Source organism: Paenibacillus helianthi (assembly GCF_001909055.1).
Classification (GTDB): Bacteria; Bacillota; Bacilli; order Paenibacillales; family Paenibacillaceae; genus Paenibacillus_AQ; species Paenibacillus_AQ helianthi.
In genome coordinates this window covers 1-57671 of record NZ_LVWI01000114.1, presented here as the reverse complement: position 1 = coordinate 57671, position 57671 = coordinate 1, and the positions used below count along the sequence as shown (strand labels likewise).

The 57671-nt window shown below is 50.5% G+C and carries 51 protein-coding genes and 1 pseudogene (1 of these 52 running past the window's edge); 22 read left to right on the top strand and 30 right to left on the bottom strand.

Going from position 1 to position 57671, the window contains the following annotated elements:
* From A3844_RS31120 to A3844_RS31080, 9 genes are all read left to right on the top strand, one after another.
* Positions 1-322, top strand: the 3' portion of a protein-coding gene (locus tag A3844_RS31120) for an MATE family efflux transporter (RefSeq protein WP_074109538.1). It extends 1031 nt beyond the left edge of the window; only the last 322 of its 1353 coding nucleotides appear in the window; its start codon lies off the left edge, out of view; its stop codon occupies positions 320-322.
* A gap of 8 nt (positions 323-330) precedes the next feature.
* A complete protein-coding gene (phnW, locus tag A3844_RS31115) occupies positions 331-1440 on the top strand; it encodes a 2-aminoethylphosphonate--pyruvate transaminase (protein WP_074109537.1) in 1110 nt (369 codons plus the stop codon).
* Position 1441: 1 nt separating this feature from the next.
* Positions 1442-2260, top strand: a complete 819-nt coding sequence (phnX, locus tag A3844_RS31110) for a phosphonoacetaldehyde hydrolase (protein WP_074109536.1) — start codon at positions 1442-1444, stop codon at positions 2258-2260.
* Entirely contained in the window at positions 2250-3605 is a 1356-nt protein-coding gene (locus tag A3844_RS31105; RefSeq protein ID WP_074109535.1) for an aspartate aminotransferase family protein, read from the top strand. Before phnX ends, A3844_RS31105 begins: the two co-directional genes overlap by 11 nt.
* A gap of 160 nt (positions 3606-3765) precedes the next feature.
* Positions 3766-5130 carry an extracellular solute-binding protein gene (locus A3844_RS31100; RefSeq protein ID WP_074088369.1) on the top strand — a complete coding sequence of 455 codons (1365 nt, stop codon included), beginning with the start codon at positions 3766-3768 and terminating at the stop codon, positions 5128-5130.
* Between the two features lie 100 nt (positions 5131-5230).
* A complete protein-coding gene (locus tag A3844_RS31095; protein ID WP_074109534.1) occupies positions 5231-6163 on the top strand; it encodes a carbohydrate ABC transporter permease in 933 nt (310 codons plus the stop codon).
* A gap of 20 nt (positions 6164-6183) precedes the next feature.
* Positions 6184-7014, top strand: coding sequence for a carbohydrate ABC transporter permease (locus A3844_RS31090; RefSeq protein WP_074109533.1), 831 nt, complete (start codon positions 6184-6186; stop codon positions 7012-7014).
* A complete protein-coding gene (locus tag A3844_RS31085; RefSeq protein WP_074109532.1) occupies positions 7011-8126 on the top strand; it encodes an ABC transporter ATP-binding protein in 1116 nt (371 codons plus the stop codon). Before A3844_RS31090 ends, A3844_RS31085 begins: the two co-directional genes overlap by 4 nt.
* 343 nt (positions 8127-8469) lie before the next feature.
* The gene (locus tag A3844_RS31080; RefSeq protein ID WP_074100111.1) at positions 8470-9261 is read left to right on the top strand and encodes a DeoR/GlpR family DNA-binding transcription regulator; all 792 of its coding nucleotides are present in this window, start codon (positions 8470-8472) and stop codon (positions 9259-9261) included.
* On the opposite strand, the gene A3844_RS31075 is transcribed toward A3844_RS31080, so the two are convergent.
* From A3844_RS31075 to A3844_RS31055, 5 genes are all read right to left on the bottom strand, one after another.
* Positions 9258-10679 (bottom strand): hypothetical protein, encoded by a 1422-nt coding sequence (locus tag A3844_RS31075; protein ID WP_074109531.1) that lies wholly within the window; start codon positions 10677-10679, stop codon positions 9258-9260. The two genes, A3844_RS31080 and A3844_RS31075, sit on opposite strands and share 4 nt — an antisense overlap.
* A gap of 81 nt (positions 10680-10760) precedes the next feature.
* A complete protein-coding gene (locus A3844_RS31070) occupies positions 10761-11465 on the bottom strand; it encodes a DUF6033 family protein (protein ID WP_074100109.1) in 705 nt (234 codons plus the stop codon).
* 130 nt (positions 11466-11595) lie between these two features.
* Positions 11596-13587, bottom strand: coding sequence for an FAD-dependent oxidoreductase (locus tag A3844_RS31065; protein ID WP_074109530.1), 1992 nt, complete (start codon positions 13585-13587; stop codon positions 11596-11598).
* A gap of 104 nt (positions 13588-13691) precedes the next feature.
* Entirely contained in the window at positions 13692-14513 is an 822-nt protein-coding gene (locus A3844_RS31060) for a MerR family transcriptional regulator (RefSeq protein WP_074088361.1), read from the bottom strand.
* A gap of 124 nt (positions 14514-14637) precedes the next feature.
* A complete protein-coding gene (locus A3844_RS31055; RefSeq protein ID WP_244169905.1) occupies positions 14638-15090 on the bottom strand; it encodes a YdeI/OmpD-associated family protein in 453 nt (150 codons plus the stop codon).
* 135 nt (positions 15091-15225) lie between these two features.
* Here A3844_RS31055 and A3844_RS31050 point away from each other — a divergent pair, with 135 nt between their 5' ends.
* On the top strand, positions 15226-16323 hold the full coding sequence (locus A3844_RS31050) for a UvrB/UvrC motif-containing protein (protein ID WP_074088359.1): 1098 nt from the start codon (positions 15226-15228) through the stop codon (positions 16321-16323).
* 143 nt (positions 16324-16466) lie between these two features.
* Here A3844_RS31050 and A3844_RS31045 read toward each other — a convergent pair whose 3' ends face one another.
* Positions 16467-17330: an SDR family oxidoreductase gene (locus tag A3844_RS31045; protein ID WP_074088358.1), complete on the bottom strand. Its 864-nt coding sequence runs from the start codon at positions 17328-17330 to the stop codon at positions 16467-16469.
* A gap of 265 nt (positions 17331-17595) precedes the next feature.
* Between A3844_RS31045 and nudC the strand changes: the two genes are divergently transcribed.
* The gene (nudC, locus tag A3844_RS31040) at positions 17596-18438 is read left to right on the top strand and encodes an NAD(+) diphosphatase (RefSeq protein WP_074088357.1); all 843 of its coding nucleotides are present in this window, start codon (positions 17596-17598) and stop codon (positions 18436-18438) included.
* Between the two features lie 65 nt (positions 18439-18503).
* Here nudC and A3844_RS31035 read toward each other — a convergent pair whose 3' ends face one another.
* The gene (locus A3844_RS31035) at positions 18504-19088 is read right to left on the bottom strand and encodes an NAD(P)H-dependent oxidoreductase (protein ID WP_074109529.1); all 585 of its coding nucleotides are present in this window, start codon (positions 19086-19088) and stop codon (positions 18504-18506) included.
* A gap of 118 nt (positions 19089-19206) precedes the next feature.
* Here A3844_RS31035 and A3844_RS31030 point away from each other — a divergent pair, with 118 nt between their 5' ends.
* Positions 19207-19635 carry a MarR family winged helix-turn-helix transcriptional regulator gene (locus tag A3844_RS31030; protein WP_074088355.1) on the top strand — a complete coding sequence of 143 codons (429 nt, stop codon included), beginning with the start codon at positions 19207-19209 and terminating at the stop codon, positions 19633-19635.
* A gap of 24 nt (positions 19636-19659) precedes the next feature.
* Here the strand turns inward: A3844_RS31030 and A3844_RS31025 are convergent, their stop codons facing one another.
* The 5 genes from A3844_RS31025 to A3844_RS31005 form a co-directional block, all read right to left on the bottom strand.
* Entirely contained in the window at positions 19660-21078 is a 1419-nt protein-coding gene (locus A3844_RS31025; RefSeq protein ID WP_244169904.1) for a DHA2 family efflux MFS transporter permease subunit, read from the bottom strand.
* A gap of 42 nt (positions 21079-21120) precedes the next feature.
* Positions 21121-21870: an ABC transporter permease gene (locus A3844_RS31020; protein WP_074109528.1), complete on the bottom strand. Its 750-nt coding sequence runs from the start codon at positions 21868-21870 to the stop codon at positions 21121-21123.
* On the bottom strand, positions 21867-22793 hold the full coding sequence (locus A3844_RS31015; protein WP_074109527.1) for an ABC transporter ATP-binding protein: 927 nt from the start codon (positions 22791-22793) through the stop codon (positions 21867-21869). Before A3844_RS31015 ends, A3844_RS31020 begins: the two co-directional genes overlap by 4 nt.
* Before the next feature lie 70 nt (positions 22794-22863).
* Positions 22864-23550 carry a TetR/AcrR family transcriptional regulator gene (locus A3844_RS31010; protein ID WP_074088351.1) on the bottom strand — a complete coding sequence of 229 codons (687 nt, stop codon included), beginning with the start codon at positions 23548-23550 and terminating at the stop codon, positions 22864-22866.
* Between the two features lie 118 nt (positions 23551-23668).
* Positions 23669-24010: a zinc ribbon domain-containing protein YjdM gene (locus tag A3844_RS31005; protein ID WP_074088350.1), complete on the bottom strand. Its 342-nt coding sequence runs from the start codon at positions 24008-24010 to the stop codon at positions 23669-23671.
* Positions 24011-24142: 132 nt separating this feature from the next.
* Between A3844_RS31005 and A3844_RS31000 the strand changes: the two genes are divergently transcribed.
* Positions 24143-24628 carry a GNAT family N-acetyltransferase gene (locus A3844_RS31000; RefSeq protein WP_074109526.1) on the top strand — a complete coding sequence of 162 codons (486 nt, stop codon included), beginning with the start codon at positions 24143-24145 and terminating at the stop codon, positions 24626-24628.
* Positions 24629-24634: 6 nt separating this feature from the next.
* Here the strand turns inward: A3844_RS31000 and A3844_RS30995 are convergent, their stop codons facing one another.
* The 4 genes from A3844_RS30995 to A3844_RS33680 all read right to left on the bottom strand — a co-directional run bounded on the left by A3844_RS30995 (position 24635) and on the right by A3844_RS33680 (position 31191).
* Positions 24635-25849, bottom strand: a complete 1215-nt coding sequence (locus A3844_RS30995) for a chromate transporter (protein ID WP_074100099.1) — start codon at positions 25847-25849, stop codon at positions 24635-24637.
* 96 nt (positions 25850-25945) lie between these two features.
* On the bottom strand, positions 25946-27079 hold the full coding sequence (locus A3844_RS30990; RefSeq protein ID WP_074109525.1) for a response regulator: 1134 nt from the start codon (positions 27077-27079) through the stop codon (positions 25946-25948).
* Positions 27076-28884 carry a sensor histidine kinase gene (locus tag A3844_RS30985; RefSeq protein ID WP_074109524.1) on the bottom strand — a complete coding sequence of 603 codons (1809 nt, stop codon included), beginning with the start codon at positions 28882-28884 and terminating at the stop codon, positions 27076-27078. Before A3844_RS30985 ends, A3844_RS30990 begins: the two co-directional genes overlap by 4 nt.
* Positions 28885-29073: 189 nt before the next feature.
* A complete protein-coding gene (locus tag A3844_RS33680) occupies positions 29074-31191 on the bottom strand; it encodes an S-layer homology domain-containing protein (protein WP_074109523.1) in 2118 nt (705 codons plus the stop codon).
* A 309-nt stretch (positions 31192-31500) separates the two neighbouring features.
* Here A3844_RS33680 and A3844_RS30975 point away from each other — a divergent pair, with 309 nt between their 5' ends.
* On the top strand, positions 31501-33123 hold the full coding sequence (locus A3844_RS30975) for a histidine kinase N-terminal 7TM domain-containing diguanylate cyclase (RefSeq protein ID WP_244169908.1): 1623 nt from the start codon (positions 31501-31503) through the stop codon (positions 33121-33123).
* 83 nt (positions 33124-33206) lie between these two features.
* Positions 33207-34097 (top strand): diacylglycerol/lipid kinase family protein, encoded by an 891-nt coding sequence (locus tag A3844_RS30970; protein ID WP_074088344.1) that lies wholly within the window; start codon positions 33207-33209, stop codon positions 34095-34097.
* A gap of 83 nt (positions 34098-34180) precedes the next feature.
* Here A3844_RS30970 and A3844_RS30965 read toward each other — a convergent pair whose 3' ends face one another.
* Positions 34181-35155, bottom strand: coding sequence for a glycosyl hydrolase (locus A3844_RS30965; RefSeq protein WP_083607122.1), 975 nt, complete (start codon positions 35153-35155; stop codon positions 34181-34183).
* 282 nt (positions 35156-35437) lie between these two features.
* Between A3844_RS30965 and A3844_RS30960 the strand changes: the two genes are divergently transcribed.
* Positions 35438-36217, top strand: coding sequence for an AAC(3) family N-acetyltransferase (locus A3844_RS30960; protein WP_074109522.1), 780 nt, complete (start codon positions 35438-35440; stop codon positions 36215-36217).
* A gap of 4 nt (positions 36218-36221) precedes the next feature.
* Here A3844_RS30960 and A3844_RS30955 read toward each other — a convergent pair whose 3' ends face one another.
* Complete coding sequence (locus A3844_RS30955; RefSeq protein ID WP_074100094.1) at positions 36222-36770, bottom strand: hypothetical protein; 549 nt, start codon at positions 36768-36770, stop codon at positions 36222-36224.
* 115 nt (positions 36771-36885) lie between these two features.
* Between A3844_RS30955 and A3844_RS30950 the strand changes: the two genes are divergently transcribed.
* Positions 36886-37800 carry a phosphatidate cytidylyltransferase gene (locus A3844_RS30950; protein ID WP_074088341.1) on the top strand — a complete coding sequence of 305 codons (915 nt, stop codon included), beginning with the start codon at positions 36886-36888 and terminating at the stop codon, positions 37798-37800.
* Positions 37801-38060: 260 nt separating this feature from the next.
* Here the strand turns inward: A3844_RS30950 and A3844_RS30945 are convergent, their stop codons facing one another.
* From A3844_RS30945 to A3844_RS30900, 9 genes are all read right to left on the bottom strand, one after another.
* Positions 38061-38306, bottom strand: a complete 246-nt coding sequence (locus tag A3844_RS30945; RefSeq protein ID WP_074109579.1) for a hypothetical protein — start codon at positions 38304-38306, stop codon at positions 38061-38063.
* A 96-nt stretch (positions 38307-38402) separates the two neighbouring features.
* On the bottom strand, positions 38403-38657 hold the full coding sequence (locus A3844_RS30940) for a hypothetical protein (RefSeq protein ID WP_167374793.1): 255 nt from the start codon (positions 38655-38657) through the stop codon (positions 38403-38405).
* 53 nt (positions 38658-38710) lie between these two features.
* A complete protein-coding gene (locus tag A3844_RS30935) occupies positions 38711-39073 on the bottom strand; it encodes a hypothetical protein (protein WP_074109520.1) in 363 nt (120 codons plus the stop codon).
* Between the two features lie 274 nt (positions 39074-39347).
* A complete protein-coding gene (locus A3844_RS30930; protein WP_074109519.1) occupies positions 39348-39698 on the bottom strand; it encodes an Imm3 family immunity protein in 351 nt (116 codons plus the stop codon).
* Between the two features lie 71 nt (positions 39699-39769).
* Positions 39770-40111 carry a hypothetical protein gene (locus A3844_RS30925; RefSeq protein ID WP_074109518.1) on the bottom strand — a complete coding sequence of 114 codons (342 nt, stop codon included), beginning with the start codon at positions 40109-40111 and terminating at the stop codon, positions 39770-39772.
* Positions 40112-40142: 31 nt separating this feature from the next.
* The gene (locus A3844_RS32985) at positions 40143-42020 is read right to left on the bottom strand and encodes a deaminase domain-containing protein (protein ID WP_167374792.1); all 1878 of its coding nucleotides are present in this window, start codon (positions 42018-42020) and stop codon (positions 40143-40145) included.
* A 307-nt stretch (positions 42021-42327) separates the two neighbouring features.
* Entirely contained in the window at positions 42328-44505 is a 2178-nt protein-coding gene (locus tag A3844_RS30910; protein WP_074109517.1) for a carbohydrate-binding domain-containing protein, read from the bottom strand.
* Between the two features lie 21 nt (positions 44506-44526).
* Positions 44527-45210, bottom strand: coding sequence for a DUF4956 domain-containing protein (locus A3844_RS30905; RefSeq protein ID WP_074109516.1), 684 nt, complete (start codon positions 45208-45210; stop codon positions 44527-44529).
* Positions 45203-45946, bottom strand: a complete 744-nt coding sequence (locus tag A3844_RS30900) for a polyphosphate polymerase domain-containing protein (RefSeq protein WP_074109515.1) — start codon at positions 45944-45946, stop codon at positions 45203-45205. Before A3844_RS30900 ends, A3844_RS30905 begins: the two co-directional genes overlap by 8 nt.
* A gap of 300 nt (positions 45947-46246) precedes the next feature.
* Here A3844_RS30900 and A3844_RS30895 point away from each other — a divergent pair, with 300 nt between their 5' ends.
* From A3844_RS30895 to tlp, 5 genes are all read left to right on the top strand, one after another.
* Complete coding sequence (locus A3844_RS30895) at positions 46247-46924, top strand: response regulator transcription factor (protein WP_074100089.1); 678 nt, start codon at positions 46247-46249, stop codon at positions 46922-46924.
* Positions 46924-48189 (top strand): sensor histidine kinase, encoded by a 1266-nt coding sequence (locus A3844_RS30890; RefSeq protein WP_074109514.1) that lies wholly within the window; start codon positions 46924-46926, stop codon positions 48187-48189. Before A3844_RS30895 ends, A3844_RS30890 begins: the two co-directional genes overlap by 1 nt.
* 387 nt (positions 48190-48576) lie before the next feature.
* Positions 48577-49809 (top strand): MFS transporter, encoded by a 1233-nt coding sequence (locus A3844_RS30885; RefSeq protein WP_074109513.1) that lies wholly within the window; start codon positions 48577-48579, stop codon positions 49807-49809.
* A 37-nt stretch (positions 49810-49846) separates the two neighbouring features.
* The gene (locus A3844_RS30880; RefSeq protein ID WP_074109512.1) at positions 49847-54082 is read left to right on the top strand and encodes a sulfite reductase subunit alpha; all 4236 of its coding nucleotides are present in this window, start codon (positions 49847-49849) and stop codon (positions 54080-54082) included.
* 135 nt (positions 54083-54217) lie between these two features.
* Complete coding sequence (gene tlp, locus A3844_RS30875) at positions 54218-54442, top strand: small acid-soluble spore protein Tlp (RefSeq protein ID WP_074088328.1); 225 nt, start codon at positions 54218-54220, stop codon at positions 54440-54442.
* A gap of 124 nt (positions 54443-54566) precedes the next feature.
* On the opposite strand, the gene A3844_RS30870 is transcribed toward tlp, so the two are convergent.
* The 3 genes and pseudogenes from A3844_RS30870 to A3844_RS30860 all read right to left on the bottom strand — a co-directional run bounded on the left by A3844_RS30870 (position 54567) and on the right by A3844_RS30860 (position 57083).
* The gene (locus A3844_RS30870; RefSeq protein ID WP_074109511.1) at positions 54567-55598 is read right to left on the bottom strand and encodes a zinc-binding alcohol dehydrogenase family protein; all 1032 of its coding nucleotides are present in this window, start codon (positions 55596-55598) and stop codon (positions 54567-54569) included.
* A 182-nt stretch (positions 55599-55780) separates the two neighbouring features.
* Positions 55781-56008 (bottom strand): annotated as a pseudogene (locus A3844_RS30865) (transposase); the annotation flags it as partial.
* A 307-nt stretch (positions 56009-56315) separates the two neighbouring features.
* Positions 56316-57083, bottom strand: a complete 768-nt coding sequence (locus tag A3844_RS30860) for a carbohydrate-binding protein (RefSeq protein ID WP_074088326.1) — start codon at positions 57081-57083, stop codon at positions 56316-56318.
* Positions 57084-57671: the final 588 nt, after the last annotated feature.

The window sequence follows — 57671 nt, the reverse complement described above, 5'->3', positions numbered from 1 at the left end:
TAATCTCAGCCGTGAAGTGCAGTCGTCATTCCGTCATATCATGATCATTCAGGCAATCGTTATGGTCATGTTCTTCTTGAACAATCTATGGATTGTCGGACTGTTCAGAGCGGGCGGCGACAACCTGTACACGATGAATCTGGTCCTGGTCACCACATGGCTGATAGCCTTGCCTCTAGTGTTTGCTGGAGCTTATCTATTTCACTGGCCGGTGGAATGGGTATACCTGATGTTTTCACTTGAGGAAGTATCGAAGGCATGTATCGGATTCTTCAGATACCGCTCAAATAAATGGGCACGCAACCTTGTCCATAACCTGTAGGAGGAACCATGGAACAACCTTATTTATTACTGACACCCGGTCCCCTGACGACAACCTCATCCGTTAAAGAAGTCATGCTAAAAGACTGGTGCACCTGGGATAGCGACTACAAGGACATCGTTCAATCGATCAGAAGCAGGCTGCTTCAGCTGGGACAAGCACCCGAAGAAGAGTATACCGCAGTGCTGATACAAGGCAGCGGGACGTTCGGGGTCGAGGCGGTGATAGGCACCGCAGTACCGGGTGACGGCAAGCTTCTAATCCTCGCGAATGGTGCCTATGGGGAGCGCATCCAGGAGATCGCCCGTGTCCTTGGAATCCGGCATCGGACGCTTGAATATGCACCTGATGAGCTTCCCGGTGCAGACCAATTGGACGCCGTGCTCAAGCAGGACAACCTAATTACTCATGTAGCCTTCGTCCATTGCGAGACAACGACAGGGATTCTGAATCCGCTGGAAGCACTCGTTCAGGTAATCAAGAATCATGGGAAAGTAGCCATCGTCGACGCCATGAGCAGCTTCGGCGGTACGCCTATAGCGGTCGGGGAGCTCGGCATCGATTATCTGGTCAGCAGCGCGAATAAGTGTATCCAGGGCGTCCCGGGCTTCAGCTTTGTGATCAGCAGGAAGAGTGAGCTTATCGAATGCAAGGGACGAGCAAGATCGTTATCCCTGGATTTGTTCGATCAATGGCAGGTAATGGACAACGATGCAGGCAAGTGGCGCTTTACTTCTCCTACGCATGTTGTCCGGGCATTTTATCAGGCGTTGCTTGAATTGGAAGAAGAAGGCGGGGTCGAACAGCGATGTGCAAGATACACCAGGAATCAACAGACACTGGTGCGATTCATGGAGCAGGCAGGCTTTAAGGCCCATTTGCCCGCGTCTGTCCACTCCCCTTTTATCACTACTTTTGAATATCCGGATCTTACATCATTTACATTCGAAGCATTCTATCGATTTCTAAAAGAAAAGGGCTTCGTCATCTACCCCGGCAAATTAAGTAAAGCGCTTGTGTTCCGGATCGGAACCATCGGCGATGTGCACATAGAGGATATTGAAAGGTTATGCGAGGCGGCAGCTTCTTATCTAACTACCCTGCGACTGGAGAGCTGATATGACGAAAAGAGTGCAAGGAATCATTATGGACTGGGCAGGAACCACGGTGGACTATGGCTGCATGGCTCCTGTTCAAGTGTTCCTCGAGATCTTCCATTCCAAAGGAATAGAACCGACTATGGCAGAGGTGCGGGCCCCCATGGGTCTGTTGAAATGGGATCACCTGAAGGCCATGCTCGAAATGCCAAGGATCGGCAGGCTGTTCGAAGAGCGCTTGGGCCGTCCTTATACAGACAGTGATGTAGACGAGATGCATGAAGCGTTCGAACCGAAGCTGCTGGGAATTCTGCACCGGTTCTCGGAGCCCATCGGGAATGTGGTGGATGTCGTCGATCAGCTGCGGCAGGAGGGCTTGAAGATCGGCGCTACCACCGGATATAACGATACGATGATGAAGATTGTGGCACAGCATGCGCGGGAGAAAGGCTATGCACCGGACTATTGGGTAACGCCGGACTCGGTGAACGGCAAGGGCCGTCCCTATCCCTATATGATTTACTCCAATATGATTGAACTGAATATGGGAATGCCGTCACAGGTCGTAAAGGTTGGAGACACGGCGTCCGACATGCAGGAAGCTAGAAATGCCGGTGTCTGGGCGGTGGGTGTGGTTAACGGCAGCTCGATGCTGGGCTTAACGCAAGAAGAGACCGCCGCAATGGAACCTGCTGTCCTAAGGGAACTTGCCGAGGCTGCCAAACAGCAATTCATGAATAACGGAGCGCACTATGTGATTGACCGGATATCTGATCTGCCAGACATTATCGCACGGGTGAACCGCCGGCTAGGGGAAGGGGCTATGCCTTGTGGACTTTAGAGCCAATACGAGAACGGAGGGGGATATTAACTTATCCTCAGAGCGGCGAAGCTTTCAAGAAGCCTGGCTCAGTCCCGAAACGAAGGAAGTATTAGCAGAAGACAGCCGTTATTTCCTCCACCAGTCCATGTCGACGCCATGCCTCAATGTCATTACGAATGCGGAAGGCATCTATCTGGAAGATATGGACGGCCGCAAGATCATGGACTTCCACGGGAACAGCGTACATCAGGTCGGGTATAAGAACCGGTATGTTCTGGATGCAGTTATGGCCCAATTGGAAAATCTCCCTTTTCTGCCCCGCCGCTTTACCAATCCGGTAGCCATCCGGTTAGCGCAAAAGCTGGTCCAGCTGGCTCCAGGCGATTTGAATAAAGTATTATTCACACCCGGCGGAACAAGCGCAATCGGACTTGCGCTGAAGCTCGCCCGTAAGGCAACGGGCAAATTCAAGACCCTATCCACTTGGGATTCGTTCCACGGCGCAAGCCTGGATGCGATTTCCGTGGGGGGAGAAGGCGTGTTCCGCAATGGAATAGGGCCGCTCTTGCCGGGGTCGGAGCATATGATGCCCTATAATTCCTACCGCAGTATTTTCGGAGATCACGATGATGGCACCTATTCCCTTAACTATCTGGAGTACATGCTGGAGAGAGAAGAGGATGTGGGAGCTATCATCCTGGAGCCGGTTCGGAGTACGGACGTGCAGATTCCTCCTCAAGCTTACTTCCAGAGGCTGCGCCGGCTCTGCGATCAATACGGTGTCCTCCTCATCTTGGACGAGATTCCTACGGCATTCGGAAGAACAGGAACGATGTTCGTTCATGAGCACTTCGGAATCGTGCCTGATATTGTAGTGATTGGCAAGGGCTTTGGTGGCGGAGTGTTCCCCATGGCCGGGATTATTGTCCGGGAAGGCCTGGATGTGGCACAGGACATTTCACTTGGACATTATACACATGAAAAGAGCTCTGTGGGCTGCGCAGCAGCACTCGCCACCATTGAATTCATCGAAAACAACGGCTTGCTGGAGCATGCCGTACAAATGGGAGCTTACCTTCAGCAGCGGCTTACGGAGATGATGCAAAGGCACGAAGCGATAGGCGATGTGCGTGTCATAGGAATGCTGGCAGGAATTGAACTGGTAACGAATAGGCACACGAAGGAAAAGGCGGCCGGACATACCGAAAAAGTGATGTATCTCTGTATGGAGAGAGGCCTGAGCTTCAAGGTATCGAATGGAAATGTCATCACGCTTGTCCCGCCCTTAATTACCACTCAGCAACAATTGGACCAGGCATTGACGATTATTGAGGAAGCTATCGATATAACCTTCACCACATAAAAACAACTTTAAATGACTAAAAAAACAACAAAAACAATATTAAACAACAACAAAACAAAAATAATACGTGGTTTTAATCCCAGGTTTACATGTCCCCTTTATACTAAGCTTGTACAGGAAAACAAGAAATGTGAAAAGGCCATAAGGAGGACTTCGAGGAATGAAGAAGCTTGTTGTTACTGCTTTGAGTGTAGTCTTGAGTACAGGACTGTTGGCGGGATGCGGATCGGGTAACGAACCGGCAGAGGCAACATCGGCAGGTGAGGCGAAGATGAAGGAGATTCAGATTTCTGTCCGTGAGAGTACTTGGGGAGCGCGCAAGGACAACTTCATCGAGGCGGAGAAGCGCCTGAACGAAGAACTGAAGGCTGACAATGTTCATGTAAAGATCGACTGGTGGCCGGGAATCGGCGATGACGAGCTCATTCTTCAGGCCCAGGCTGGAAAAGTAGCCGATATCTTTATGAATTCCAGCGTGGATATTGGCTGGGAGCTCAATGCCGGTATCATCCGTGATGTGGATTGGGTTAAGGATTCTAAAGTATTCAAGAATGTGCCGGATTCCTATACCAATATCATGAAGTACGACGGTCACTACTATGGGGCTATTCAGGATATGGATGCTTCCCCGGTATTCATCAGCCGCAAAGCACTCGAAGGCCTCAGCTGGACGAAGGAGCAAATCGATGGCTTAAGACAGCGTGTGGACTCCGGCGACTTCACATTCGGGGATCTCGAAAAGCTGGCTGAGGAAGCGAAGCAGAAGAACCTGGTCAAGATGGGATTCGCAGTAGAAGATACACGTTTTGAAGGCTGGAATTACGCATTTGGCAACTACAATTATAATGTCGATGAGAATAAAATGGTGCTGACCAAAAAAACCAAGGACGTCTATGAATTCTGGGCGGATGCAGTGAAACGCGGCATTATCAACGAATCCATCGGCGATGTAGACACGGATAAGGCAGCGCCTATGTTTGTTAAAGGTGAGATTTTTGCGGAATTCGCCCGCACCGAGTTCTATCAGATGATGCGTGAAGCGAATGGCATGCAGAACGACCTAGAAGGCTTCAACACCTGGTTCAATAAGAATATCGTCTGGATCCCTATTCCCTCTGCTGAAAAGGGCGGCAAACCTGTATCCTACAGTAACCCGGCTATGATCTACGTGGGGCCAACGGTTGATGACGAGAAAATGCCGTATGTCCAAAGATTGATCGAGCACGTACTTGATCCGGACCTGCAAATCAATCACACGCTGGTCAGCGGCAAACTGCCGGTAACACCGGAAGCGCAAGAAGACAAACGCTTTAAGGAAATGGACTTCTATAAGGATCATGCGTACCTGCTCGAATTCACGAAGACCCGTCCGGCTCAACCGGATTACGCAACCTATACCAAATCCTACATTTTGGGTGTGGATGCCATCCTGACCAAAGGCCAATCCGCAGAACAGGCATACGAATTGTTCCAGAAGGATGCGAAGCAGAACGTACCTTCCGATCATCTCATCATTGAACAATAACAGCCTGGGATTCACTCTACGGGAAACGGATACCGTCCTTTGTAGGACTGCGTAGCCGTTTCCTCTTGTTCCATATTATGAAGGCGGGTGAAGGATCGGCATGGATCACACTACAGTTCAACCTATCTACAAAAAACCGTTTAAAAAGAAGATGTACCCTTATTTCTTCATCATGCCGTTCGCGGCATTGGTTCTTGTTTTCTTTGTCTTGCCGGCCATCGCAACTATCGCCATGTCCTTCACGGATTTGAATGCGTCGATGAAGCCGAAATTCGTAGGACTCCAAAATTTCACAAGAGTATTCTCAGACTATAATCTTCCGGCTATTTTATGGAATACAGCTATTTTCTCCATCCTGTCCTTATCGGTCTCCCTGCTCTTTGCACTGATTATATCCATTGCCACCCAGTACTTCCTCAAGGGAAAAATTACGGCTGTCATCTACAGAGTGCTGTGGCTCATTCCCAGTATTATCCCCGCTGTCGTCTATGTAACCTTCTGGAAGTATATCTTTGATCCTACGGAGGGTGGCCTAATCAACCGCATCCTGCTTCAACTGGGAGTAGAGTCCGATCCTGTGTCCTGGTTCTCCAAGGCTGCAATGGGAATTGTCATCCTGGCAACTGTCGTGTCCACGATATCCGGCGGTATGATTCTCTTGTCCGCAGCGATCAACTCGATACCCGAGGACTTGTACAAAGCGGCAAGAGTAGACGGCGCAAGCGAGAAATCCGTCATTATGAAAATCATTTTGCCCACCTTAAAGTGGCCGTTAATGTATATTACCATCTCGGAGCTGATCGGCTTTGTATCCTCCTATTTCTTTATCATGCTACTTACAAACGGCGGTCCGATGAGAGATACGACAACCTTGTCCCTGTACGCTTATCAGCAGGCCTTCAATCTGAAATATTATGGCTATGGAGCAGCGGTGTCGCTGATTGTTGTAATTATCTCTTTTATCCTAACGCTACTCTTTTTGCGGTTATTTGATTTTGACCAAATGATCAAACCTTCAAGAATTGAAGACTAATCCGGGAAGGCGGCAGTCTGATGTCGACCAGTACGCTTAAGAAGTTGCTAGTGCACACCTATATGACATTATTTACGTTGCCGATTATCGCGATGATTATCTGGTATTTCCTGGCAGCGACGATGAATTTTACGACAGGGCAGTTTTCAATCGACAACTTTTCTTTCTTCACAGAGCCTGTTGAATATGCCGGGGTGAAGCTCCCCTTAATATGGCCTATTGTACTTAATACCCTTGTGTATTCCTTTTTGATTGTCCTGATCGAAGTCTGCATCTCTGTACCGACGGCATACGCCTTCTCCAGGCTGGACTTCAAAGGAAGAGTATCTGCGATGAAATTTCTGTTTCTGATGAGATCTTTCCCGGGGATCACACTCATTATCGCGACCTTTTTCATCCTCGTTCAAATGAATCTGGTCAATACGTATACGGGTGTATTATTGGTCGCGGTTACCGGTTCCCTTCCTGGGCGGGTCTATATTATGAAGGGGTTCTTTGATGAGGTGCCCTGGGATATTGAGTGGGCGGCCATGGTCGATGGATGCACCCGCTATCGGGCGTTCAAGAAAGTACTTGTTCCCTTCGTGCTGCCCGGGATTGGCGCTATATCTGTATTTTCCTTTCTCGGAGCTTACGGTGAATGGTTCCTGTTTAAACTGCTTATTTTCAATGACGATATGCTTACACTGGCCGGCTACTTGTCCAAGTTGGTGACCAAAGAGGACCAGATTATGAACTATGGCCTCATAACAGCGATTGGATTATTCTACACACTCCCCATCATTCTGTTCTACATTTTCACCCAGAAGATATTCATGAAGGTCAACTTGGGAGGGGCTAAGCAAGTATGATTACCTTAAGAAATATTGTAAAAGAATACGATGGCAAGCAAGACAGCGGCAGAGCGGTAGACGGCCTGAATCTCGAAATTAACAAAGGCGAATTCGTAGCGCTGCTCGGTCCCTCCGGATGCGGGAAGACTACGACACTTATGATGCTCGCGGGGCTGCTGAAGCCGACTTCGGGAGAGATTCTCTTTAACGGGAAATTGGTCAATCATGTGGAGCCCAAGGACCGCAATATAGGCATGGTGTTTCAGTCCTACGCGCTCTATCCCCATCTCTCTGTCAGAGATAATATCGCTTTTCCGCTAAGAGAACGGAAGATTCCCAAGCAGGAAGCGTATGAACGGGCTAAAGAAACGAGTAAAATCCTGCAAATTGATCACTTGCTTGACCGCAAGCCCTCACAATTGTCCGGTGGACAACAGCAACGGGTGGCTATGGCCCGGGCACTCTCCAAAAATCCTGAAATCTTATTGCTGGATGAACCCATGTCCAATTTGGACGCACGCCTGAAACTGGATGTCCGGGACGAGATCCGCAAGATTCAGCGGAATTTGGGAGTGACCACCATTATTGTGACTCATGACCAGGAAGAGGCGCTGGCCATATCCGACCGGGTCGCCATCCTGAACGGCGGCCAGATTCAGCAATACGCGCCTCCACATGAATTGTTCAACCATCCGGTGAATCTTTTCGTAGCCAGCTTTCTGGGCAACCCGCCGATGAATCTTGTTCAAGGAGAGCTCAGAGAGATGAACGGCAACCAGGTAGTCGTTACGGAAGGCTTCGAATATCTGTTGCCGGCTGACCGGAGACTGGATAAAGCGCATATGGGGAAATCCGTTAAGTTCGGGATCAGGCCGCATGATATCGCGATTTGCTCTCCGACGGATCATCAGAGGATTAAAATGAAGGTAGATCTGGTTGAGCACCTGGGCAGCGGCAAGCTGGTCAAAGTGATTGATCCGTTAGGGAAGCTGGATACGATGATCCGGCTGTTGACCGGCAATGAGGCGGAGATCGAGTCTGGTGATGAAGTGTACATCAAATTCAAAGAGAACAAATTCCATCTGTTCGATATGAACGATAACGGCCGCAATTTATTGCAATATAAATAAGTTGAACTTAAAAAACATAAAAAAGGTAGGAGTGCGGAGGGGAAGTTTGGAACTGTAGGAGCGATAGCGACCGCCTGAAAGCTTTCCGTAGGAAAGCTCGCATCGGAAGCATAAACAGTCTGCGGATTTCCACCGCGAACAGCGGTATAAATCAAGAAATCTGCAGACAACAGCGGCCGGAAGTCCAAACATTCCCCGCAGTTACGACCAGATCCTAATATGAAAATCTAAAGTTCAACTTATATAGATAAAGACGAGTGCTTGAGGATGTTATGAATGCCCTTTATTATTAAATGAAGAGCCGATATAATAATAGTTCATAACGTGAAGGGGGTAGGGTAGGGTGTCTCTTGCCAGCGAAGAAAGAAAAGAGACGATCATGACTCTCCTGAATGAGAGAGGTAAAGTGATCGCAAACGAGCTCTCTTTGCTGTTCGAAGTGTCCACTGAAACGATCCGCAGAGACCTCGACGAGCTAGAGAAAGAGAATAAATTGAAAAAGGTATATGGCGGTGCGGTTAAATTCAAGGTTGAAGTGGAGCCGCCTCTCCTGGAAAGAGAGGCCATTCATGTTGAAGCTAAACGCAAAATTGGCATCCTGGCCGCAGGACTCATTGAGGACAATGATGTAATTGTGGTGGATGAAGGAAGCACAGCGCTGCAAATCATTCATTGCCTGGAAGGCAAGCAGCATTTGACCATCTTAACGAATTCCGTGCCTGCCCTTATGCTGCTCATTGAATTTCAAAAACGCGGGACGTTCAACGGGAAGCTTATCTTCATTGGCGGTGAAGTAAGCGCCAAGCATCTCCGGGTATCCGGCCCGATCGCCGAGAAGGTTCTGGAAGGTTTCTATGTGAATAAATCCTTTGTCTCTGTTGATGGTGTCTCCTTGGAGAACGGTATCACAAGCTATGATTACGAGAAGGCTGTATTCACAAGACAAATGATCCGCAACTCAGAGATGGCGATCGTAGTCGCCGATTCCTCTAAGATTGATAAGCGTACCGTAGCCAAAATAGCCGATCTGGATGAAATCCACATGATCGTAACGGATCAGGCGCCTTCACCCAAGTGGAAGGCGCCATTACAGAAAATGGCTGTACAGTGGATCTATCCCCAAGGTGAAATCTAAACCAGGAACATGGCGACGATCGTAGTCGCCATAAGGCCAAGCAGGACCGGCTTCAGGTTGCGCCGGGCCAGTTCAAAGGGGCTGACGCCGCAGATGGCAGCCGCAGGAATAAGCGCCCACGGAATCAGGGTGCCGCCGCCGACCCAGATGGCGGCCACCTGTCCCAGGGCGGTCAGCGTCGCCGCGCCGGAATGGATAGCGGCGGCGAACAGCTGGGCAATCGAGCCGGCCAGCGAGATGCCGGAGAAGCCGGAGCCGTCGAGGCCGGTGATCGCACCGATCGCCGTCATCGTCACGGCTCCCACTGCGCCGTTCAGCGGCACGTGATCCGCGAGGGCTACGCCCAGATCGTTCACGATGCCGTGTGAGCCATTCGGCAGCACCTTGCCGAACAGCTCAGTGAACGCCGAATCGCCTAGATAGAAGAAAGCAGCGATGGGAATCACTGGTCCAAACACCCTGAAACCAAAGGTGAAGCCTTCAATCAGGTAAGCAGTGATTTTCTCCAGCCCCTGATTACGGTGGGCCATCAGTGTAACCGAGATTAGAATCAGTACAGCAGTGCCGCCCACCAGTGCTGTGGCATCCCCGCCTTGCAGGCCCAGCGCGAACATCGCCGCCACGTCGAGCAGGAAGAGTAGCGGGATGGCGATAGCCAGCGCTTGCCGGAGCCGGGCGTCCAGCAGAACCGGCCGTTCCTCCCCGCCTTCACTCTCCGGCCCTCTCAGCCTGCCCGTGCTGCCCTTAAGGGGAATCAGGCCATCTCTCCATGTACCGTTCCTCTGGTCGCGGCGCATCATCCAGAATGCCGCAACGGTGGTTACCAGCCCCATCACAAGAACCAGCGGGATACTCGCTTCCATCACACTAGATACCGGAAGACCGGCAGCATCTGCGGTGAGCTTCGGAGCGCCTTGAATAATATAATCTCCGGACAATGCTATCCCGTGACCGAACAGGTTCATGGCTACAGCGGCCCCAAGTGCAGGTAACCCCACCCGCAGAGCCACTGGCAGCAGCACCGCCCCCACCAGCGCAACAGCAGGCGAAGGCCAGAAGAAGAAAGAGGTTACCATCATAATAAGTCCAATGCCCCAATAAGCCATTGCCGGTGTACGAATAAACCGGGTAAGCGGGGCAACCATGGTCTCGTTAATGCCAGTAATCATTAGAATCCGGCTCATCGCTACAATAATAGATATAATCATTATGGTCCCTAACAGCTCTTTGGTCGCATAGACAAATGCGTTGAAAATCCCTGATACCGAGCCGCTGAGCGTCTCTGTAGCAAACAAACCCAAAGCAAAAATCCCGGCCACACAGATCATCGTCGTATCACGCCGCCGGATCAGCAGCGCAATAATGAACACAATAAAAACCAGGTAAACCCAGTGTATCGCCGTAAGCTGAATGCCCATTATTGCATACGCCCTCTCTTCACCCTGCAGGTTGGTGCTATATGCTATGCAGGAGAATAGGCGGTTGTTCGCTTGAGCCTTTTACAGCAATTTGTTGGATCTTCTGGCCCTCATCAGCTGAATCTGGTGCAAGAAGTCATGTGCGGCTACCCCGTCTACCGGGTTCGGTGCAGATTCTGCCCCCTGAAGCGAGGCTTCCGAAGCAGACAGCAGTTTTCTCGATAAAATAGGGAGCGCAGACTCCCAGGCATGCCGCCTCTCCGCTGCCGCGCTTGTCTCCTCTGTCTGTTCTTTCAGGTTTTCTGCATCCTTAAGTTTGCTGATCCCCGCTCCCTTCGGGCTGGCCCATAGAGAACCTACGGTAACCGTACCGTCCGTGTGAATAATCAGACTATGGCTCAAGGTTTTCCCTCCACTTAGCTGCTGCAGCGGGTTCGGGCTCCTCTTATCCGTATGAATATGCTGATCAATGGTTCCATACACTTTACTCCGCAGGGCAGAGTCTTTGGCCATCTGCTGAAGGATGTTTGGCGCAATGATCATTTCCTGCCCGCTACTTATACCGGAATGCTCCGGCTCTTTATCGTCTGGGGAAACGGTCTGAATACGCACTTTAATCCCATATTTCCGCTTGATCCGCTCCGCCTGATCCTGCGTTGCCGCATTAACCGCTGCCAGGGTTTCATTAAAACTGAGCGCAGAAACCGGGGTAGACGGGTGGAACTCCTGCTGCTGTGGAGGCCGGGTCAAAGAAACGCCCTGGATTCCCGTAATAGGAATATACATACTGCCTTCCTCCTTGGTTCATAAAGTTCAAGTTATTCTATTTATCGGCTGAAACGGAACGATTTCTTATAAAGGCCTGCAGACGCAAAAGAGGGAGCCGCCGGCTCCCCCTTCCCTTGAACGTTATTTCTTATTTAGCCACCGCACCTGCTGCGGCATCCTCTCCGCCCAAACGGCCGGAGGTGAAGGAATAGCCCAGACCCACGCCGTTGCCGACATAAGTGTCATTGAACAATACACCTTCGGATTCGAGTCCAACCGCATATAGCCCCTTGATCGGCACACGTTTGTCATTCAGTACCTGGAACTTGGTATTGACCAGCAGTCCGCCAACCGAACCCAGATTGTTGACTTCGGCGATGATTGCATAGTAGGGACCGCTGTCTCCCATAGGCACCAGGTATTCCTTCGCTTTGCCAAACTCCGTATCCACACCGGTTTTCGTTGCTTCCTGGTACTGTTTGAAGTCATTGGCAAAGACCTCTGCATCCAGCCCGGCTTTTTGAGCCAGTTCTTCAATGGTGCTGCCTTTATAGCCGTCGCCGTTTGCAACCATGGATTCGAATACTTGATCCGCATCCTTCCATGGCGTGTCCAGCTTGAACTGATCTGCAAAAGAAGCATAGAATTCCGGCGGCATTCCCGGCAGAGCTGGCGCTTTTACACCGTTCATCCCTTTGGCCTTCAAGGCATCGATCTGCGCTTGCGAGACAATAACCAAATGATACGCTCCGTTAAAAGCACTTGTGTTAGCAGCGGCTACAGAGGTGAGCGTAGCTGCCTCGTCTCTGAATCTTGCTCCGGAAGGACCGACATTCATCAATGTAGGCAGGTAAGAGAGCATCAACGGGTAGCTGGCTTCAAACGGCTTATACTCCGTCTTCAGTTTCTCGGTAGCTCTAGCCAGGGTCTGATGCAGCATTTGGCCGCCAAAATTATCGGGAACCTTGGCTCCGGCATCCCAGGACATCTGCAGCCCTTCGCCGATATTCTGGCCCAGCCCCCCGTTGACGCCTTCGAAGCCGAACGCTTCCTTAACCATTTTCTTGTTGCCGGCATAGCCTCCGGTTGCCATGATGATGCTTTTTCCGGTAATCTCAAGCGTTGTGCCGTCGGCTTTCTCAGCGACTACACCGGTCACTTCACCGTTAGCGCCTGTAATCAGCTTCTTGGCGGTCGTTTCGGTAATCACCTGTCCTCCGCCCTTCTCAACTGAAGCAGCCAGCATCGCCCGCAGTGTGGGCTGGCGTGTTTCGTAGGCCGGAAGCATATGCAGCTGTTCTCCCGCGAAGTTGATGAAGGTTGTTTTGTAGCCCTTCTTATTCAGCCAATCATAGGTTTCACCAGACTTGGTCACATACTGGCGGATCGCCGCCGCATCGACTCTCCAGTGGTTATTAACGATCCAGTCGGCGATTTCCTTCTCCACATTGACCTTTAATCCGCTGCTTACAGCCGCCGAAGAGTTATAGAATTTGCCCGCCCAGGACAGGTTGCTTGCTCCGCCAATGGTAGCTGTTTTCTCAATAATTATGACCTTGGCACCTTTATCTGCTGCGGATACCGCTGCCGAGACACCGGATGCTCCGGCGCCTACAACGACAACATCGGCCGACAGCTGCTCGGTTTTGCCTTCACCGGCTTTGGCTACGGTTCTGGACTTGAACGCCTCTACGTTGCCGCCTGCCTGCTTCACTGCATCTTCTACAGCGGTCAGAATGGCTGTGCTGGATTCAGAAGCCCCGCTGACAGCATCAATCGCAAGTGTCTGGCCTGAGATGATCTCATCCTTGATCTTGTTGATGGCTTCAACGCCAATTCCTGCGGTTTCCTTCTGGCTGAGCACCTGAATATCGGTGATCTTGGATTGTGCATCCAGGGTAACCTCTACCTGGATTTTTCCGTCCTTGCCATCAGCCTCCGCCTTATAGGTTCCTGCTTTAAAAGAAGCCGGCACCTCGTTATCATTCGCTGCCTGCTGAGTCGCCTCGGGCGATGCAGACGGCTTCACGGAAGCGGCCGGCTCGGCAGCATTATTGCCGCTGCAGCCGCTGATCAGCGACAGAATGAGGACGAGACACACGGATAACATGAACATTTTGCTCTGTGCTTGCTTGCGCATTGGTTTTCCCCCTGTGTGGTTGGTTGGAGGCCCCTTTCTCTCTGGAAGGGCCACCGAATACACACAGAGTGTAAACCTTGGTGCGGCACCAAGGTCAATGAATGTTATGTGAAATTTTTCTCAAATGGAATATTGATCTCCAGATAGGTTTTAGTTCCTCTGCCCATTCGTTCCGTGAACAGGATTTTGCCGTGGATATCACCGGTGATATGGTAGCCCTCTGCCCTGATATAATCCAGCATGAACTGAAAGGTCTCCCGTCCCAGATCCTCCTCATAAGAGCTGGCAATGACTGCGGAGATACAGGTGGACGGCTCGATATACTCCACGGTCTCATTCATGCACAGCTCCAGCTTCCGCTGATCCTCCTCCAGCAAGGCAAGCCCCCAGCTATATTCCAGCTCTGCTGTCCCCATAATATTCTCCGAATTTTCAATTCTGAAGGTATAGAATGTAAAGGGAAGCAGCTCCATCCAAGCCTGCACCGTCTGTTTCAGGCACTCCTTCTGCAGCAGCTGATTCTTGTCCGTCTGCTGGATGCGGTACATGCCCGGCACCTCTTTGATCCGGCAGGTATAAAAGGAGTCGCCGATCCGGCTCAGGTCTGCATGAATCTCGCTGATCTTCTCCAGCAGCATAACACTGCGCCTGATTTCCTCTTCCAGCTGCTGCTGCGCGGCGGCAATAGACTGAATGACCTGCTCCGCAGGCGCGTCATTGATCAGCCCGGCTACATCCTGCAGCGGAATCTGCATACTCCGGTACCACCGGCTCGACAGTAAGTTTCTGGCATCCAAATCACTGAAATAACGGTAGTTGTTGTGCTGATCTTTCATCGGGTGCACGATATCATGCTTCTCATAGAGCCGCAAGGTATCCGCCGTTACACCCAGAATCGAGGCGAATTCTCCGATAGAATATTTCATAAAAAGCCCCCCAGCTTCAATATCTATCTTTCCCTGTCATTTATGATAGAGGGTTTTGATGGGGGGCTTTGTGGTTTTTGTCACATCAATGGTTCAGCCCGCATTCATGCAGTCAGCGTGTCCGCTACTGTACCCGTCCCTCATTCAGCAGACCAACGGCTTTCTCTATACGCCGCTGGCGGGTCTCTGCGGTTTTGGCACTCTCAACGGAGAGGACCAGTCTCCGCCTGTTGCTGTAGGATAATCCGTCAAAAAAGAGTTTTGCCGCCGGCTCACAGTCTATCGCATCACGGAAATCGGCCGGCACCGTAAGCTCACGCGGCTCTGTATCCAGCACCAGCTCCACTTCAATTTCATCTCCGCTGCTAACTCCCGCGCCTTGACGGTGTTCTGCACTCAGCGGAATTAAAAACTGGCCGCCCATCACGGCAATCGTGCTGGCGTATGTGTATTCTCCAATCTTCACCTTAACGGCAGGCTTCTTACTGGTCCCGAGTCCCGCCACCACCTCTTCGGGAACCGGAATGCCTGTCGCTGTTTTCCCGCTCAGTTGAACAATAGCCTGAAATTTCATCATGATTACCTCCTGTCAGAGAGCCAAGCTCTGTATATCATCATTGTAGTGGGAGATCCGGCGCTTTTCCAGTCGCTCCGTACACAAGGATCGTTTATACTAAAGGATACTAGTACATATGATCGGGGAGGGAACCTCATGAATCTGGCGGAGAAAGTAGCAAGCCTCCCTTTATCTCCAGGGGTCTACCTGATGAAGGACAGTCTGGGCCATATCATCTATGTCGGCAAAGCCAAGCAGCTGAAGAAACGGGTCCAATCCTACTTTTACAATGCCAAGGGCCATTCTCCGAAAGTGAAACAACTGGTCCGGAACATCCGGGATCTCGATTACAAGCTGACCGATACGGAATTTGAAGCCTTCATGCTGGAGTGCCAGCTGATTAAAGAAATTAAGCCCATGTACAATAAAAAGATGAAAAACCCGCTCGCCTACAGCTATATTGCCATTCGCACGGATACAGCCTACCGGCAGCTGGCGGTGACCTATGATCCTGCAGAATACGGGGACAGCCTGTATTTCGGCCCTTATACCAGCAGAAGCACCGTCGAACGGGCAATACAGGGGATCAAGGAAAGTCAGAAGATCCTCTGCAGCGCACCCCACGCCAAAAACACACTCTGCCTTAATCACTCGCTTGGGTTATGCATCGGCATGTGCGGGGGCGGGGAGGCACTGGCGCGGTACGAGGAAATCATGCACAGTGTGGTCGGACTGCTGAACGGGAACGACCAGCGAATTCTGGAGGACATGCAGCGGCGGATGAATCAGGCAGCCGGGAATTTCGAGTTCGAGACCGCCGCCAAATACCGCGATTATTGTACAGCGGTCAGCTCGCTGCTCCAGAAAGAGAAGGTTATCGGATTTACCGGACAGAACAAGAATATTGTAGTGCTTGAACCCATGCATGAACAGGAGCTCAAGCTGATCCTGATCCGGGGTAGCGAGATTCTTGACCGGGCCAGGCTGAATACAGGACAGATGAGTATAGAATCACTACAAAAGTTCATCCAGTCCGCCATCAGCAGCAGCTTCAGTAAGCCGGCGGGCGGGAAGCCGGATGCAATCAGCCGGCATAAGCTGGACGAAGCCCAGATTATCTACAGCTATCTGGCGGGCAGCTCCGGAAACTATTCTATTATTCCTCAGGAATGGCTGGAAACCCCGGATCGTGCAGCTCTGGCTGAAGCGGTCCGGGAGTTGGTCGAGGGGCATTTCAATGATTCACCGGGCTAGACCGCTGTCAGGAATTTCGCACCAAAAGAGGCTTCTGCTTACGGTCCATCGACCGTAAGCGGAAGCCTCTTTCTCATGACAGGACGAGCCTTGTATACTTACCCGGCTCGGCTTCCGGCGGAGTAAGGCCGCCGGACTCTGTCTTAAGCCTTAACGCCGAGCAAATCACTTACACCAACATTTAGGGGTGTAAGCGGGCGCTCCAGCAGCTTCACGAAATCGCTGCTGGCAATATCGAGTGCGCCTTCGCGGATCGCACGTTGAATGCCGACTACAATCGGAAGTGCACCCTCCGGCACTCCGGCTTTTGCCATAATGTCGGCATAAGTGGCATCATCCACCTGCTGTACTTGAACTTCCTTGCCCAGTACCCCGCCCACAACGGCTGCCAGTTCGGCCTGGGTTGCAGGCTGGCCTGACAATTCGTATACAGTATTCGCATGGCCTTCGCCTGCCAGTACAGCAGCTGCTGCTTCTGCATAGTCGCGGCGCGTAGCCCAGCCCACCTTGCCTTCACCAGCAGAGGTCAGCCATGGTGCTCCGGCTTGAACCGCCTGGATCGTGCCAATCTCATTCTCCAGATACCAGTTATTCCGCAGGAAGGAGTATGCAATCCCCGATTCACGGATGAATTGTTCCGTAGCTTTGTGTACAGGTGCCAGGAACAGCGTGCTGCTGTCTGCATGGCCGACACTGGTGTAGACGATGAAGCCGACACCCGCACGTACAGCGGCATCAACGGCAGCCTTGTGCTGGCGAATCCGTGTGTCGTTGTCGCCATCCGCGGATACAATCAGCAGCCGGTCCACACCGGCAAAGGCCTTGTCCAGAGTCTCAGGCTGGTCAAAATCACCATGCCGCACATCTACTCCAAGCGCGCGGAGATGTTCTGCTTTCTCCGGGTTTCTGACGCTGACCACCAGGTTTCCTGCTGCTACCGACTTCAGTAAAGTTTCTGCCACGATGGAACCGAAATGTCCTGTTGCTCCTGTTAATGCAATCTTCATTGTCTATTCCTCCTAAGTAATTGAGTTGTATCGTAGAGCCTGCTGCATGCCGATGCAGTGCAGCAGATTTATCTTCCTGTAACTAATATAGTTACATGTTGAGAAAATGTCAAACAAAAAAACGGCCCGCTCAGTGCCGCTTCCCTGTTCTGCTTCAACTTGATGTCCTGCGGAGCGGAGCACGCCCGGATATTTGTTAGCATTGCCGGTTTTTGCTATTCTTAATGGAAATAGAAATGATCTGTTATCAGAAAGGTTCTGCGCCATGTCAAAACCAAGAGCAAGCATTTATCAGCGCTATATTCCTGCCGTCACTCCCCCGCCTGAGTTCAGCGGTTCTGCCTACTGGCTGATCTTCCATTCCGGCAAGCTGCTGGTTACCGAAACGGAAGAGGGCACTGGCATTCCGCTTGTTCCATCCCTTGAACAGCTGTCCATGGCTCCTGTAAGGACCCTGTATCTCGGAACCTGGGAAGATCTCCCCTGCTTTACCGCAGAGGTCCCGGCAGAGTCACTTGAACCCGAAGGCATGGCCTTCCGTCCGCTGCGTTCCCTGTATGAGCCGCTGGATGAGGATCTGTTCCATCTCGCAGGCAAGGGCATTCAAATGCTGGCCTGGGATGAAACCCACCAGTTCTGTGGCAAATGCGGCACTGCTACCGAGCTGTCGCAGGCCGAGCATTCCCGCAGCTGTCCGGCCTGCGGACTGGTCAGCTATCCCCGGATTGCCCCAGCGGTCATTACCGCGATTCTTAAGGACAACCGGATTCTGCTCGCACACTCACCTCATTTTGTGAACAATATGTACGGGCTGATTGCCGGATTCGTCGAGCCCGGCGAGACGCTGGAGGATTGTGTACAGCGCGAGACCATGGAGGAGGTCGGTATCAAGGTCAAGAACATCCGCTACTTCGCCAGCCAGCAGTGGCCTTTTCCCCATTCTCTGATGGTTGGCTTTCTGGCCGATTATGAGAGTGGAGACATATCGGTGGACGGCGAAGAGCTGGATCACGCCGACTGGTTCTCACTTGATCAGCTGCCCGTCATTCCGCCCCCTATCAGCATTGCCCGCAAACTGATTGACTGGGTGGTCGAGAACCATTCCTGAGACTATACAGAAGCAGAAACGGATACCCTCATACAGGAAGGTATCCGTTTCTGCTTCAATTTTTTCTAACGGGCTGTCTTGAAAAACTGGTAGATCCGTTCCAGCTTGCGGGCATGCTTGCCCCGCTTACTCTCCATGTTTCCGAACTCAAAGAACTTCACCCTGCGGATGCCTACGTAATTTAACAATGCCTTGCGCATTAACACCTTGTGCGCGTTATGTAGCCACAACAGCGGGTAATGGGTCGGCCCCTGCATCGTGGAGATGCACACTGCCGACTTCCCCTTCAGCAGGCCCTCCGGTACCAGTCCTCCCTTATCCTGATAGGCGAACCCTGAAGCGAACATCTTATCAATATAGCCCAGCAGCATGGCTGGAGGCCGGCCCCACCAGATCGGATAGACGAACACGATTTGATCCGCCCACAGCAGCTGCTCCCTGTATTTAGCCAGAGCGGGGTCCGTGTGCATATCCCTCCTGCGCTTATGTTCACCAAAGACCAGTACAGGATCAAACCCCTCTTCATACAAATCAAGCACCTGAATCTCTGCCACCTGTGCATTCTCCCGGCTTCCCCGGAGTACCTCCTGTAGAAACGCATAGTTTAGACTCTGATGATTCGGATGTGTATAGATTACCAATGTGTTCATTCTGCCACCTCTTTAATTATCATTTGATAAGTAAATCGTAGCATCTGTATGCATGGTTGTCAAATGATAATTGTTTTTTGATAATGTTTTTGCTAAGGTTCATGTAGAGGTGATCTCCATGGACAACAACAGTCTATTTCAGAAATTCGTAGCATTTACAACTTCCGTCCACCAAATAACCAGTGAAATAAGCAAAGATGTGAAATCGGAGTCTCTGACCCCCTTACAATATAAAATCCTTGAATATATTGCTGTCAGCCAGCCGGTAACCCTTAGCGAAATTAGCGATTGCATGCATATGTCGATGCCGAACACGAGCCGTGAGCTGAAGAAGCTTGGCGAGAAGCAGCTGTGCGACAAAATCACCGACCCGGCCGACCGCCGCAAGCAGGGCATTACCCTCTCCGCTGCCGGAGAAGCGATGATGAATGAAGCCTTTCAGCATATCGCTATCCAGTTCGCAGAACGGATGGGAAGCGTTACGGACGAGGAACGCAAAGAGATCGAGCGGGCGCTCGATCTCTTGCAGCAGAAGGTATTTTATTGAGGCGGTTCCGCATAGAACCAACAATTATTTTACGGGAACACCCTTCGCCGGACGCTCAACCGGAGCTTCCTTGCGTTTGATAAAGAAGGCCAGGATCAGCGCAAGCACGGCACTACCGGCGGTTACCATTGAAGCCACATTCATCCCGTGTATTAAGCTGTGTACATCACTCGTCTGGCCCAGTCCGCCACCGCTATAGGTCATTATAGTCACAAGCAGCGCTGTTCCGATAGAACCGGCTACTGTCCGCAGAGTGGTGTTAACAGGAATCCCATGCCGGATCAGATCAGGCGCCAGTGAATTCATACCGCTGGTTACAACAGGAAGCAGGGTCAGGCTGACTCCGATCATACGCAAGGAATAGCCGATCATCAAAAAAGCATATGAGGTGTGCTCCGTTAAATTAGAGAACAGCAGGGCGGAGACTACTGTTAAACTAAGCCCTATGATGACCAGCATCCGGGCGCCCATTTTATCGAATAGCTTCCCCGCTACAGGTGACATCACTCCCATAAGAATTGCACCGGGCAGCAGCATCAGACCAGATTTGAGCGCGGAATACCCAAGCATCGTCTGCATATAGATCGGCAGCAGAAGCTGGGCACTCAGCATGATAATCATAAGGATCATACTGATTGCTGTAGCCAAGGTGAAAGAGGGGCTTGTGAATACTCTTAATTCCAGCAAAGGATTATCCATGGTCAACTGCCGCCATACGAACAGGCCAAGCGCGATGCATCCGATTCCCAGGGAAATCAGCACTTCTGTGCTCCCCCACCCCTTACTGCCGGAGACGCTGAATCCATATAATACGCCGCCGAACCCAAGAGATGACAGCGCCATGGATAATGCATCGATTTTGCTCTTCACTTGCCGGGTAACGTTCTTAATCAACCATAAGCCGGCGATGGTAATCAACAAAGCGAAAGGAAACAGAATATAGAACAACAAGCGCCAGGAATGGTCCTGTACAAGCCAGCCGTTCAACACGGGTCCGATGGCCGGAGCGAAATTAATCGCAAGCCCGATCATTCCCATCGTGAACCCCCTTTTACCGACCGGGATCAGGATGAAGGCCAACGTCTGCACCAAAGGGAGCATGATCCCCACCCCGACCGCCTGCACTATTCTTCCGGTAAGCAGCAGACCGAAGTTCGGCGAGACCGCACACAGGAGCGTTCCCGCAGTAAGCAGGCCCATGGCGAAGACAAAGACTTGTTTGGTTGTAAATCTCTGAATAAGAAACGCTGTAATCGGAACCACAATGCCTGTAACCAGTGCGAAAGCTGTCGTAAGCCATTGCGCTGTGCTTGTGGATAGCTGGAAATCCCCCATAATATTCGGGAGTGCTGTATTAAGCGCGGATTGATTCAGCAGCCCCACCATTGCCCCGATGATTAGAATAGCCATGATTAGAATAGTTCCCTTTGGTATCTTCTCCATGCTCTTCCCCTCCATTAAAAAAATTATTAAAATCCGCCTGCCTTACGTTTGATCGGCATACCGCCACCAGGCGAGCGTACCCGCTATGCCAATGCCGCCGGTGAGATAAGGAAGCAGGCAGCTTAGAAGCCCTAAATGTGAACTCTCATCTCCCGAAGCGCCGCTGAGTAAGCCGGGAATTGCCCACGGAATATATTCCGCAATCCCCAAGCCCCCGCCAAACTGGGCAATCACAATCGTAAGCAGAACAAAACCTAAGGGAGACAGATATCCGCGCCCTGCACTGGCCATCCAGGCTACCGGAATGCTCAGGCAGATAATCATAAGACTGAGCAGTGCGTATGCTCTGAAGCCATGAGCGATGGCTCCAAGGCTCCAGCCGTCTAAATGGACAAACCATGCGGTTACGCAGCCGGCAATGAACATAAGCACTGCCAGGACTGCACACAGTGCAGCAGCAACGATCAATTTGGCTGCGGCTACTCCGTACCGGGACAACGGCAATGCCAGCAAATCCTTGACCGTACGGTCGGTATACTCCCGTCCGAACATCCAGCTGAATACAAATCCGAATCCGATGAGGCCCCCCATGGATATCACAATGCCAAGCTCCTTCATGAATCCCTGCATATTGATTTCTCCCTCAAAGGCGTCCTGGGAGCCAAGCCACCCGGAGAAAACCAGCCCAATCATCACTGGCAGCAGTATGCTGGCGGTGAGTGAAATCCAAAACAGCCTGGAGCGGCGAAGCTTCAAAATTTCCACCCACAAGGCCGATAGCCATTGATTCATCCTTTCATTCCTCCCTCAGCCTCGATCATTCTAAGAAAATAAGCCTCTAAATCCTCTTCCTCCACCTGAATCAGCGTAGGCGGCATATCCGCGTACGCAAGCAACTTGGAGATCTGGTCTGGGTGTGCTATGGCGCGCTTGTCGATAATCATTAGCGTGCCAGCTTCGGTCAGCTTGACATCATAGCCGGCCTGGAGCAGCCTCTTCCGGCCCGCTTCGGAGTCGCGGGTCTGCACAAGCAGACGTTTGCGGAGTACATGCTGCAGCTCCTTAACATCCGTCTCCTGCAGCAGCCGGCCCTGATGAACGATTCCGATCCTCGTTGTCAGCCTGGAGACCTCGCCGAGAATATGGCTCGAGATAAAGATCGTTACACCGTGGTTAAGTGCCAGGTCGCGGAGCAGTTCACGTACCTCAACAATCCCGGCCGGATCCAGCCCGTTTGTCGGCTCATCCAGAATCAGCACCTGCGGATCATGCAGCATGGCCTTGGCCAGACCGAGCCGCTGCCCGTTGCCGAGAGAGAGCGTTCCGGCTTTGCGGTCCCGGTAAGCGGTAAGCTGAAGCTTGTCGATAATGGCATCAATCGCCTTGCGGTCAGAGATGCCCCGCAGCCTGCGGATAATCTCCAGATTCTCGCGTACGGTAAGTTCAGGATAGGAGTACGGTGTTTCCACCATGTAGCCCACACTGGCCCATAATTTGTGGCTGCCCGCATCCACCCGCTGTCCGAACACATAGGCGGAACCGGAATCGGGCCGGATCATGCCCAGCAGCATACGGATGGTTGTCGTTTTGCCCGCTCCATTGAGTCCGAGAAATCCGTAAATTTCGCCTTGGTCTACCTCCAGCGATAGCCCATTCACAGCATGGTTGCTCCCGAAATGCTTGGTTAACTCTTTTGTCTGAATCATTGCGGCCATTATCCTCACTCCTGCCTTCAATTTAAAACTAACTAGTTGTTTATATTTTGTCCAAAAAAACAGCCGCCTCTTACAGCAAAGACGGCTCCATCACGCCATGGATGATAAACTTCGCAATCTGCTGGGTGGTCTGCTCTCTCATCTGCGGGGAATCGAGCTTACCGAGCAGCTGTTCAAACCGTGAAGACGACTGGAGAGTAGCTGTAGTCACATTCATAATCAGAATGGGAAAAAGCGCCGGATCCAAATCCTGACGGAGGATTCCGTTCTTCTGGGCAGCTAAGGCCAAATCATGCATTTGAGTCGCATCATCCGGGCGATAGGTAATTTGATTCCAGGTCTTCCAATCTTCAGCCGCTTCCCAGAATAGAATTCTCAGGTAGCTCCGATGCTCCAGGAGGAAGGATACCGTTTCCCGGGTCATGACTTCCAGGAACTCCCGAAAGGCCGCGGGATCCGTTACAAGCTGTTCGTTCTTCAATAATCCGGCGATGAACGAGCCTGTAATCTGTTCGCCAATCTGGTCCGCGCGTTTGACCACTTCTGTATAAAGGCCCAACTTGTCACCAAAGTACTGATAGATCAGGCTCTTATTATATCTTGACTCCTTCGCAATCACATCTATCCGTGCCGCCGAATAGCCTAGCTCGGCAAATATCTTCTCGGCAGCATCAAGGATGATCCCCCTGGTCCGGGCGGCATCGTAAATTTTCGAACTTCGTTTGCCTTCTGTTGGTGATATGATTGCCACCTCCATTTATAACTAACTAGTTAGATTTTATATCGGGACTGAATAGAAGTCAAGTGTAAATAACCAATCCCTTTAGGGGACTGCGTGGTCCCCTTGTGATCCTTCAGTGAATGGGTCAGATTGATTATGCTTTTCTGACAAATTCGGATTTGAGCTTCATTGCTCCAAAGCCGTCAATTTTGCAATCAATATCATGATCGCCCTCGACCAGCCGGATGTTCTTCACTTTAGTACCGATCTTCAGCACCGAGGAGCTGCCCTTGACCTTCAGGTCCTTGATGACTGTAACCGAGTCCCCGTCGTTCAAAATATTCCCGTTAGCATCCCTAACTACTTTGTCTTCCCCGTTGCTTGTGTTCTCTGCTCCAGGTGCCCACTCATGTGCGCATTCTGGACAAACCAGCAGTGACCCGTCCTCGTATGTATACTCCGAGCTGCACTGCGGGCAGTTTGGCAATTCATTCATAATCTCATTTCTCCATTTCTTATCGACAGCTTGGTCTTAAATAAATTCTTCTTATTGTAGCATACCCCTTGAACTCATGCACAAATTACATTAATATCTAATTAGATAAATATCTTAAAGGAGATGTATCCATTGATCATTCTAGAAGCCGTACCGGACCCCATATCCGCAGATAGTGTGGAGCTTCAAGCAGCCATTCTCAACTCACAGCCAGCGTTCAACCTTATGGTGCTGCACCAGGAGCTTCTCACCCCGGAGGACATCCGTGAAGAGAACAGGCAGAATCTCGAAATGGGCGAAAAGATGCTATTCATTAAGGAGAATGGGCAGTACATTGGCATTATTACCTATCTGCCCAGCAATCCTAGTGACAAACATTCCTGGATCGGTCTTTTTATCGTTCATCACGGCTATGCCGGGCAAGGGATAGGTTCAATCGCTTTGAATGCTCTGGAGCGGAGATTATTACAGGAGGATGTAACGCAAGTCAGACTGGCTGTTCAACTGGAGAACCGGATTGGAGCATCTTTTTGGAATAAGAATGGTTATGCCTTCATCAAAACTGCCAAGGATCAGCACGGAAACCACGTCGATGTATACGAGAAGCTGCTCGTTTAAATGTAACTACATGAACTCCATAAGCATCCCTCCCGCAGCACCGGCCAGAACAATCACCCAGGGCGGAAGCTTCCAGAAGAAGAGCATCACAAACAAAATAGCGGCCAGCGCAAAATCCAGCGGCTTCAGGATGGCCGTGGTCCAGAGCGGATCATACAGGGCAGCCAGCAGAATCCCCACCACAGCCGCATTAATTCCTGTCAGCGCTCCCTGGACCTTCGGATTATTCCTCCAGCCGTTCCAGAAGGGCAGTGCGCCGATGACCAGCAGAAAGGCAGGCAGGAAGATCCCTGCTGTCGCAATCACTGCTCCCCAGATTCCCGAGGTCATGGCCCCAAGGTAGCCGGCAAAAGTAAACAGCGGTCCCGGAACGGCTTGCGTCGCTCCATAGCCGGCCAGAAAGTCCTCCCGGCTGACCCATCCGGTAGGTACAACCTCGCGTTCCAGAAGCGGAAGCACGACATGCCCGCCACCGAATACCAAGGAACCGGAACGGTAAAAGCTATCGAATATCGCAAAACCCCTAGCCTCCACGGACGTTCTAAGCAGCGGCAGCAGGATAAGCAGAAGAAAGAATAACGCCAGACAAAAGACAGCCACAGGGCGGCCGATGGCAATCGGCAGATCCGGCCCTTTAGCCGGTTTTGTCCGGTATATTGCAAGGCCGATCACTCCGGCAGCGGCGAGGATCAGGATCTGACCATATGCGGCATGCCAAGACAGTGCGATAGCTGCCGCCATCACTGCAATGGTGACTCTTCCCCTGTCTGGCGTGAGCTTTTGCCCCATCCCCAGCACCGCTTGTGCCACAATCGCCACAGCCACAATCTTCAGTCCATGAATCCAGCCCGCACCCGAGATGTCGAAGCCCTGCAGCAGAAAGGCAAAGGCAACCAGCGCGATCACCGAAGGCAAAGTGAATCCCAGCCAGGCTATGATTCCTCCAAGCAAGCCAGCCCTGACCACACCGATGCCAATCCCAACTTGGCTGCTCGCTGGACCGGGAAGGAACTGGCACAGTGCGACCAGATCGGCGTAGCTTCGCTCGTCCATCCATTTCCGGCGGCGAATATATTCATTATGGAAATAGCCCAGATGGGCAATCGGCCCTCCAAAGGAGGTTAGTCCGAGTTTCAGGGAAACGCCCAGAACCTCCAGCAGGTCAGCCCCTTTTCCCCGGGTCCTGCCAGCTTCCGCTGACCTCTGCCTTTTTACTTCCATATTCAAGCCCCCTCTTCCCATACTCTTGGCCTTATTTCAGGCATGTCATTTCATCATAGCACTGAATTGTTAACGTACTATTGGCTGGAGGTCAATTCAGTCCATATCCGCAAGCAGCTGCGCATAAAAAGACTTGAACTCTATGGAGGGGGTAACTCCGATCTCACTTTGCAAAATGTCGGCAAAATGCAGGTATTGCCGGTTGAGCGCTTCTTTATTTTTCTGCATGGCCAATGTTTTCATAAGCAGCATATGGGATTCTTCGTCGAGTTCATTGCGTTTCAGCAGCTTCAGCAGCAGCCGCATGGCCGTATTGGTCTCTTCCCGGTCCAGCAAGGCAACGCACAGTCTCCGGGTAAACGAGGTATACATGAACGACAGCCGTTCAATCTCATTCCAGGCCCAGGCATAGACCTGGTCGCCAAATAAGTCACCTCTGTACAGCCGTTCAAGCTCGAGCGCCTCCTCAATGTTCGTCTGATCTATCACAGACATCCTCCGGCAGCCCTCTTCGAAGTTCAGCACATCAACCTGCACTCCGTTAAGACTCAGCCCATAATGCATGCTGTCCGAATGCAGACTCTTTTTCAGTCCATAGGTGTCCAGCAGCTTCCTCAATTGATATACCGTTGTGTTCAAATAGATTTCCGCATTTTTATCCGGCATCCCGCCATAGATATCCTCGATTAACCGTGCTCTGGAGACAAGTCTCCCTTTATGTACCAGCAGATATCCGAACACCTCGGCACTCTTCTTCGATTTCCATTTCGTCTTCATTCCTTGGGCACCATGAATTTCAATCCCGCCTAAGCAGCTGATCTGCACCTCATGGGGAATGGGCTCCGGGTCCCTTCCTGTGGCACGCTCCAGACGAATCTGCGCAATCGCCCTTTGCACCGTGTGGAGAAGTCTTTCTTGCACCACGGGTTTGACAATGTAATCGAAGGCGTACACTTCAAAGGCTGGCAGTGCAAATTCCTTATGGGAGGTAATGAAGACGATCTTCGTACCTCTGCCGCTCTCCAGCAGCCGCCGGGCAAACTCCAGACCATTTTCCCGCGGCATGCTGATATCAACGAAGATCAGGTCCACCTCGTGGCTGGACCAATAGGTATAAGCTGCTGCCGTCTCCGCAAATGTACCCACAATTTCAATATCATCAATTTTGGCCAGCATCCGCTTCATGATTAAGTGCATGGCCTTCTCATCATCAATAAGGATCGCTTTCATTGCTTCATACCACCTTCCACCCACCTGCCTGCCGCAACCACTGAGCCCGCTGGCGGGAGCGGGAGCGAGAAAAAAAAGGTGCTCCCTTGAAGCGGTGTGCTGTCAAACCAAATCTCTCCTCCGTTCAGACGGACAAATTCCCTGCATAACGATAAACCAAGACCCATTCCCCGCTCTCCGTCTGTACCCAGCAAAGAAACCGGATATTGATCCTGCAGCAACGTATCGGCTTGTTCAGGCGCGATGCCTTGACCAGTATCCCTTACAGAAATGACCAGATGCTGATCTTTCCGCTCTGCCTTTAAAAAGATAAATCCCCCATCAGCCGTGAATTTAATCGCATTGGTCAAAAGATTGCGGATAATCAGCTCCAGCATTTCTTTGTCGGCATACACATAGGTTCCCTCCGGAATTTCGGAAATGATTTCAATATGCTTACGTCCGCTTCGCACCGACATCAGGCGTAAATTCTGCTCAACGGCATAGGATACATCCCTCTCCAGCGGATGGAATACAAGGCCTCCGGCTTGCGTACGAAAAAAGTCCAGCAAACTATCTACCAAAGCAAAAGTATTGTGGATCTGCCGGCCCATTTCATGAACGATTTCCTCCCGGTTCTCTCTGCTGCCTTGCATTTCCTCCTCCAGTATTTCCATCAAGTTAACGAGCACCGCTATGGGATCGCGGATATCATGGGCAATCACGCTGAACATTCTGTCTTTGAACGTATTCAGCTCACCGAGCTGTCTGGCATTATCCATAAGCCTCTCCTGCGTGCGTACATTTTCAGTTATTTCACTTAAGAGGAGCATTTTGCCTATAGGCTTACTGCTGTTGTTCCAGACATAGGACAGCTGTACATTGTAGAATTTGTCACCGGTCGGGCTTGGAAGCTGAAGCTTGGTTAACAAGGACGGCTCTTGCAGAATCTGCCCAAGCAATACGGAAGAGTTGGCGAATACCTCTGCGGCCGTTCTTCCTATACTCTTGTTGTTTAATCCCTGAACCCTCTCTCTGGCCGAACGGTTGTAGCTGATCAGCACATGATCGAGATCAAAAACGATAACGGCCTCCTGCATCGATCGGAGTACCTGTTGGAGAGCCAAAGGAGCGAGCCGAAGCATATTAAACTGATAAATCCCCCATAAGAAAAAAATCCCCGAGAACAAAAAACCGAAAGGCGAAATATCAATAGGCAAATGAAACACGCCGGTAAGATACACCAGTGTAAATCCGTAAGGTCCCCAGGACCCTATAATCATCAATGCCACCGGCGTCTTCATCCGGGGAATGGCCTTAAGGTACATTTGCACCAGAAATATCATTCCGATAGCGAAGAAGCTGTACGAATACACGACATGAAGCTTATATAAGGGGCCTTTTACCAGAGTAGCCAGCATAAATCCTTCTGCAGCATTGAGTGTCATGCTCTTATAGAACAAATGATGCCATTCATTGGTATAATGGGCGATAAAGGTTATTACCGGTACAATCATTAGCAGCGTTACATTCCTTCGGCTCACCCAGGATTGCCGCCCAGTATATTGCAGGACCATAATAAACCAGAGGACTGTACCAAAGGGGATGCCGATATACTCAATCCGTAGCCAAAAACGGATATGCTCCAAAGAAGTGCTGGCAATTTCAAACGCATAGCCAAAACTGTACAATGAGCCGGTCAGCATGCCAAGGCCATAGCTTATAGCAATCGGAAGACTCCTTCTCTTCCAGCAAAGATATGTCAATATCAGTGAACAGCAGGTTGCTGCCATCAGCAGCGCAGATAAATACAGATTGTAGCCCATCGATGAATGACCTCTATTCTGGAAGAACCCTTACATTCTATGCCTCTTATGTTAACAGATCGACTTCTTATAAAGAACTTAATATTTAAATTTTTCGACAAAAAAAGCCCCTTTTCACCAATTCAGGCGAAAAGGGCTTTTTGGGGTTAGCATCACCGGTCCGGTGGCTGCAGCATGTTGGTGCCAGACTTACTTTAAGGTGTCCAGTAGAGCCTTAATCTCCGGGCTGATCTGCAAAACGCGCAGCACAATGGTGATGGCTTCGGCACGGGATGCCTGCTTCTCCGGCAGGAATTCTCCATTTCCGGTACCGCTGATAATCCCGGCTTCCGCAGTTTTTTGAATCTGATCCTTATTCCATGTTGTATCAATATCCGAGAAGTCTGCCGTTGCCACTGGGGCTGCGTTGTTAAAGTCAATGAGCTTAGAGATGATTGAGATCATCTCGGAACGGGTGATTTCACCGTTTGGCTTAAATGTGCCGTTCGGATAGCCCGAGACCAAGCCTTTTTCCTGCAGGGTACGAATCGAAGCCTCTGCCCAGTGACCGGAGATATCACTGAATTTGCTTGCGCTGCGGGTACCGGTGAGATCAAACACTTTGGAAATAAGGGTTGCAAACTCCGCACGGGTAATGCTTGCATTCGGGTGGAAGCTTCCATCCGGATAGCCCTGAACCATACCCAGCTTAACGAAGGTTTCTACCGTCCGGTCCGCAAAGTGGGAGGAAATGTCGGTGAATTCCACCGCAGACGGATTAGCATTCGCCTTTTCGATCTTCTTGCTCAGGCTCAATACTACATCTTTAATATTTACCACATTGTCAGCGAAGCGGGCTGCCGCCTGCACTTCCGGTGTTGGCGTTGGTGTCGGTGTCGGTGTTGGTGTCGGTGTTGGTGTTGGTGCTGGTGCTGGTGTAGAAGTTGGTGCCAGTGTTGAAGCTGGAACTGCTGCTTGTGTTGGCTCCGTTGGCGCCGGCGCTGTGGTTGGTACTATAGTCGGTCCAGCAGTTGCTGTTGGCAGGCTGCTCTCACTGGATGCTATGACCGTAACCTCTTTTTCCCCGTATACCCCGGAACCGTCATTAGCGGTAGCTTTTACAATAAGGGTACCTGGGGAAGTCCCCGTTAACAGGCCGTTTTCACTAATCGTACCTGTTCCCGTTCCATACACAACAGACCAGACAGCAGTCCGATCAGTTGCTTCTACAGGAGCAACAACCATATCCAGTTGAATAGAATCACCCGACTTCACCAAAGAATCTCCACCGATCGAAATGGAAGCAACCGGGATCTTGGCAGGTGTCTCAATGGGTGCCGGTGTTGGTGCTTCAGTCGGCGTCGGTGTCGGTACCGGCGCTTCAGTTGGTGTCGGAGCAGCCGTTATAGTTAATTCTGTACTGCCGGTTACTAAGCTTCCGTCAGTGGCTTCCGCTTTTACGGTTACAGTACCCGGATCACCTGCCGTGAGCACTCCGCTTACCGCATCAATCGTTGCTGAACCGGTTCCGTAAACTACGGACCAGACTACACTTTGATTGGCTGCGTCTACCGGTGTTATCCCGGCATTCATCACCAGGGTATCACCAGTATTCAGAGAGCTTACGCCTCCGGCTCCGTTTACTGTGATTCCGGTGGTGAGGTGAAAGATATTATCCGCAATTAATTTGGGACCCGAATATAACGAAATGGGCGATGAAAACTGCACAGTGGGAGACTTAATCAGAAAGGTGACTAAACCTTGGTCTGTATACGAAGAGAATCCTTCAAGAGCCTCAATGGTCCTGAAATTATTATCAATAGGGTCCGTGTTATAGAACACGGTATTGGGATCAGCAGCATGTGCAAAGACTTCAGCCTGGCCGCTCACCAGCTGGTTATCTGCTCCGTACACGGCAAAAGTTACACTAATATATCCGGGATAAGCTAAACTCGCCTCCGGCTGCTTAGCAAGCACCACATGATCTGCAGCATAATCAGGCTTATGTGCCTTAATGTTGCTCACAGTTACATAAGAGCCGCCATTGTACGAATAACTGGGAACCCAGCTGATAGTATTGTCATTCACATACCCGCCCACAATGGTCTTTGCGGGATCCGTAGGAGCTGTTACCGAAGAAGCCGCACCGGCATCCGGAACTTGGACTACGCTTCCATCTGCATACCTGAAGAACAAATGCTCTGAGCTATCCGGCTTATCAACCGGGAAGTTCACATATACCGAGCTTGTTTTTAATACACAGCCGCTCAATACAGCGAGTGTCAAGGCTGAAACCAGAAATAGTCTCAATACTGTAGTTCTTTTCATATTGTCGGCCTCACCCTTTCAAGTTTGCAATAATTAAATTTAATAGAATAATAACGCATCTCAATGACAAACCAATGACAAACTTCAGCACAAAAACCCCCCTTGTTTTCGAGAGTCTTATATTGGCTATTTTTTTCCTGGCTGCACTGCTGACTTCCCCAATCTCCTTCATTTTCAGCCTATGACACTTCCAAGGTGGTTGTATTCTTAGCATGCTGATTATATATTAGAGGCAAGATGCAAGACTTTAGACCCAAAAAACATTCATAATGACTAATAATAGCAGGAAGGTGTAATTTATTGGGTTTCGTGATATGGATTGATCTCATTTTATTCTTCATACTGTTTGCACTATTCGTCTATATTTTCGTTACTGTTAACATCACGAAGCTGCATAAAGTTTATTTAGCCTTCCACTTCACGATGATGATATGGCCCTTTTGCCAGTTTGCCATTAAAACAACGGATCAGTCTACCTATCAATTATTTTATGTCAAGGCTGCATTTGTGGATTCGGCGCTGCTGAGCACAGGCTGGATCTTTTTCACTATTCTGCTGACCGGACAAGCCCGGCTTCTGCACCGCAAAATCATACTGCTGCTGTCGATTCCGGTGATATTGACCACAGCCGGCATCATCTTTAATCCCCACAGCTGGTTTGTGCAGCCGGTAAATGGCGGCTATATTCAGAGAACCTATGGACCCCTTTTTTGGCTCTTCATCGCTGTGGTCTTCATCCAGGTGACTGCTTCACTGTATGTGATCTCTGCCGCGCTTGTCCAAGACATGGCCCCACGCGTACGAAAACAAGTGATGCTGGTACTCAAAGGCCTTCTATCTATAACCTTATTTATTCTGCTGGATATCCTGCTTAATGTAGTTCTGGACCCGTACCTGCCGGTCATCCCGGGAATGACCTCACTGGGAATATTATTGTCCGCTACTTTTTTTGTCATTTCCATCAACCGGGACAAAGTATTTGATATCGTAACCATAGCCCATCAGGATGTAATGGACACGATTGGACATGGGATTCTGGTGCTTGATGAATATGACAACGTGGTTGAGATTAACCGTTCCCTGCATCCTTATATGCATCTGCAGCGGGGCGAACGGTTCAGCATCCATATTATTTTTTCCGATCTGTCGCCAGCCATCGAAACGTTCATTCAGACCTATTGCGAACATCCGCTGGAGCGTATCGAAATTGAGATTTTCCATTCGGGTATCCAGCGTCATCTGAATGTTCAGGCTGCACCCATTATGATCAGCGAGTCACGGGTGGGCCGGATCGTCACGTTTCAGGACATGACCGAGCTGCAGCAGCTGATTCATGAGACCAATCACCAGAACATGGCCCTGCAGGAACGCAACCATTCATTGATTGAGGTCCAACAGGAGCTGTTCGAGAAGAACCGGCAGCTGCAGCAAATGGCCCTTACAGACAGCCTCACCGGCTGTTATAACCGCCATTATCTGACGCAGCATCTGGAGGATGAAATGGGCCGAAACAGGAAAGAGCATATTCCCTTCGCACTTATTTTGCTGGATATCGATTTCTTCAAGTCAGTGAATGACACTTACGGACATCTAGCCGGCGACGAAGTCCTCTGCCATACGGTGGAGGCGCTGAAAGAGGAAATTCGCCCATCCGACGTTTTAGCTCGTTATGGCGGGGAAGAATTTATGGTGTATTTGCCGGATATCGCTCATTCTGAAGCCCAGCGTATCGCCGAGCGTGTCAAAGCACGGGTTGAATTGAATCAGATTAGAATCGAAAACGTTGCCGAGCCCGTGTCAGTTACTGTTAGCATGGGACTTCTGAGCATCAGCAGCTTCTCTCTGGGCAACAACCTGTTCGAAGAAGTAGACCAAGCGCTGTACCAGGCCAAAAATAAAGGACGCAACCGGATTGTCCATATCGCACACTGATACTACTCTAACTATCATTCAATGGCTTCTTTTGGGGGTAATGTAAGTACAACACATAACTGCAAACAGAGAGGAAGTCGTGTATGACGCAGGCTATGATTATTGTGAACCCCTCATCCGGCAAGGAGGAAGCACCGGATTATGTCAGTAGTACCGAGGAACTGCTGGTGAGCCGGGGTTATGAGGTTACGGTCAAGGAGACGCAAAAAGAAGGGGATGCCACCGAATATTGCATTGCTGCTTGTGAAGCTAAAGCCGATCTGGTGGTGTCTATCGGAGGGGATGGAACGCTTCATGAAACGATCAACGGCCTGTTTGGCCAGTCACACCAGCCGAAGCTGGGGGTTATCCCCCTTGGGACGGTGAATGACTTTGCCCGCGCGCTGCAGATTCCGCTGACTCCGGAAGAAGCCATTCATACACTGGCCTCCTCCCGGGTGCAACGGGTAGACGCAGGCAGGCTAAACGGCCAGTTGTTCGTCAACGTGGTCGCTGCCGGACCGCTGGCCGAATCCCTGTCCTCCGTATCTTCGCATGACAAATCCAGATTCGGCGCTCTGGCCTATTTCAAAGAGGGCATCAAAGAGCTGGCAGGCAACGCCGCCCATCCGCTCACCATACAGCATGATGGCAAGACCTGGGTAGGTGAGACTCCGCTGTTCCTTGCTGCACTGACCAATTCCGTAGGAGGTTTCGAAAAACTGGCCCCGGATGCCGCTGTTGATGACGGACTGCTCCACTGCTACATCATTAAGGATCTGAATTTCCTCAACACGCTTACGGTCAGTATCTCTTTATTGCTCGGCACGCTCAAGAACCACAAGGACGTGGATTATTTCACTGCAAGAGAAGTAACCGTAAGCTCGGCAAATGTCATGAGGACCAACGTGGACGGCGAAGAAGGCCCGGCTCTGCCGATCCGGCTGAGCGTACTCCCCCGCCATATTCAGGTAGTGGTGCCGGAGGAGGGGTAAACACGGCCACCACCGGGCTCTGACCATGCCGCTTGATATGGGCTCAGCCGGCCTCACGGCCGCCCTTCTCCATTACCGTTCTCTTAATACAGCTTAGGCAACTTGTCCAGGGTGATCGCGTATTCATGGTGATACGCCCGGCGCAGCTCATCTTGTGTATTCCATTCCTCAGATGCACCGTATTCATTAGACCAGGTCATATACCATGTCCACGGAATTCTTGTTTCAGACAGCTGGGACATACTCGGAATCACGCCTATTTCGCCGAGTGCCGTGATTTTGGGGGACGGCGTAATCTGAACCAATTCCTCGTATTCCGGACGCAGATCTGTGTGGACATGCTTCGGCGGGTACAGGTCTCTGGAGATCACGTCGGTTACATCATCACCCGGATAGCCCTCCACGAGCGGCGAGTTCCACACCCAGATCAGGTTATTCAGCTGGTGATGATTGGTGTATCTGTCGTACATAATCCGGTACAGCTTCGCTGCAACCTCAGGTCCCTTGGCTCCCCACCAGAACCACGTACCCTCGGATTCATGGAATGGACGCCACAGGATAGGGATCTGCTTGTCACAAAATTCTTTCAAAATCCCCGCCATCACATCCATGTCCGACAGCAGCGCTTTGTATTCTTCCGTTCCTTCTATGACAGCCTTGGAGGCGTCAAAAGTGGTATTCTCCGCATAAAAACCCTTAGCCCAGCTGCCAAAAGGTGAAAACCAGTGCCACGTAAATGTAACTAATCCTCCCCGGCCCAGTGCCCAATCCCATGCATTATCCAGTGTATTCTTGTTCTCTTCCACTTCCAGCATGCATTCCGGGGTGGTCTTCTCGACATTGATATTAGGCGAATACGCCAGCAGCTCAAATCCGCAAAGAGCAGGCAGCTTGCCGGTCACCTCTTCGATATAACGCAGCTCCTTCTGCACAGTGGTCTGGGTATGCTGGCCTGTAAGAATTCCATTACCGGAAATATCGCTGAGATACTTCAAGACGGTCCGGACCTCTTCCGAGGCGTTTGGATTGCAGGGGGTATAATGCTTTAACATTGCCATTGTAGTGTATCTCTCCTTTTATTTATTTGTTATTTTTTTGTTATTATATTGTTATAAATTCACCATAATTTTAATCTGTATCCGTTTACAGGTCAATGCATAAAATGGGCTGATCCGCTATTGCTGCAAATGACACTCGCTGGTATAGTATTTATGGAATATATAACCAAAGGGCACTGCTTCCCTGGCTACGCCAAGAGACAACCCCGCTGCTTTTGCAGCGGGGTTATCTGACCTTAATGAAAGGCGGAGATTCACGTGACAACTGGTAAGGAGAACCGCATGATTTTAACGAAAGAGGACTTAGTCTCCCAGTTCACAAACTGTGGACTCACCAAAGGACAACATATCCTCGTACACGCTTCCTTAAGCCAACTGGGCTATGTTGTAGGAGGACCCGAAACCTTCATCCGTTCACTCCTTGAAATTGTGGGTGAAGAAGGCACTCTGATGATGCCTTCCCAGACCTGGAAGAATCTCGATCCATCCACAGGCGTCCACTGGGACGCGCCCACCGAAGGATGGCCCCTAATCCGGGAACACTGGCCAGCTTATAATAAAGAAATCACGCCGGCTATAGGGATGGGTGCTGTGGCCGAAATGTTCCGTAAATGGCCAGGGGCTGCGCGGTCCGATCATCCGGCCCGATCCGTCGCTGCAGTTGGCAAGCATGCTGAATATCTTACGCAAGGCCATGACATAAGCAATATTTTCGGCTCAGGCTCACCGCTGGATAAGCTGTATCAGTTACATGGTTATGTACTCTTGGCAGGCGTCGGCTATGATAAAAACACATCTTTGCATCTGGCAGAAACCCGAGCAGACTTCCCCGCTAAGAAATGGGTTCTTGAAAGCAGTGCCATCCTGGTGGAAGGCAAGCGCAAGTGGGTGACTTACGAAACCCAGGCTGTTGAAGATGAGGATTTTGTCCGGTTAGGAGAAGCGTATGACCAAGAAATGAATGTTCCGGTATATCAAGTCGGGCAGGCCGATATCCGGTTTCTGGAACAACGTCCTCTGGTGGATTGGGCTACTTCATGGATGGAGAAGAACAGGCTGTAGACGCTCACTTGCCCTCCTCCGGCACGTACTCACTCAGCTTCCCTTGATAGATCAGCTCCAGCCGGTCACTCTGCCGGAAATCATCCGGCGTAACGAGCGCAGGCAGCTTGTTCCACAGCTTGATGCCGGACCGGTCCAGAATTTCCGCAACAAACTGCGAGCAGAAGTAGGAGTTGCTGAACTCAACAGGTTCCTTGAGGGCAATGCCAATGACACCTAGCATATTATAGAGGTACTTTTGGCGGCTGCGGATGAAGATGTGCAGGACCCGGCGCATTTTCTCGACCTCGCGTCCAGAGACATGCAGCTCGTAGATTACGCAGGTGGTATTCGGATATTTGCTGAAGGTGCCTGTCCGCAGATCTTCATGTACAAAGCCGCCATTCAGGGGATTACTCGGATTCTTCCGGCCGAAGCTGTACAGTTCCGTAAGCTCCCGGTCAAACGAGATGGAGGCGTGGTTGTAAGGCGCTTTGGTATAGCCTTGAATAAGCTTCGTGAACAGTGTCCCCGTATTCGTGAGCAGGATATAGACCGAATGATCAGCTTCCATATACAGAAAGTCCCCTTATCGAAGTGTCAAAATCTCACATGCAACTTGTACTTTTTAATATATTAACATATGATTCCTTTGTTGGAATCCTATCCTGCGACAAGTTGGTGATGGCTTGAACAGTTCACTCGTTACATTCGTGCTTATCTTCACCGCTTTATCCGCCATTCATTTGCTCTACATCCTGGTAAGCAGACTCCAGAAGGATAAAGATTACACGGGAATTGGCTTCCGGATCAAGACCTGGTGGGGCATGCTCTTTATCTTCTGTCTGGCCACATTGATTAATCCGGTCGTGTCCCTGCTATCCCTGATGGCACTATCCTTCTTCGCACTGAAAGAATATTTCTCCATGATCCGTACCCGAAAAGCGGACCGACGGCTGTTCCTGTGGGCCTACCTGTCCATTCCGCTGCAGTTCTACTGGATCTACATAGAGTGGTATGGCATGTTCATCGTCTTCATCCCGGTATATGTCTTCCTGCTCCTGCCACTGCCCCGGCTCATCAACAAAGGTACACTCGGATTCCTGCGCAGCGTAAGCGCCACCCAGTGGGGGCTGATGCTCATGGTGTTCGGTCTCAGCCACCTGGCCTACTTCCAATTTGCCACACCGGAGTATGGCGCGGGGCTGGTGCTGTTCCTGGTAGTGCTCACGCAGCTGAATGATGCCGTACATTATCTGGCTTCAATCTATTTCGGCAAACGCAAGGTCGTTCCAACCGCCAACCCGAATCTGACCTGGGAGGGCTTCGCCTGTGCATTTGTGGCTACTACAGGGGTATCGTACCTGATCTACCCTTACTTCACGCCGCTGACCCCGATCTTCGGTCTGTTCTCCGGCGTGCTGATCAGTCTGGCCGGATTCTTCGGAAGCTTAACGGTGTCGGTGCTGAAGCGCGATTTGCTCATCGGCGATGATGACAAATTCGCTGCCCTGCAGACAAGCTACCTGAGCCGCGTCGACAGCCTGGCCTACACCTCACCGGTGTTCTTCCATGTGATCCGGTACTTTTTTGATTTTATGTAAGCAAAAGCGGCAACTCTCTTAACTTGGAGAAGTGCCGCTTTTTGCTTTATATAACCAGTATTATGCAGTTTCGAGTAAATTTGGAAAAACCGTAAGAAACGATTCGAGCATTACTGTACGTACAAACGAAATGACTAAATCTTTATACGGTATTACATGAGTTAAGTGTGTTATTGGTTGAATGATGGGTTCATTCGGGACTGGGTAGCCCCCCTCAGAATCACAAATTATCTTTATTAGGACTACCTTACCGAATTAACTCAAGAAGCGTATGATGTAGTATCCGGAAAAACTCCGTCGCCTTCTTTGAGTATTCTAATTAGTTTTGAAGCGGCTGTGAAATAATAGAAATTAGTTGTTGTTCCTGGAACTTTTTCAATTTCTTCAGGTTCTCCATTAATTTTGTTTAGCCTTAACTTCCCTAATCTATCTTTATCAGGGCCAAATTTATACACTACAAATTCTTCGTTTTCTTCTTCTTTAACCAATAAAACGTAAGTAGCCAAGCTAATCTCCTCCTTATTCTTCGAATACGCTATCTGACCAATTATAATACTTTCGGGCTTCTGCATGTCCTTGTTCGTAGGTAGCCCCATTCTTTTTCATGTAATCAGATTGTGATTGAGCAACAAGATATCATTCTTATTATAGTTCCCTTGCATTAGTCGCTCCCACGCCAAAGCTTGTTGATAATTCGGGTCAAATGACTTTACTTGACCATTATCAAATTTATGCTTTTCAATGAATAAGTGATTTTTAATCTGTTGAATATCGGCTTCCTTCCATCCTGTATTCCTGGCTATATCACTTGTATCATTCTGCATAGTTCTAAAGCTTGCATACTTATTAATTGCCACATCTTCTTGTCTCATATACTCAGTTACAGAAGTGAATTTCACTTTAGGTACATCTACATTATCAATTCGTTCGCCCTTGCATTGTGTGTTGGATTAGGTGTCACGTTGGGATGACCTTTACCCATCCCCTCAATCCCTTTAAACGTAGGATTAAAATCATCCACGCTCTCCAGCTCACTGTGATTAGGTAAAGGCTTCATTTCACCTACCTCTACTCTGTCCAACTCTTTTACTTTACCAAATCCGCTTCCTCCCATTCCACTAGGAGACTGAATTTGTCCATTCTTATTGGTTCCACTCTTCAGATTTCCGAGTTTGGATTCGCTAAGAGTATTCCCCTCCGTGATGAATGATTTCCAACTGGTTCTTGGCCCACTCCCCTTTGTCCCTTGGTTCATCGCCATTCGCAGCAGCAAAAGATACCATCGTTGCAGAGTTGCGAGTAAATTTGAAAAACCCGCAAGAAAACAAAGATAACAAAAAACAGGTCAATCATGGTGGTATCTGACCATAAGCGACCTGTTCTATGTAAAGCAGTAGCGTTAATTAGGGTATAAAATTCAAGCTTTGAAGTGCGTACATCGTATTGAAGAAAACTTTACACAGGTATTAAATGGGTTATACGTGTTATTGTTGAATGATGGGTTCATTTGGGACTGGGTAACCCCCACGACCTTGGTCAGATATTTTTCAACCAATAACCTCAACACTTTGCATCTTTGTTTTAAGTGATTCGATACGAAGACTTAAATCCTTAGCATCGGTAATTCCTAGCTCATCAACAATGGTATCGAAATCAAAAGACTTAATGATATTATCAACTACTTCATAGATTCGAGAAGAAAGAATCCCACTATTAATTTGTAGATTAGCTACACTAATATAAAATATCGTCTTCTCGGTGTCACCCTCCTCAATCACGTTAGCAAACTCATACAAACATCGTCCTCCTGCTTCCAGAGCATTCAGTCCATCATTAATTGAATTACTAAAAACTTCGCCCACGTATTCTCGTAGTTCCTTGTAGCCCCATTCCTCCAAATTGTGATTTCCCCTTTATTACGCCGCATCGTACAAAGTCGGAATGAGTACTTCTACTAGGCTTATTTGACTTATATTTCTTTCAAAAGCCGCCTCCGTAACTCATCTATCTCTTTTTTCACAATATTTAGTTCAGTGTTATCAAATTGATTTAGAATTTGTAATAAAGTGTGAGTTTCTGTAAGTCTGAAAAACTCGTCGCAGATATCGGGCCGAACTTCATTGTGCTCAACACCTAATTTTGTCAAAATAATATAAATCATGAGTTTTTCAATTTCATTTTCTTCCATTACTGTTTCAAATTCATAGAGTGCTCTTTCAACTGATTGGACTATATTTAGTCCAAGAGCTAAGGATTGGTTAAAATTTTCACGCACTATTTCATTGGCCTCTTCATAACTCCAAATTTCCATATGGATTAACCCTCTTCACATTTAAATAGAATCATTTCTTTCCAGTATGAACATCCAACTGTATATTAGGGTACTTTCTTCTAAACTCCAAGATAACATCACTACAGCTAGCACAAGCCAACCGTTCGGTAAATAAGTCAATTGTTCCCTTGGCGTGTGTGTTCGCCCCAAGTTTAGATGCTATGTCCTCCAATATTTTAACTTCTGTATCCCATTCACGACTATAAGATTTTTCTGTTCCAACATATCCGTCCTTATCGACGTTTATGGTTTCAAAAATCCTTTGCTCTTTTGGTTTTAACAACACAAAACCGTCCGAACCTTTATCAGTAGCAAAGTTCACGCTACTGTGAGCCTTAAGCTCATTAGGTAGTCCATTAATTTCTATCTTGGCAACACCTAAATTGCCAGATTTTTTGATTGAGCTTGGTAATTCAGCTCGTATCTCGTCAACTCGTTGTTGGAGTGCTTTTGTTACTTCAGTTTTACCCATCCCCTCAATCCCTTTAAACGTAGGATTAAAATCATCCACGCTCTCCAGCTCACTGTGATTAGGTAAAAGCTTCATTTCACCTACCTCTACTCCGTCCAACTCTTTTATTTTACCAAATCCGCTTCCTCCCATTCCACTAGGAGACTGAATTTGTCCATTCTTATTGGTTCCACTCTTCAGATTGACGGTACCTATTCCCAAGACTTCAGTGATCCGGTCTGCACTCGCCGCGCCACGCAATGTGGCCTGGAAATCGCTTGTGAATTCACTCAGTACGGACTGCTGCTCCATTTGCATTGCAAAAAACTGAGCTTCCATCGCTTGCTGTCCCTGTGTCTTGATTCCTGGCTTCTCACCTGTAAGCAGTTCATCGAGAGGGTCCACCAAATACTTGTCGATAAAATCTTTCTTGGCCGGCCGGCTTCGCCAATCCCCCTGATCTCCTCTGACCTCCTCCACCGGGGGACCGTTTTTGATATCCTGTACCATCGCCTGATTCACGATTCCCCGCCAAGCTTCCGAGTTCGGATTCGCTAAGAGTATTCCCTGCCCTCCGCGATGAATGATTTCCAACTGGTTCTTGGCCCACTCCCCTTTGTCCCCGGGTTCCATCGCCATTCGCAGCAGCAAAAGATACGCTTCATCCTGATCTAACGGTACGCTGCTAGTCGTAATCGACGGATCATAGTCACACGCTTTAACCGCGGGCTGCTTGAAATCCGCGCTTAGATCCTTCTCCGCACGGTACTGGACTTCGTCTACACCCAGGGATTCCAGCCTCTTGCGTGCGTCTTCTGCCAGCTTGTGCACCGCGTTCATTTGAGCATTATTTCCAAATGCCTGGTATACCTCATAGGCCGTCTGCGCCTTGGCAATTACATCACGCGCTTCGTAGATATCTTTCAGCTTGCTCTGCGCCGCAATGCTCTCTGTGGTCCCGAAGCTAAACTTTTGGATGATATTTTGCAGCTTCTGCACCATAGGATCGCTGTGCAGTCCATCCCGTCCCATTAAAGTGGAAACTGTAGAGATCAGCTTCGTAACGGTCTGCCGGGCAAAAGGAGGAATCTGAATTCTTCCAGTCCCGCTCCCTCCCCCAAATCTGCCGAACATTCCTCCTAACAGACTAAACCGCTGTTCAAGCTGGCTCATCTGCCGTTTATTCTCGTTCTGAACGTCCTGAACTCCCTTGATAGCAGCCCTAAGGATGTCTTCCAGCTTCTCCGCATCCACCGTCAATTCATTGATTAGCACTTGCGCCTGCAGCAAGTTTTGGCCGAGCGGGATACCCCCCCAACTGTTTGCCTGGCCTTTCAGCTGCAAGTACAGTTGATTGGTATCCTGGCTCACCTGTCCTATTTTTGTTCGCAGGCGCTCGACTTCATCCTCTTTGAATACCAGTTTATTTGATGACATCTATTCCCTCCGACTTTTCAGCTCCGATAAGCTCACGATATGGTTTCCTGCAGTCAAATGATAAATCTTTATGTACTTTTCTACTACGTTAACGAAACCACTGAAGTGATAATGAATAAATACATCATATATATCGGATTTATTTTCCATTTATTCAATGCCCTAACTATGGTTAGTCAGACTACGTAAGGGAATATCCTCAGCCCCCGCGCTTTCCAGTAGCTGTACATTGCTCAGTTGAGCAGCAAAGAAAGCGGCTCACCTCCTTTAACCTGGAGATGGGCCGCTTATTGGTGTTAGCTGCTGTTTAATTTGTAGTTTCACTTGCAGCGTCAGGCGGGGTGCCGCCTGTTCCGCCTTGAGGTGGTGTACCGCCAGCGCCGCCGCGATCCGGTCTGGTGCCTCCGCCGCCACCAAAGCCACCACCACCAGGGCCACGGCCGGTGTTAGCCGTTGTGACACCTGATTCATTAAGCCAGGTTACGCTGCTTGTGATTTCGAACGCTACGACCTGAGTGCCTCCGCTGTACTCGCCGTCTGTGTACAATCCGTCCACTGCGGTGCCTGTCGAGGTGCCGCCTGTTGAGAGGGTATAGGATCCGCCCTTCTTCAGATCAGGGGAGCTAACAACGACTGAACGGAAATTCTTGGAGGGCGCGACGGTCAGGATGGTGTTGCCGTCACTGTCCTCCAGATGAACCAGAGTGCCTGCCTGCTGATCTGCCGTGAAGCTCATGCTGACCGAGTACTGGCTGGAATCCTCGCTTGGTGCCTGGGCCATGCCGGCGCTGCCCGCAGCGACCAGGAAGCCGCCGGTCATATCGAAGGTGCCGTCATAATCCAGCGGACCGTTGCCGTCATTGGTAGGACCATTAACAATGGCGGTGCCGCCTGTCATAGTGAATGACCCGTTGGAATCCAGGCCGTCACCGGTGGAATCAACGGTTATCGTTCCCCCGCTGATCGTAAGCATGTTGCTGCCGGAGCTGGTGAACTGATCCTGCTGCGCTGTTCCCTGTGCAACATTCGCGTCATTCCCGCCAGAAACGTTCACACCGTCATCGGAAGCGACTACGTGGATTTGTCCGCCGGCAATCGTGATATTGCTGCCTTCAATACCTTCATAACTCTTGGTAATATCGATGGTGCCGCCGGACAAGGAGGTCAGGCTGTCTGCATGGATGCCGTCATCTCCCGCAGTTATCTTGAATTCACCGTCCGTAACGGAGACATTGCCGTTGCTGTGCAGCGCATCATCTGCAGAATTAAGTGTGAAGCTGCCGCCATTCACAGTAAGATCTCCACCGGATTTCAGCCCTTTGGCGCTCGTAGATTCCGTTTCAGCCGTTGTGGTGGTTGCCACTGCTGTAGTCACTGATGCTGTAGTCACCATTGCTGTATCCGTCGCAGCTGCAGCCGTAGTTTTCGCCGGAGTATCATCGGATGTAGCTGCTGAGGTTCCGTCTACTGCACCCTGATCGCCGAAGCCGCCCTTACCGCCACCCATGCCCATACCGCCCGGATCTTGCTCACCCGTCTTCGCCTCTGCGTTCTTATAGCCGCCATTCGTCACGATGTTAAATGTTCCGCCGTCAATCACTTCTGCCGTCTCCGACTGAATGCCGTCGTTACCAGCCGTAATATCGAATGTTCCGGCTGCAATCGCCACGAAGCCTTTGGTTGTATCCTCGTCATTGGTGGACTTGATACCATCGCCTTCTGCCTTGATGGTAATATTTCCGTCCTTCACCGCTACCAGATCCTTGCCCACCATTCCGTCATCTGCTGCCGTAATAGTCAGGGTGCCGCCCACAATTTTCAGGTCGTCCTTGCTGGAAATACCGTCCTTGTAACTTCCGGTAACCGTCAGCTTGCCGGTTCCGTTAATCGTCAGATCAGCTTTACTGAAGACAGCTGCACCGGGTTCATCCGTGGTACTATCGGCGAACACATAGGTTGTCCCGTCTGAGACGTTGTTCTCCGTACCTTCCTGCAGAGTAATCACAACCTTGCCCGCTTCCTTAATGTAGACAGGAGCACTGTCGCTATCCTTCAGGTTCACACCGTTCAGCACCAGCCGAACGGTTCCTTTGGCCTGCTCATCCACAATAATCTGCCCGTCACTTAGTGACCCGGTGAGGATATAGGTTCCCTCTTCGGTGATCGTTACCGATCCATCCTTGGCTGTAGCACCAGCACCTTCGATCTTCGCTGTCGTCCCTGCGAGGGTAATATCGGTTGAAGCATCTGCCGTCCAGTCTGTAGTGGTATCGTCTTCGTCATACGCTACCAGGTCAGTCGTCTTGACGTTTGCCAGAGCTACAGCAGCAGTGGTTCCGCTCTGTGCACGGGTTGTAACGGCTGTACCTGTTGCCGCACGGTTCGTGGTATTGGTATTCGCTCCGGAAGTTGTGCTGCACGCCGTCATGAGTGCCGCGCTCAGCAGCACCATCCCTATCTTGCTTCCTGTAATGAAATTCTTCATATATCATCGTTCCCTTCGATTTTAGTACTCCGCGGGGGTTGGACTCATGGTCAGCGACAGATCAAGATTGCCGTTCCGGGTGCGGACCGCATCCAGGAGTTCCTTCTGGCTCGTGTACTCATCAATCGTAACGTCGTAGACCAGCTCGTATAAGCTGCCCAGCTCGGTGGTTCTAATCTTTTTCAGCTCAAAGCGGACATTGAATTTCTCGAACACTTCAGCAAATGCCTCTTCATACCCCAAATCCTCGGGAATGGTTACCTTCAGCGTTTTCTGCTGCGACTTTCTTACACCGAAGCCGGTGCGGTTCAGGATGAACATCAGCACGCAGAGAATGAGGGTGAACAGTATCGCGTAGCCGAAGGAACCCACCCCGCAAGCCAGGCCCGAAGCCATGGTGAACAGAACAAATGTGATGTCCTTCGGATCGCCAGGCGCGCTGCGGAAGCGGATAATCGAGAAGGCACCGGCAAGGCTGAAGGCGCGGGCTACGTTGCTGCCAATCAGCAGAATAATGATCGCTACAATCACCGGCAGCAGGACCATCGTGAGCGTGAAGCTTTGCGAATATCCCCCCGGATTGGTCTTCATATAGGTGAAGCTGATTATTCCGCCGAGTGCAATCGCTATAAGTATGGTTAGAATCGCGTTGATAAAGGTTAATTCTGTTGTCGCTGTAGCGGCTGAGAAAATAGAGTCAAGCATAAAGGGCACTCTCCGTTTCTATTCTGCTGTTCTTGAGCATTTTTTTATATTCATTGCCGTATTTGGAGAAGCTGGTGCGGTACATTTGGTGCTCCGAGAGCATCTTGGCCAGCCAGACCGGAATCGTCTTCTCGGCCTTCACTTCCATCAGCCATTGCCCCGGTTCCAGCAGAGGTTCGCCATATGCACCGCGCTCCAGCTTCACATCGTACCGCCGGCTCCTGATATTTGTGTCGAAGGTGAGCCGCAAATCACGGTTATTTTTGCAGAAAAGCGCTTTGCGGTCATAGGACAGATACAGCTTGGGCTGCAGATCGTACCGGGTTAGCATGTACTTGATCTCCCCGATCACCTGCTTGTTCATATAATCCTTGAATTCCGGCTCCACGCCTGTGGCGACGAAATCGTAAGCCTCCTGCAGCTTAAGCGAGGTTCTTCTTTTATTGACCAGGCCGAACACCTTTTTCTTAATTTCCAGATACACCTTGGTGTCCTGGTTCGGAGTGCCGTAAGCTCTTATGCGGAGCTTTTCCTTGTATTTCGGCTTCGCCAGGCTGCTGCGGATCAGGGAATCATGAGCGGTGTCATAATAAAGATTCGTAATCGGGTAGAATTCATGCTGCTTGTTGTAAGCATCCGGCTCCATATATTCCAGCAGATCATAGTAGAGTTTCAGATAAGCAGCATGATCGAGCAGGTATTTGTTCTCGTATCGGTTGAATACCTCAATCGCCATAGGGTTCAGATCCTTTCGTAGTGGAGTGTCTCATAAGTGCTTTTATGTGCTGTATGTGTGTGTTCCATGTGTGTCCCGCTTGCTTATGAATGTATCTTAGTCCCGGAACCTTTAATGAATCTTAAATGAGTTTACACCCCCTTGATCTTTTTACATTGGCTTAACAAATGGGCTGTGCTCCCAGGATTCTTCATCTATAGCGCACCTGCACAGAAAATCCGGTTAAGGTTGGTTAAAGGTAAGCTTGCTATAATGGCTTAAGTAATCAGCAAACTTTCTAGGCAGAGGATGGGCATACCCATGAGGATATTAATAGTGGAAGACGAAGTGCATCTGGCGGAAGCCTTGACTCAAATATTGAAGAAACAGAACTATTCCGTGGACGCGGTCCATGACGGAAGAACGGGGCTGGACTATGCACAGAGCGGGATCTATGACCTGCTGCTGCTGGATATTATGTTGCCGGAAATGGATGGAATCACTGTGCTGAAGAAGCTCCGCGGCGAAGGCGTATCCACGCCTGTTATCATGCTGACCGCCAAAGGTGAGATTACCGATATGGTGACGGGGCTTGATTATGGAGCCGATGATTATATTGCCAAACCCTTCTCGTCGGAGGAGCTGATGGCCAGAATACGTGCGGCGCTGCGGCGCAAAGGTGAGGTCATCCCGGATGATGCCCTGAAGCTGGGGGATATAGAGCTGAATACGGCGAACCTGCGGCTCTCTGTAAAGGGCAAGGAGATCAAGCTGAATCTGAAGGAGAACGAGCTGCTGGAGCTGCTGATCCTGAGGAAGCAGGCGGTAACCTCGAAGGAGCAGATCATTGAGAAGCTGTGGGGCTTCGACTCCGAGGCAGAGCATAATAACGTGGAGGTATACATCTCTTTTTTGCGGAAAAAACTGACCTTCCTGAACTCGGAGGTACGCATTAACACGATCCGAAACGTCGGCTATGTATTAGAGGTGACCTGCTGATGTTCACAAAGCTCAGAAACCGGTTCTTAATTCTTAATCTGACCACCATCTCTGTAATGATGCTGATTGCCTTCGCCACGATCTATGTGATCATGTACCTGAATGTGAAAAACGACATTAATATGGATCTGCACCGGATTGCTGACTACCAGCAGAAGGGCCCGGGCGATGCAGGTCATCCAGGCTCCGCTGACGGAATTCCGCCCAAAGACAACGGGCCGATGCAGGGCGGGGATCAGCCGCCAGAGCGCTCCATTTCCTTCACGGTGACTACCGACTCAACCGGGAAGCTGATCGATAAGGAATCCAAATTTACAATGGACGAGGAATTCTATTCGGCTGCGCTGAAGGAGGCCCTTAGCATAGGCAAGGACATCGGACGCTTCACCCTGGATGACAGCCGGTGGATCTTCACGGTCAAGCATGTTGGCGGCGGGGAAGTCATTGTCTTCCTGGATATCACTGCCCAGCAGAAAATCCTTACCAACCTGATCTATACCTTCACTGCTGTCGGCATTCTGATGCTGATCATTCTCTACTTCACCAGCCGCTTCTTCGCCAACCGCTCAATTGCGCCGGTCCGGGAAGCCTTTGACAAGCAGAAGCAGTTCATCGCCGATGCCTCCCATGAGCTGAAGACACCACTGACGATCATCAATACCAATGCCGACGTGCTGTTGTCGAACAGTGACGACACGATCGGCAATCAGGCGAAGTGGCTGCAGTATATCAAATCGGAGACGGAGCGGATGACCCGGCTGACCAATGATCTGCTCTACCTGACGGAAATGGACGATACCCGGACAAGCATGATCCACAGCAGGTTCAATATGAGCGATGCCGTAGAGAATATCATTTTGACCATGGAGGCCGTCATTTTTGAGAAGCATATTTCTTTCGAATATGATATCGAACCGGACCTGACCGTGCAGGGCAACAGCGAACAGCTCATGCAGGTGGTCATGATTCTTCTGGATAACGCCGTGAAATACACCAATCCCAAGGGCTCGGTAGCGGTCACGCTAAAAAAACAGAATACCGATGTGCTGCTGTGCGTCTCGAACACCGGGGATGGCATTGCTGCGGAGCATTTGACCCGTATCTTCGACCGCTTCTATCGTACGGATAATTCCCGAGCGCGTAAGCAGGGCGGTTACGGCCTGGGCCTCGCCATCGCCAAGTCGATTGTGGATCAGCACAAGGGGAAGATATATGCCAAAAGTGTGGCCGGGGAGTCTACTTCATTTTATGTGCAGCTCTCTTGAGAGGCAGCAAAGACCTGCATAGTTTATGTTAGATTATATAACACAAAATCCATTAATCAGGCTATTATAAGCATAAAAATTAATATTTTTAAATTTTTATGTTATAGTTGTTGACATTTCTTATCGAGCTAATTATATTGACAATATAAGATTTCAACGACACAACATTGTGTCAACGAAGGACGCAGGCCGTTTCTGCCCACAATGTTGTGGACGGATAGCTTGTTGCACCGGTATTCTTACATCACTTATACAGTCAGTCACGATGACGTGGCTGCAATTGGCAACGGGGCCGATTAACAAGATCCGCGAGTCTGCGGGTTCTGTCAGTCGGCCCTTTTTTGTCGATTCACTTACTTGGGGTTCATTTAAAGGAGGATGTCAGCAATGGAAGCAAAGAATTTTCGCAAGGCGGGTCATGCCCCGAGTTTGTTCTCAGCTTTTTTGTACTTTGACGTAAGCTTTATGATCTGGGTGCTGTGCGGAGCTCTATCGCTCTACATTACCAAGGACTTCGGATTATCGGATACTCAAAAAGCAGCCATGGTCGCCATTCCTATCCTCGGCGGCTCGATATTCCGGATTCCAATGGGCATTCTGGCTGACCGCATCGGCAGTAAAAAGGCCGGTCTGCTCGGGATGTTCCTCACCGTTATCCCTCTTCTGTGGGGATGGCTGGGCGGAACCAGCCTGCTGCAGATTCATATGATCGGATTCCTGCTCGGTTTTGCAGGTGCAAGCTTTGCCGTATCGCTGTCTCTTGCAAGCCGCTGGTACCCCCCGCAATATCAGGGGCTGGCGATGGGCATTGCCGGCGCAGGGAACAGCGGAACCGCGCTGGCTACCTTTTTCGGGCCGCAGATCGCCCAGGCCTCCGGCTGGCACAGTGTGTTTGGGATTGCGCTGATTCCTCTGGCGATCGTGATGATTCTCTTTGCCATATTGGCTAAGGACGCCCCGAATGCCCCTGCACCCAAGCCGCTTAAAAACTACCTCAGCGTCTTCAGACATGCGGATACCTGGTGGTTCTCGATGTTCTATGCCATTACCTTTGGCGGATTTGTCGGATTCGCCAACTATGCGAGCATTTTCTTCTATGATGTGTACGGCGACGGTGTACACTCCGGGGGCCTGACCAAAATTCAGGTGGGATACCTGGTTACCATCACCGTTATTGCGGGCAGCTTCTTCCGGCCTTTAGGCGGCTGGATCGCGGACCGGATTGGCGGCATGCGCCTGCTTCTTGTTTTGTACAGTGTAATTTCGGTATGTGCGTTTGCCATTGCATCCATGCCCGGCTCATTCCTGGTGATGCTGCTCTATACCAGCGTAATGATGGCCTGCCTCGGGATGGGGAACGGCTCGGTCTTTCAGATTATCCCTCAGCGCTTCTCCAGCGAGATCGGAGTCATTATCGGAATTGTCGGTGCTGCCGGAGGTCTTGGCGGATATTTGCTGCCGACGTATGTCCTGGGCCCGCTGAAGCAGTCCACAGGCTCACAGGTCACCGGATTTCTGGTAGTCGGCTCCATTGTGCTCCTTACCACCCTTATCTTTTTCGCGGTCACCAGATCCTGGAGAAAATCCTGGGCGAAGGCGGAATCAGGGGTTAATTTCTAATCAGCTTGTATAGAAAACTTCGGGGCGGTGAACTCACATGACAACTGGCTTAATCAAAAGCGTCTGTCCATACTGCGGGGTTGGCTGCGGGATCGTACTCGAAGTATCGGATAACCGGGTGGTCAAAATCACCGGGGACAAGGAGCATCCGGCCAACTTCGGCCGGCTGTGCACCAAAGGCAGTACGGCAGCCGCCGCGATCACCGAATCCGGCCGGATGGAGTATGCCTACAGCCGCCCTTCCCGGGGGACTGAACCTGTAAAAATGGAAATCAATACAGCCATCACCGAAACCGCGCAGCGGCTGCGCAGCATTCTGGAAGAACACGGTCCGGACGCCCTCTCCGTCTATGTATCGGGCCAAATGTCGCTGGAGGCCCAGTACCTAATTAACAAGCTGGCCAAGGGCTTCATCCGGACACCGAATATTGAGTCCAATTCACGTCTATGTATGGCAGGTGCCGGTAACGGCTACAAGCTCTCCCTGGGAGCGGATGGGCCTCCGGGTTCTTATCAGGATATGGATCAAACGGATGTGTTCTTCGTTATCGGTGCCAATATGGCCGATTGTCATCCGATTCTGTTCCTGCGGATGATGGACCGGGTGAAGAGCGGAGCCAAGCTGATTGTCGTGGACCCCCGGCGGACGGCTACTGCGGAGAAAGCAGACCTGTTCATGCAGATCAGACCCGGAACGGATCTAGCCCTGCTGAACGGGCTGCTGCATTTACTTGTGAAGAACGGACATACGGACCCGGCCTTTATCGCCCGGTTCACCTCGGGTTTTGAGAGTATGGAGGCATTTCTGGAGGACTATCCGCCAGATAAAGTCTCCGAAATTACCGGCATCCCGGAAGCGGATATCCGGCAGGCGGCTGACTGGATCGGTGAGGCGCCGGAGTGGATGTCCTGCTGGACTATGGGTCTCAACCAGAGCATTCACGGCACCTGGCACACGAATGCTATCTGCAACCTGCATCTGGCTACAGGAGCCATCTGCCGTCCGGGAAGCGGCCCCTTCTCCCTCACCGGCCAGCCCAATGCCATGGGCGGACGGGAGATGGGCTACATGGGGCCGGGCTTGCCCGGGCAGCGTTCTCTGGTGTCTGAGGCTGACCGCAGCTTCATAGAGAAGCTGTGGGAAATCCCCCAAGGCACTCTTCGAACGGATGTTAGCGGCGGCACCATTTCCATGTTCGAAAGCATGATCACAGGCAAGATCAAAGCCTGCTGGATCATCTGTACCAATCCGGTGGCTACCGTTCCCAACCGCAGGAAGGTCATTGCTGCCCTGGAAGCGGCGGATCTGGTCATTACCCAGGACAGCTTCCTGGATACCGAGACCAACCGGTATGCGGATATCCTGCTGCCCGGAGCCTTATGGGCTGAAGGTGAAGGGGTGATGATTAATTCGGAGCGCAACCTGACCCTGATGCAGCAAGCCGTCGAGCCGCCCGGAGAGGCCATGCCGGACTGGCAACTTATCGCCCGGGTCGCCGCTGAAATGGGCTATGCGGAGGCTTTCTCCTACTCTTCATCGGAAGAGGTCTATGCAGAAATCCAGCAAGCCTGGAATCCGAAAACAGGATACGACCTGCGCGGGGCTACCTACGTACGGCTCCGGGAGACACCAGTACAGTGGCCAAGTGCGCCGGATCAGCCGAATGACCGGAACCCCATCCGGTATTTGAACCGTCAGGGCGGTATTGACGGAAGTGAGCGTCCAAGTGACAGTTCTCCGGATATCGTGTTCCCGACAGAAAACGGGAAAGCCGTATTCTGGGCACGTCCGTATATGCCGCCTGCAGAGATGCCGGACAGCGAGTACTCCTTTGTGCTGAATTCCGGCCGCTTGCAGCACCAGTGGCATACGCTGACCAAAACAGGCAAGGTTCCAAAGCTCAATAAATTGAACCCGGGGCCCTTTGTGGAAATTCACCCGGAAGACGCAGGGGTTCTGGGAATTAAAGACCGGGAGCCGGTGGAGCTGCGTTCGCGGCGGGGGCTGGCCATTCTCCCGGCGGTCCTTTCAGACCGTGTTCGCCCCGGCAACTGCTTTGCCCCTTTTCACTGGAATGATGTCTTTGGATCACAGCTGGCGGTCAATGACGTTACCAATGATGCCGTTGACCCTATGTCGTTACAGCCCGAGTTGAAATTCTGCGCTGTGTCACTCGTCAAGGCGGCTGGCCAGCCCGCCGGGGAACTGCATACGCCGGATATGGACAGCAATCCGGCTTCAACCCCAGCCGGCGCTGAGACCGCCCGCCCGAAGGAGGCCATAACGATGAAGCAGCTCGACACGCTCGCTGGCATGCTTGGGATTGAAGCCCCTGCCGCCCTGACTCTGGATCGCCATGAACAGGCTTATCTGTCCGGCTTCATCACTAGCCTGCGCACCGAGGCTGGCCGCTCCGCTTCCGGCATTCCGGTTCTGCCGCCCACCGCGCCTTTTGAAGCACCCACCCGCTTCTTTGTGGATGGCCTGCTCGCGGGTATGTTCTCCCGGACTTCGGTACCCGGAGTAGAAGCTTACTCCAGAACTGAACCGTTATCGGGTTCAGCTCCATCAGAGACCGCTCCATACCCGGACAGTGCCACAACAACCAAGCTTCCCGTAACCATCCTATGGGCCTCGCAGACCGGAAATGCGGAGGGTGCAGCCATTGACTGCGCCAAAAAGCTACAACAAGCCGGTTATGATGTGCGGCTCGTAAATATGAATCATTATGCCGTGAGTGATCTGACAGCGAACCGGTTTGTCCTGTTCATCGCCAGTACCTTCGGAGCCGGCGATCCTCCGGACAATGGAGAAAGCTTCTTCCAATCGCTCAAGGCAGAGAATGCCCCACAGCTTCAGGATCTGCATTATGCCGTGCTTGCTTTCGGGGATTCCAATTACGATCTCTTTTGCGGCTTCGGGCGGAATCTGGACACCCGTCTCGCGGAGCTTGGCGCACAGCGGCTGCTTGATTGTGCCCATTGCGATACAGACTTCCATGAGCAGGTGGATGCATGGACGAATGATATCTCTGCACTGTTGAGCGGATTTACAAGCAGCCCGAAGCCCGGTGTACCTGCCGCAGCAAGCGGTAACTTGTCCCCTCAGCTTGCCGTATCCGCTCAGGTTGCCCCAAGTTCGGAACCACGCGGATATCACCGGAACCACCCGGTACCTTCACGCCTGCTATTCAAGCAGAATCTGAACCAAGCCGGATCTGAAAAAGAAACCCGCCACTACGCCTTCGACCTCACGCCTGCCGGAGTGCAGTTCGAAGCAGGCGATGCGCTGGGCGTGTGGCCTGCCAATTGTCCGGATCTGGCCCGTAATCTGCTGGATACGCTGGGCATTGAGCCCTCTACCCCGGTAAGGGTCAAAGGCCAGGGAGAAATGCCGGTAACCGAAGCACTACTCCGTCATTTCGAGATTGCCCGGGTGTCACCGGATATGCTCCGGTTCATCCGGGACCGTACTCAGGATGCCCGGTTAAGTAAACTCCTCGACAGTGAGAACTTGGGGGACCTCAAGCAATGGCTGTGGGGCCGTCAGCTGATCGATGTGCTGCAGGAATACCCGGTTTCCCTCAGCGCACAGGAGCTTTTGGAACAGCTCAAGCCTTTGCAGCCCCGCCTCTATTCGATTTCTTCCAGCCCGAAAGCCAATCCGAACGAGGTCCATATTACTGTGTCCACCGTTCGCTACGAGAACAACGGCAACGCCCGCAAGGGAGTATGCTCCACATTTCTCGCGGACCTCGCTACAGAGGATACGGACATTCCCATTTTTATTCAAAAGAATGCCCATTTCCGCCCGCCGGCTAATCCCAATGCCCCGATGATTATGATCGGACCGGGTACAGGCATCGCTCCATTCCGCGGCTTCCTGCAGGATCGGAAGGCATCCGGGGCGAAGGGCAAGAATTGGCTGATCTTCGGGGAACAGCGGGAAGACCGTGATTTTTATTTCCGCGATGAGCTTGAAGTTTTCCGGAAGGAAGGCTTTCTGCATCGGCTGGATACTGCCTTTTCGCGTGATCAGGCGGACAAAATCTATGTGCAGCACCGCATCCTTGAGCATGGAGCCGAGCTCTGGGCCTGGCTTCAGGACGGCGCGCACTTCTACGTGTGCGGAGATGCCCAGCAAATGGCCAAAGAAGTAGATACCGCACTAAAGACGGTAATCCGGCAGCACGGCGGCATGACAGCGGATGAAGCGAATCATTATGTGCAAGAAATGTCGTTAACCAAGCGGTATGCGCGGGATGTCTATTAAGCAGACTATGGATCAGAGGGTGCACACATAAGAATGTTGGATTCCAAGGAAAAATAATGCATAAAATCGTCCGGCAACGATCAACCTACAGGTTAGCGTCCTTGCGGCGCGCTAATCACAGGAGGCGATCCACCAATGGCAAAGCCGGATAACCGGGCAGACAATGTTGAGCATTTACAGCAAAGCATTCAGCACACCATGCAGAACCTGCATGAAGCTGAAGACTATTTGAACGAATTCTCTTCTGAAATCAGCAGCAAAGAACGTGAACAGATCGAAGCCAAGAACGAACGCCGTAAAGAAAGCATTAAGGGCTTCCGCGAGGAAGTTAAGGACGAAGCCGCGCATTCCGAAGAGTAGTATAGTAAATACCAGTTCAAGCGAAACGGCGGTTCACCCGGATCATTCCGGGCCGAACCGCCGTTTCGCTTAGGTAATGAAGTCTACAGACCATTGTATCCAATACTCCATGAATCGCAATTCATCAGAATCCTTCCAAAACCACTTTACCGACCGTTCTTTCCGTTTCCAGCATGGCATGCGCTTTACGCAGATTCTCTGCATTGATGGGCCTCAGCGTTTCATTCGTCGTCGTCCGGATCACACCAGCGTCTACGAGGCGTGCCACTTCATTCAGCAGCTTGTGCTGCTCTATCATGTCCGGCGTTTGGTAGGTGGAGCGGGTGAACATCAATTCCCAGGCGAACGTGACGCTTTTGTTCTTCAGCAGGGTCAGGTTCAGTAATTCCTCCGTCTCCACAATCGAGCATATTTTGCCTTGGGGTGCGATCGCCTCGGCCATATTCGCCCAGTGCTTCCCGGTGCTGTTCAAGCAGAGCACATAGTCCACTTGGTCAAATCCGGCAGCCTTTAATTGCGGAACGAACGCCTCGAAATGATTGATGATATGATCCGCTCCAAGCGCCTTCGCCCAGCTCACGGATTCCGGCCGGGATGCGGTGCCAATAACCGTCAGGCCAGAGTTCTTCGCCAATTGTATGGCAATCGATCCCACGCCACCCGCTGCTCCGATAATCAAAAGCGTCTTGCCTGCATTGTCAGCCTTATTCAGGGAAACGCCCAGCCGGTCGTACAAGCTTTCCCAGGCGGTAATCGAGGTTAACGGCAAAGCCGCGGCCTGTGCAAAGTCCAGTGTGGACGGCTTCACTCCAACAATCCGTTCATCCACCAGATGAAACTCGCTGTTCCCACCGGGACGTATAATGCTTCCGGCATAGTACACTTCGTCGCCAGGACGGAACAAGGTGGATTCCGGGCCAACCTGTTCAACCACGCCCGCAACATCCCAGCCCAGCACTTTCGGTACGCTCTCCTCACGGTTTTTGGGTGAACGGACTTTATAGTCCACAGGATTCACGGAGACCGCTTGTACCCTCACCAGCAGATCCCGGCCCGTCGGGCTCGGCTTGTCCACTTCCACGTCGATCAGACTCTCCGGATTCTCAATGGGCAAATATTTATACAGGCCAACGGCTTTCATGGTTTCCTTCGTCATTGTCATTCTCTCCTTTGAATGGGGTTACGTGCTAACTTGCTTATACTGGCAGTTTAATGTATACACCACATTTCCGGAAGTACGCACATTATTGTGATCTAGTATCAAAACGTATACTGTATGTTCCCCCAACTTCTAAATTGTAGCAAAAAGGGTAACCGCCCCAAGATTAGGAGGGTTACCCTTTTTGGTGTGATTCGCTGAGTATAGGCGTAAATAATGACTTTAGTAAGCATCTTAGGGTGATAGCTGTCGCTGTCGCGGCCGCGGCCGGGATAGGCAGCGTCAAAAATGGCGTCGTCCAGTCGATTGACGGTGGCATTCACGACACGAACAAGGTGACTTTCTGGAATATCTTCTTCCAGATCGATCGGCAAGCAAAGTTGGTCCATGGTATATTGAATGTACAAAAGAAACCTCTCCTTTGAAATGGTTGTGTGGTAACTCCATTTTACCAAAGGATGGTTTCTTTTCGTGATTTTAGAAAGATTTGAAGAAACTTTTTCCGCTTAAACAGCGGAGAGGACGGAACGATTGTGGAAAAGTGGTAGCGATCGCCTTTGTCCCCGGATTTTCACCGCGAAGGAGAATAAATAAAATCTGGGGACAACAGCGATTGGAACAACGGTCCGTTCGCGGAGCGTCCACCCAAGGGCTCACGTTGATCCTACTCCAAAATAAGGGGAAGAGCATTAAGTTCACGGATATATTTCTGTGTTAATAGCGGTTTACTGTATAGTTGTTCCCGTAATTATTATCCCAATACGTTTGTCCATTTGCGGTGTAGGAGATAGCGTACTGAATTTGCGTAACACTTGGGTCAATATTGTTAAAGCTGAAATCCCAGATTTCTACGCTGCCATCGGAGTTCGCCGGTATGGAGTAGCTGGCGTATCCTTCCCTGGTTGTGTTCCAGTTATCGGTTGTATATTTGATTTTAACCTCTTTGCTGTAGGCTAAATTTTTGACATATACACTTCCCGAGAAGGTGTTCTCATATAAATCATAGTAAGCGCGAAAAACGTTCGGTTTACCAAGAATGGTTGAACTTTCATTAAAACGGCTGACGGAATAGTTTTGTCCGTTGTTACTGTCCCAATACGTTTGTCCATTGACTTCATACTTAATTGCAAATTGAATCGTTTGGGCATTTGTGAGCTGCGGATTATTATTGCTCATGTTATCGGTGGAAACCATAAAACTCCATTTTTCATGCGTGGAGTCCGTTGGGCCTTGATAGGAGGCGTTCGTATCATACCACTGACCGTCTCCAGGAGTATAGTGAATAGTTACAGTTTTTTGGTTACCCAGGTTGCTTACTTCGATATTGCCGCTGAATCCAACGTATCCATACTTGTAAAGATATAGATTGGCTGAAGTCAGTTGAACAGGCTGGTCACTGGCAAAGACCGATTGTGCAAACGTTAGCACAAAAACAGCTGCCAAAACCAAAATCGATACACTCTTCTTCATCTTCTTGAACATTTTACGTCAACTCCTATTTTTTGGTATGAAGTTCAGGATAAATATACCATAGAATATACCAATAATAAACATATTTTATGTGATTTTCGATGAAATGGATATGATTAGTTTTCATGAATAAGAACGTAATGGCAATCGTTTGCACATTTGCGTAATCTTTTGAACATAAGAATATCTCTGGAACACAGCGATTGGAACAACGGTCCGTTCGCGGAGCGACCACCCAAGTGCCCACGTTGATCCTACTTAAAAACAAGGGGCCATCCCAAGCAGCCATTACCTGCTTTGGGACAGCCCCTTCGTATTATTAGGTCAACCAGAGATTACTGGTTGGCCTTTTTTAATGACCGCTTTACGATGGAAGTAGCCGGGAGAACGTGACAGCCCCTGGGGATAACCCCGAATAACAAACAGTTCTCCCACTACACCCTTCTACCATGTTTGAGCTGGTTGAGGCATCAGACCTCGTATCACACGCGAAGCTGTGGAGTAGGAACCATTGTGGGAATACCGGCGAATTCGAATGAGGAGGAGAAGATGAAACCCGTTATTGGCATGGATGTAGCCAAAGGAAAATCTGTTGCCCAA

Bases quoted from the DNA above. Each gene is read 5' to 3' on its own strand.
- A3844_RS30960 (WP_074109522.1), top strand. From the start codon at position 35,438: ATGATTTTAACGAAAGAGGACTTAGTCTCCCAGTTCACAAACTGTGGA.
- phnX (WP_074109536.1), top strand. From the start codon at position 1,442: ATGACGAAAAGAGTGCAAGGAATCATTATGGACTGGGCAGGAACCACG.
- phnW (WP_074109537.1), top strand. From the start codon at position 331: ATGGAACAACCTTATTTATTACTGACACCCGGTCCCCTGACGACAACC.
- A3844_RS31095 (WP_074109534.1), top strand. From the start codon at position 5,231: ATGGATCACACTACAGTTCAACCTATCTACAAAAAACCGTTTAAAAAG.
- A3844_RS31055 (WP_244169905.1), bottom strand. From the start codon at position 15,090: ATGATGAAATTTCAGGCTATTGTTCAACTGAGCGGGAAAACAGCGACA.
- A3844_RS30970 (WP_074088344.1), top strand. From the start codon at position 33,207: ATGACGCAGGCTATGATTATTGTGAACCCCTCATCCGGCAAGGAGGAA.
- A3844_RS31065 (WP_074109530.1), bottom strand. From the start codon at position 13,587: ATGCGCAAGCAAGCACAGAGCAAAATGTTCATGTTATCCGTGTGTCTC.
- A3844_RS31090 (WP_074109533.1), top strand. From the start codon at position 6,184: ATGTCGACCAGTACGCTTAAGAAGTTGCTAGTGCACACCTATATGACA.
- A3844_RS30955 (WP_074100094.1), bottom strand. From the start codon at position 36,770: ATGGAAGCTGATCATTCGGTCTATATCCTGCTCACGAATACGGGGACA.
- A3844_RS31020 (WP_074109528.1), bottom strand. From the start codon at position 21,870: ATGAATCAATGGCTATCGGCCTTGTGGGTGGAAATTTTGAAGCTTCGC.
- A3844_RS30995 (WP_074100099.1), bottom strand. From the start codon at position 25,849: ATGGAAGTAAAAAGGCAGAGGTCAGCGGAAGCTGGCAGGACCCGGGGA.
- A3844_RS31100 (WP_074088369.1), top strand. From the start codon at position 3,766: ATGAAGAAGCTTGTTGTTACTGCTTTGAGTGTAGTCTTGAGTACAGGA.
- A3844_RS30900 (WP_074109515.1), bottom strand. From the start codon at position 45,946: ATGGCGATTGAGGTATTCAACCGATACGAGAACAAATACCTGCTCGAT.
- A3844_RS31070 (WP_074100109.1), bottom strand. From the start codon at position 11,465: ATGTATATTCCTATTACGGGAATCCAGGGCGTTTCTTTGACCCGGCCT.
- A3844_RS32985 (WP_167374792.1), bottom strand. From the start codon at position 42,020: ATGTCATCAAATAAACTGGTATTCAAAGAGGATGAAGTCGAGCGCCTG.
- A3844_RS31050 (WP_074088359.1), top strand. From the start codon at position 15,226: ATGAATCTGGCGGAGAAAGTAGCAAGCCTCCCTTTATCTCCAGGGGTC.
- A3844_RS31015 (WP_074109527.1), bottom strand. From the start codon at position 22,793: ATGGCCGCAATGATTCAGACAAAAGAGTTAACCAAGCATTTCGGGAGC.
- nudC (WP_074088357.1), top strand. From the start codon at position 17,596: ATGTCAAAACCAAGAGCAAGCATTTATCAGCGCTATATTCCTGCCGTC.
- A3844_RS31010 (WP_074088351.1), bottom strand. From the start codon at position 23,550: ATGGAGGTGGCAATCATATCACCAACAGAAGGCAAACGAAGTTCGAAA.
- A3844_RS31005 (WP_074088350.1), bottom strand. From the start codon at position 24,010: ATGAATGAATTGCCAAACTGCCCGCAGTGCAGCTCGGAGTATACATAC.
- A3844_RS31030 (WP_074088355.1), top strand. From the start codon at position 19,207: ATGGACAACAACAGTCTATTTCAGAAATTCGTAGCATTTACAACTTCC.
- A3844_RS30860 (WP_074088326.1), bottom strand. From the start codon at position 57,083: ATGTTCAAGAAGATGAAGAAGAGTGTATCGATTTTGGTTTTGGCAGCT.
- A3844_RS30925 (WP_074109518.1), bottom strand. From the start codon at position 40,111: ATGGAAATTTGGAGTTATGAAGAGGCCAATGAAATAGTGCGTGAAAAT.
- A3844_RS31025 (WP_244169904.1), bottom strand. From the start codon at position 21,078: ATGGAGAAGATACCAAAGGGAACTATTCTAATCATGGCTATTCTAATC.
- A3844_RS30965 (WP_083607122.1), bottom strand. From the start codon at position 35,155: ATGGCAATGTTAAAGCATTATACCCCCTGCAATCCAAACGCCTCGGAA.
- A3844_RS30905 (WP_074109516.1), bottom strand. From the start codon at position 45,210: ATGCTTGACTCTATTTTCTCAGCCGCTACAGCGACAACAGAATTAACC.
- A3844_RS31085 (WP_074109532.1), top strand. From the start codon at position 7,011: ATGATTACCTTAAGAAATATTGTAAAAGAATACGATGGCAAGCAAGAC.
- A3844_RS31075 (WP_074109531.1), bottom strand. From the start codon at position 10,679: ATGGGCATTCAGCTTACGGCGATACACTGGGTTTACCTGGTTTTTATT.
- A3844_RS30895 (WP_074100089.1), top strand. From the start codon at position 46,247: ATGAGGATATTAATAGTGGAAGACGAAGTGCATCTGGCGGAAGCCTTG.
- A3844_RS30880 (WP_074109512.1), top strand. From the start codon at position 49,847: ATGACAACTGGCTTAATCAAAAGCGTCTGTCCATACTGCGGGGTTGGC.
- A3844_RS31060 (WP_074088361.1), bottom strand. From the start codon at position 14,513: ATGAAATATTCTATCGGAGAATTCGCCTCGATTCTGGGTGTAACGGCG.
- A3844_RS30885 (WP_074109513.1), top strand. From the start codon at position 48,577: ATGGAAGCAAAGAATTTTCGCAAGGCGGGTCATGCCCCGAGTTTGTTC.
- A3844_RS33680 (WP_074109523.1), bottom strand. From the start codon at position 31,191: ATGAAAAGAACTACAGTATTGAGACTATTTCTGGTTTCAGCCTTGACA.
- A3844_RS31045 (WP_074088358.1), bottom strand. From the start codon at position 17,330: ATGAAGATTGCATTAACAGGAGCAACAGGACATTTCGGTTCCATCGTG.
- A3844_RS30910 (WP_074109517.1), bottom strand. From the start codon at position 44,505: ATGAAGAATTTCATTACAGGAAGCAAGATAGGGATGGTGCTGCTGAGC.
- tlp (WP_074088328.1), top strand. From the start codon at position 54,218: ATGGCAAAGCCGGATAACCGGGCAGACAATGTTGAGCATTTACAGCAA.
- A3844_RS30985 (WP_074109524.1), bottom strand. From the start codon at position 28,884: ATGGGCTACAATCTGTATTTATCTGCGCTGCTGATGGCAGCAACCTGC.
- A3844_RS30870 (WP_074109511.1), bottom strand. From the start codon at position 55,598: ATGACGAAGGAAACCATGAAAGCCGTTGGCCTGTATAAATATTTGCCC.
- A3844_RS31035 (WP_074109529.1), bottom strand. From the start codon at position 19,088: ATGAACACATTGGTAATCTATACACATCCGAATCATCAGAGTCTAAAC.
- A3844_RS30890 (WP_074109514.1), top strand. From the start codon at position 46,924: ATGTTCACAAAGCTCAGAAACCGGTTCTTAATTCTTAATCTGACCACC.
- A3844_RS30990 (WP_074109525.1), bottom strand. From the start codon at position 27,079: ATGAAAGCGATCCTTATTGATGATGAGAAGGCCATGCACTTAATCATG.